60 protein-coding genes, 1 tRNA gene and 1 pseudogene (2 of these 62 only partly in view) are annotated in these 53,492 nt (G+C 69.7%); 32 read left to right on the top strand and 30 right to left on the bottom strand.

All coding sequences use genetic code 11. From position 1 onward, the window contains the following. A protein-coding gene (locus J2Y42_RS16545; protein ID WP_309860653.1) for a maltokinase N-terminal cap-like domain-containing protein crosses the window boundary here: on the top strand, positions 1 to 1,289 show its 3' portion. The gene continues 49 nt to the left of window position 1, outside the view; only the last 1,289 of its 1,338 coding nucleotides appear in the window; its start codon lies off the left edge, out of view; its stop codon occupies positions 1,287 to 1,289. Here J2Y42_RS16545 and J2Y42_RS16540 read toward each other — a convergent pair. Beyond that, positions 1,282 to 1,743 carry a MarR family transcriptional regulator gene (locus tag J2Y42_RS16540; RefSeq protein WP_309860651.1) on the bottom strand — a complete coding sequence of 154 codons (462 nt, stop codon included), beginning with the start codon at positions 1,741 to 1,743 and terminating at the stop codon, positions 1,282 to 1,284. The two genes, J2Y42_RS16545 and J2Y42_RS16540, sit on opposite strands and share 8 nt — an antisense overlap. Before the next feature lie 62 nt (positions 1,744 to 1,805). On the opposite strand from J2Y42_RS16540, the gene J2Y42_RS16535 reads away from it, so the two are divergent. Further along, positions 1,806 to 2,174, top strand: coding sequence for a VOC family protein (locus J2Y42_RS16535; RefSeq protein WP_309860649.1), 369 nt, complete (start codon positions 1,806 to 1,808; stop codon positions 2,172 to 2,174). A 48-nt stretch (positions 2,175 to 2,222) separates the two neighbouring features. Here J2Y42_RS16535 and J2Y42_RS16530 read toward each other — a convergent pair whose 3' ends face one another. The 6 genes from J2Y42_RS16530 to paaA are packed head-to-tail and all read right to left on the bottom strand — an operon-like array spanning position 2,223 to position 6,710. Continuing rightward, the gene (locus J2Y42_RS16530) at positions 2,223 to 2,993 is read right to left on the bottom strand and encodes an enoyl-CoA hydratase-related protein (RefSeq protein WP_309860647.1); all 771 of its coding nucleotides are present in this window, start codon (positions 2,991 to 2,993) and stop codon (positions 2,223 to 2,225) included. A 14-nt stretch (positions 2,994 to 3,007) separates the two neighbouring features. Continuing rightward, positions 3,008 to 4,114, bottom strand: a complete 1,107-nt coding sequence (gene paaE, locus J2Y42_RS16525) for a 1,2-phenylacetyl-CoA epoxidase subunit PaaE (RefSeq protein WP_309860645.1) — start codon at positions 4,112 to 4,114, stop codon at positions 3,008 to 3,010. 10 nt (positions 4,115 to 4,124) lie between these two features. Continuing rightward, complete coding sequence (paaD, locus tag J2Y42_RS16520; RefSeq protein WP_309860643.1) at positions 4,125 to 4,607, bottom strand: 1,2-phenylacetyl-CoA epoxidase subunit PaaD; 483 nt, start codon at positions 4,605 to 4,607, stop codon at positions 4,125 to 4,127. Then, positions 4,601 to 5,455, bottom strand: a complete 855-nt coding sequence (gene paaC / locus J2Y42_RS16515; RefSeq protein WP_309860640.1) for a 1,2-phenylacetyl-CoA epoxidase subunit PaaC — start codon at positions 5,453 to 5,455, stop codon at positions 4,601 to 4,603. Before paaC ends, paaD begins: the two co-directional genes overlap by 7 nt. Then, a complete protein-coding gene (gene paaB, locus J2Y42_RS16510; protein WP_018191776.1) occupies positions 5,452 to 5,739 on the bottom strand; it encodes a 1,2-phenylacetyl-CoA epoxidase subunit PaaB in 288 nt (95 codons plus the stop codon). Before paaB ends, paaC begins: the two co-directional genes overlap by 4 nt. Continuing rightward, positions 5,736 to 6,710, bottom strand: a complete 975-nt coding sequence (gene paaA, locus J2Y42_RS16505; protein ID WP_309860638.1) for a 1,2-phenylacetyl-CoA epoxidase subunit PaaA — start codon at positions 6,708 to 6,710, stop codon at positions 5,736 to 5,738. Before paaA ends, paaB begins: the two co-directional genes overlap by 4 nt. An 84-nt stretch (positions 6,711 to 6,794) precedes the next feature. Here paaA and J2Y42_RS16500 point away from each other — a divergent pair, with 84 nt between their 5' ends. Beyond that, a complete protein-coding gene (locus J2Y42_RS16500; RefSeq protein ID WP_309860637.1) occupies positions 6,795 to 7,388 on the top strand; it encodes a TetR/AcrR family transcriptional regulator in 594 nt (197 codons plus the stop codon). Positions 7,389 to 7,487: 99 nt separating this feature from the next. Here J2Y42_RS16500 and paaZ read toward each other — a convergent pair whose 3' ends face one another. Then, positions 7,488 to 9,554, bottom strand: a complete 2,067-nt coding sequence (gene paaZ, locus J2Y42_RS16495; RefSeq protein WP_309860635.1) for a phenylacetic acid degradation bifunctional protein PaaZ — start codon at positions 9,552 to 9,554, stop codon at positions 7,488 to 7,490. 36 nt (positions 9,555 to 9,590) lie between these two features. Between paaZ and J2Y42_RS16490 the strand changes: the two genes are divergently transcribed. Continuing rightward, the gene (locus tag J2Y42_RS16490; protein ID WP_018191772.1) at positions 9,591 to 9,992 is read left to right on the top strand and encodes a PaaI family thioesterase; all 402 of its coding nucleotides are present in this window, start codon (positions 9,591 to 9,593) and stop codon (positions 9,990 to 9,992) included. Here the strand turns inward: J2Y42_RS16490 and J2Y42_RS16485 are convergent. The 4 genes from J2Y42_RS16485 to J2Y42_RS16470 form a co-directional block, all read right to left on the bottom strand. Further along, positions 9,967 to 10,854, bottom strand: a complete 888-nt coding sequence (locus J2Y42_RS16485; protein WP_309860633.1) for a 3-hydroxyacyl-CoA dehydrogenase family protein — start codon at positions 10,852 to 10,854, stop codon at positions 9,967 to 9,969. The two genes, J2Y42_RS16490 and J2Y42_RS16485, sit on opposite strands and share 26 nt — an antisense overlap. Then, positions 10,851 to 11,597: an enoyl-CoA hydratase/isomerase family protein gene (locus J2Y42_RS16480; protein WP_309860631.1), complete on the bottom strand. Its 747-nt coding sequence runs from the start codon at positions 11,595 to 11,597 to the stop codon at positions 10,851 to 10,853. Before J2Y42_RS16480 ends, J2Y42_RS16485 begins: the two co-directional genes overlap by 4 nt. Beyond that, positions 11,594 to 12,778: an acetyl-CoA C-acyltransferase gene (locus J2Y42_RS16475; RefSeq protein WP_309860629.1), complete on the bottom strand. Its 1,185-nt coding sequence runs from the start codon at positions 12,776 to 12,778 to the stop codon at positions 11,594 to 11,596. The genes J2Y42_RS16480 and J2Y42_RS16475 overlap by 4 nt, the downstream gene beginning before the upstream one ends. Before the next feature lie 688 nt (positions 12,779 to 13,466). Then, complete coding sequence (locus J2Y42_RS16470; RefSeq protein ID WP_018191768.1) at positions 13,467 to 13,895, bottom strand: Lrp/AsnC family transcriptional regulator; 429 nt, start codon at positions 13,893 to 13,895, stop codon at positions 13,467 to 13,469. 127 nt (positions 13,896 to 14,022) lie between these two features. Between J2Y42_RS16470 and pdhA the strand changes: the two genes are divergently transcribed. The 5 genes from pdhA to J2Y42_RS16445 are packed head-to-tail and all read left to right on the top strand — an operon-like array spanning position 14,023 to position 18,660. Next, the gene (gene pdhA / locus J2Y42_RS16465) at positions 14,023 to 15,183 is read left to right on the top strand and encodes a pyruvate dehydrogenase (acetyl-transferring) E1 component subunit alpha (protein ID WP_309860627.1); all 1,161 of its coding nucleotides are present in this window, start codon (positions 14,023 to 14,025) and stop codon (positions 15,181 to 15,183) included. After that, positions 15,180 to 16,232 (top strand): alpha-ketoacid dehydrogenase subunit beta, encoded by a 1,053-nt coding sequence (locus J2Y42_RS16460; RefSeq protein ID WP_309860626.1) that lies wholly within the window; start codon positions 15,180 to 15,182, stop codon positions 16,230 to 16,232. Before pdhA ends, J2Y42_RS16460 begins: the two co-directional genes overlap by 4 nt. Then, entirely contained in the window at positions 16,229 to 17,539 is a 1,311-nt protein-coding gene (locus J2Y42_RS16455; RefSeq protein ID WP_309860624.1) for a dihydrolipoamide acetyltransferase family protein, read from the top strand. The genes J2Y42_RS16460 and J2Y42_RS16455 overlap by 4 nt, the downstream gene beginning before the upstream one ends. Before the next feature lie 15 nt (positions 17,540 to 17,554). Continuing rightward, positions 17,555 to 17,677 (top strand): hypothetical protein, encoded by a 123-nt coding sequence (locus J2Y42_RS16450; RefSeq protein ID WP_309860622.1) that lies wholly within the window; start codon positions 17,555 to 17,557, stop codon positions 17,675 to 17,677. 32 nt (positions 17,678 to 17,709) lie between these two features. Beyond that, entirely contained in the window at positions 17,710 to 18,660 is a 951-nt protein-coding gene (locus J2Y42_RS16445; RefSeq protein WP_309860621.1) for a DMT family transporter, read from the top strand. On the opposite strand, the gene J2Y42_RS16440 is transcribed toward J2Y42_RS16445, so the two are convergent. Both J2Y42_RS16440 and msrB read right to left on the bottom strand, forming a co-directional pair. Next, entirely contained in the window at positions 18,657 to 19,238 is a 582-nt protein-coding gene (locus J2Y42_RS16440) for a nitroreductase family protein (protein WP_309860618.1), read from the bottom strand. The genes J2Y42_RS16445 and J2Y42_RS16440 overlap by 4 nt on opposite strands. Beyond that, positions 19,238 to 19,663, bottom strand: a complete 426-nt coding sequence (gene msrB / locus J2Y42_RS16435) for a peptide-methionine (R)-S-oxide reductase MsrB (RefSeq protein WP_309860616.1) — start codon at positions 19,661 to 19,663, stop codon at positions 19,238 to 19,240. The genes J2Y42_RS16440 and msrB overlap by 1 nt, the downstream gene beginning before the upstream one ends. A 181-nt stretch (positions 19,664 to 19,844) precedes the next feature. Here msrB and J2Y42_RS16430 point away from each other — a divergent pair, with 181 nt between their 5' ends. The 5 genes from J2Y42_RS16430 (at position 19,845) to J2Y42_RS16410 (ending at position 23,756) form a co-directional block, all read left to right on the top strand. Then, the gene (locus tag J2Y42_RS16430) at positions 19,845 to 20,156 is read left to right on the top strand and encodes a DUF3263 domain-containing protein (protein WP_309860614.1); all 312 of its coding nucleotides are present in this window, start codon (positions 19,845 to 19,847) and stop codon (positions 20,154 to 20,156) included. 21 nt (positions 20,157 to 20,177) lie between these two features. Continuing rightward, positions 20,178 to 20,726: a LytR C-terminal domain-containing protein gene (locus J2Y42_RS16425; RefSeq protein ID WP_309860612.1), complete on the top strand. Its 549-nt coding sequence runs from the start codon at positions 20,178 to 20,180 to the stop codon at positions 20,724 to 20,726. A gap of 168 nt (positions 20,727 to 20,894) precedes the next feature. Continuing rightward, complete coding sequence (locus J2Y42_RS16420; RefSeq protein WP_018191758.1) at positions 20,895 to 21,098, top strand: cold-shock protein; 204 nt, start codon at positions 20,895 to 20,897, stop codon at positions 21,096 to 21,098. A 194-nt stretch (positions 21,099 to 21,292) separates the two neighbouring features. Beyond that, positions 21,293 to 22,912: a chaperonin GroEL gene (groL, locus tag J2Y42_RS16415; protein ID WP_309860609.1), complete on the top strand. Its 1,620-nt coding sequence runs from the start codon at positions 21,293 to 21,295 to the stop codon at positions 22,910 to 22,912. Between the two features lie 187 nt (positions 22,913 to 23,099). Beyond that, complete coding sequence (locus J2Y42_RS16410) at positions 23,100 to 23,756, top strand: hypothetical protein (RefSeq protein WP_309860607.1); 657 nt, start codon at positions 23,100 to 23,102, stop codon at positions 23,754 to 23,756. 12 nt (positions 23,757 to 23,768) lie between these two features. Here the strand turns inward: J2Y42_RS16410 and J2Y42_RS16405 are convergent, their stop codons facing one another. Together J2Y42_RS16405 and J2Y42_RS16400 are read right to left on the bottom strand one after the other, a co-directional pair. Beyond that, positions 23,769 to 25,469, bottom strand: a complete 1,701-nt coding sequence (locus J2Y42_RS16405) for a HAMP domain-containing sensor histidine kinase (RefSeq protein ID WP_309860605.1) — start codon at positions 25,467 to 25,469, stop codon at positions 23,769 to 23,771. A gap of 59 nt (positions 25,470 to 25,528) precedes the next feature. Continuing rightward, entirely contained in the window at positions 25,529 to 26,221 is a 693-nt protein-coding gene (locus J2Y42_RS16400; protein ID WP_018191755.1) for a response regulator transcription factor, read from the bottom strand. 103 nt (positions 26,222 to 26,324) lie between these two features. On the opposite strand from J2Y42_RS16400, the gene J2Y42_RS16395 reads away from it, so the two are divergent. Genes J2Y42_RS16395 through J2Y42_RS16380 form a run of 4 tightly spaced genes read left to right on the top strand, consistent with a single transcriptional unit; the run spans position 26,325 to position 30,065 of the window. Further along, a complete protein-coding gene (locus J2Y42_RS16395) occupies positions 26,325 to 27,545 on the top strand; it encodes an FAD-dependent oxidoreductase (protein WP_309860598.1) in 1,221 nt (406 codons plus the stop codon). Beyond that, positions 27,499 to 28,443, top strand: a complete 945-nt coding sequence (gene folP, locus J2Y42_RS16390) for a dihydropteroate synthase (protein ID WP_309860596.1) — start codon at positions 27,499 to 27,501, stop codon at positions 28,441 to 28,443. The genes J2Y42_RS16395 and folP overlap by 47 nt, the downstream gene beginning before the upstream one ends. After that, a complete protein-coding gene (locus J2Y42_RS16385) occupies positions 28,436 to 29,188 on the top strand; it encodes a pyrimidine reductase family protein (RefSeq protein ID WP_309860594.1) in 753 nt (250 codons plus the stop codon). Before folP ends, J2Y42_RS16385 begins: the two co-directional genes overlap by 8 nt. Before the next feature lie 7 nt (positions 29,189 to 29,195). Then, positions 29,196 to 30,065 carry an aminoglycoside phosphotransferase family protein gene (locus J2Y42_RS16380; protein WP_309860593.1) on the top strand — a complete coding sequence of 290 codons (870 nt, stop codon included), beginning with the start codon at positions 29,196 to 29,198 and terminating at the stop codon, positions 30,063 to 30,065. Between the two features lie 144 nt (positions 30,066 to 30,209). Here J2Y42_RS16380 and J2Y42_RS16375 read toward each other — a convergent pair whose 3' ends face one another. The 4 genes from J2Y42_RS16375 to J2Y42_RS16360 all read right to left on the bottom strand — a co-directional run bounded on the left by J2Y42_RS16375 (position 30,210) and on the right by J2Y42_RS16360 (position 34,649). After that, complete coding sequence (locus tag J2Y42_RS16375) at positions 30,210 to 31,853, bottom strand: DNA repair helicase XPB (protein ID WP_018191750.1); 1,644 nt, start codon at positions 31,851 to 31,853, stop codon at positions 30,210 to 30,212. A 42-nt stretch (positions 31,854 to 31,895) separates the two neighbouring features. After that, entirely contained in the window at positions 31,896 to 32,315 is a 420-nt protein-coding gene (locus tag J2Y42_RS16370) for a hypothetical protein (protein ID WP_309860591.1), read from the bottom strand. Positions 32,316 to 32,422: 107 nt separating this feature from the next. Further along, a complete protein-coding gene (locus J2Y42_RS16365) occupies positions 32,423 to 34,309 on the bottom strand; it encodes a helicase-associated domain-containing protein (RefSeq protein WP_309860589.1) in 1,887 nt (628 codons plus the stop codon). A 28-nt stretch (positions 34,310 to 34,337) separates the two neighbouring features. After that, positions 34,338 to 34,649, bottom strand: a complete 312-nt coding sequence (locus J2Y42_RS16360; protein ID WP_309860587.1) for a hypothetical protein — start codon at positions 34,647 to 34,649, stop codon at positions 34,338 to 34,340. 56 nt (positions 34,650 to 34,705) lie between these two features. Here J2Y42_RS16360 and J2Y42_RS16355 point away from each other — a divergent pair, with 56 nt between their 5' ends. Both J2Y42_RS16355 and J2Y42_RS16350 read left to right on the top strand, forming a co-directional pair. After that, positions 34,706 to 35,086, top strand: coding sequence for a cold-shock protein (locus J2Y42_RS16355; RefSeq protein ID WP_020077081.1), 381 nt, complete (start codon positions 34,706 to 34,708; stop codon positions 35,084 to 35,086). Beyond that, complete coding sequence (locus tag J2Y42_RS16350; protein WP_309860584.1) at positions 35,079 to 36,095, top strand: DUF3027 domain-containing protein; 1,017 nt, start codon at positions 35,079 to 35,081, stop codon at positions 36,093 to 36,095. Before J2Y42_RS16355 ends, J2Y42_RS16350 begins: the two co-directional genes overlap by 8 nt. Here the strand turns inward: J2Y42_RS16350 and J2Y42_RS16345 are convergent. Both J2Y42_RS16345 and serC read right to left on the bottom strand, forming a co-directional pair. Next, positions 36,015 to 36,179, bottom strand: a pseudogene (locus J2Y42_RS16345) (DUF2530 domain-containing protein); the annotation flags it as partial. The gene J2Y42_RS16350 and the pseudogene J2Y42_RS16345 sit on opposite strands and share 81 nt — an antisense overlap. Before the next feature lie 7 nt (positions 36,180 to 36,186). After that, positions 36,187 to 37,302, bottom strand: a complete 1,116-nt coding sequence (gene serC, locus J2Y42_RS16340; RefSeq protein ID WP_309860582.1) for a phosphoserine transaminase — start codon at positions 37,300 to 37,302, stop codon at positions 36,187 to 36,189. Between the two features lie 131 nt (positions 37,303 to 37,433). Here serC and J2Y42_RS16335 point away from each other — a divergent pair, with 131 nt between their 5' ends. From J2Y42_RS16335 to J2Y42_RS16320, 4 genes are all read left to right on the top strand, one after another. After that, complete coding sequence (locus J2Y42_RS16335) at positions 37,434 to 38,126, top strand: metal-dependent transcriptional regulator (RefSeq protein ID WP_309860580.1); 693 nt, start codon at positions 37,434 to 37,436, stop codon at positions 38,124 to 38,126. 331 nt (positions 38,127 to 38,457) lie between these two features. Further along, positions 38,458 to 39,294 carry a C40 family peptidase gene (locus tag J2Y42_RS16330; RefSeq protein WP_309860579.1) on the top strand — a complete coding sequence of 279 codons (837 nt, stop codon included), beginning with the start codon at positions 38,458 to 38,460 and terminating at the stop codon, positions 39,292 to 39,294. A 411-nt stretch (positions 39,295 to 39,705) separates the two neighbouring features. Next, positions 39,706 to 40,221: an HNH endonuclease gene (locus J2Y42_RS16325; RefSeq protein ID WP_309860578.1), complete on the top strand. Its 516-nt coding sequence runs from the start codon at positions 39,706 to 39,708 to the stop codon at positions 40,219 to 40,221. A 10-nt stretch (positions 40,222 to 40,231) separates the two neighbouring features. Then, the gene (locus tag J2Y42_RS16320; protein ID WP_309860577.1) at positions 40,232 to 40,930 is read left to right on the top strand and encodes a GNAT family N-acetyltransferase; all 699 of its coding nucleotides are present in this window, start codon (positions 40,232 to 40,234) and stop codon (positions 40,928 to 40,930) included. Here J2Y42_RS16320 and J2Y42_RS16315 read toward each other — a convergent pair. From J2Y42_RS16315 to J2Y42_RS16295, 5 genes are all read right to left on the bottom strand, one after another. Continuing rightward, entirely contained in the window at positions 40,927 to 41,376 is a 450-nt protein-coding gene (locus J2Y42_RS16315) for a GNAT family N-acetyltransferase (protein WP_309860575.1), read from the bottom strand. The genes J2Y42_RS16320 and J2Y42_RS16315 overlap by 4 nt on opposite strands. 93 nt (positions 41,377 to 41,469) lie before the next feature. Further along, a complete protein-coding gene (locus tag J2Y42_RS16310) occupies positions 41,470 to 42,240 on the bottom strand; it encodes an ABC transporter permease (protein ID WP_309860573.1) in 771 nt (256 codons plus the stop codon). Continuing rightward, positions 42,237 to 43,073: an ABC transporter ATP-binding protein gene (locus J2Y42_RS16305; protein WP_309860571.1), complete on the bottom strand. Its 837-nt coding sequence runs from the start codon at positions 43,071 to 43,073 to the stop codon at positions 42,237 to 42,239. Before J2Y42_RS16305 ends, J2Y42_RS16310 begins: the two co-directional genes overlap by 4 nt. After that, a complete protein-coding gene (locus tag J2Y42_RS16300; RefSeq protein ID WP_020077086.1) occupies positions 43,070 to 43,438 on the bottom strand; it encodes a DUF1048 domain-containing protein in 369 nt (122 codons plus the stop codon). The genes J2Y42_RS16305 and J2Y42_RS16300 overlap by 4 nt, the downstream gene beginning before the upstream one ends. A gap of 2 nt (positions 43,439 to 43,440) precedes the next feature. After that, positions 43,441 to 43,770 (bottom strand): PadR family transcriptional regulator, encoded by a 330-nt coding sequence (locus J2Y42_RS16295; protein WP_309860569.1) that lies wholly within the window; start codon positions 43,768 to 43,770, stop codon positions 43,441 to 43,443. Positions 43,771 to 43,910: 140 nt separating this feature from the next. On the opposite strand from J2Y42_RS16295, the gene J2Y42_RS16290 reads away from it, so the two are divergent. From J2Y42_RS16290 to J2Y42_RS16265, 6 genes are all read left to right on the top strand, one after another. After that, positions 43,911 to 43,982 (top strand) — tRNA-Arg (locus J2Y42_RS16290). 283 nt (positions 43,983 to 44,265) lie between these two features. After that, on the top strand, positions 44,266 to 45,012 hold the full coding sequence (locus tag J2Y42_RS16285; RefSeq protein ID WP_309860567.1) for a phosphatase PAP2 family protein: 747 nt from the start codon (positions 44,266 to 44,268) through the stop codon (positions 45,010 to 45,012). Positions 45,013 to 45,024: 12 nt separating this feature from the next. Beyond that, entirely contained in the window at positions 45,025 to 45,753 is a 729-nt protein-coding gene (locus tag J2Y42_RS16280; protein WP_309860565.1) for a phosphatase PAP2 family protein, read from the top strand. Between the two features lie 275 nt (positions 45,754 to 46,028). After that, a complete protein-coding gene (locus J2Y42_RS16275) occupies positions 46,029 to 47,507 on the top strand; it encodes a glycosyltransferase family 39 protein (RefSeq protein WP_309860563.1) in 1,479 nt (492 codons plus the stop codon). Then, on the top strand, positions 47,504 to 48,148 hold the full coding sequence (locus tag J2Y42_RS16270; protein ID WP_309860561.1) for a DedA family protein: 645 nt from the start codon (positions 47,504 to 47,506) through the stop codon (positions 48,146 to 48,148). The genes J2Y42_RS16275 and J2Y42_RS16270 overlap by 4 nt, the downstream gene beginning before the upstream one ends. Before the next feature lie 64 nt (positions 48,149 to 48,212). Beyond that, complete coding sequence (locus J2Y42_RS16265; protein ID WP_309860559.1) at positions 48,213 to 49,022, top strand: hypothetical protein; 810 nt, start codon at positions 48,213 to 48,215, stop codon at positions 49,020 to 49,022. Between the two features lie 38 nt (positions 49,023 to 49,060). On the opposite strand, the gene J2Y42_RS16260 is transcribed toward J2Y42_RS16265, so the two are convergent. Together J2Y42_RS16260 and J2Y42_RS16255 are read right to left on the bottom strand one after the other, a co-directional pair. After that, positions 49,061 to 49,984, bottom strand: coding sequence for a HAMP domain-containing sensor histidine kinase (locus tag J2Y42_RS16260; RefSeq protein ID WP_309860557.1), 924 nt, complete (start codon positions 49,982 to 49,984; stop codon positions 49,061 to 49,063). 53 nt (positions 49,985 to 50,037) lie between these two features. Further along, complete coding sequence (locus J2Y42_RS16255; RefSeq protein ID WP_309860555.1) at positions 50,038 to 50,703, bottom strand: response regulator transcription factor; 666 nt, start codon at positions 50,701 to 50,703, stop codon at positions 50,038 to 50,040. Between the two features lie 128 nt (positions 50,704 to 50,831). On the opposite strand from J2Y42_RS16255, the gene J2Y42_RS16250 reads away from it, so the two are divergent. Beyond that, positions 50,832 to 51,662, top strand: a complete 831-nt coding sequence (locus J2Y42_RS16250; protein WP_309860553.1) for a hypothetical protein — start codon at positions 50,832 to 50,834, stop codon at positions 51,660 to 51,662. A gap of 392 nt (positions 51,663 to 52,054) precedes the next feature. Here J2Y42_RS16250 and J2Y42_RS16245 read toward each other — a convergent pair whose 3' ends face one another. Continuing rightward, complete coding sequence (locus J2Y42_RS16245; RefSeq protein ID WP_309860551.1) at positions 52,055 to 53,215, bottom strand: tyrosine-type recombinase/integrase; 1,161 nt, start codon at positions 53,213 to 53,215, stop codon at positions 52,055 to 52,057. Positions 53,216 to 53,338: 123 nt separating this feature from the next. Here J2Y42_RS16245 and J2Y42_RS16240 point away from each other — a divergent pair, with 123 nt between their 5' ends. Continuing rightward, a protein-coding gene (locus J2Y42_RS16240) for a hypothetical protein (protein ID WP_309860549.1) crosses the window boundary here: on the top strand, positions 53,339 to 53,492 show its beginning. The gene runs 221 nt beyond the window's last position; only the first 154 of its 375 coding nucleotides appear in the window; its start codon is at positions 53,339 to 53,341; its stop codon lies beyond the right edge, outside the window.

The following is a 53,492-nucleotide window of genomic DNA, read 5'->3' as shown; positions in this document are numbered from 1 at the left end:
GGTACTCGACGAAGAACGTCGAGCCGCGCCTGCGGCTTCTCGCGTCGTTCGACGCCGAACCCGCGGACGCCGACGCCCGCGTCGTCACCTACTTCTTCTGCGACGAGGCGCCCCGCACGCCGCGCGTCTATCAGGTGCCCGTGGTCGCGCGCGCGAGCCGCGACGGCGACGAGTCCGCGCTGATCGGCGAGGCCGGGGGACGGTACCTCTACGACGGTCCGACGGAGGAGGCGTACGTCGCGTCCCTCGTGCAGCTGATGACCGGCCAGGAGCGCTCAGAGGGTCGGGACGCGCACGCGCATGGCCACACGCTCGGCGAACGGATCGCGGTGCGCTCGTCACGACGACTGACAGGCGAGCAGTCGAACACGTCCATCGTCGGCGAGCTCGACGACGGCCGTCTCGCCCTCATCAAGGTGTTCCGCGTGGTGCAGGACGGCGAGAACCCCGACGTCTCGACGCTCGCCGCGCTCACAGCGGGCGGCTCGAGGCGGACGCCGGCTCTGCTCGGCTGGCTCACCGGCAGCTGGCCGACCCCGTCGGGCGGGACCGCATCCGGCGAGCTCGCCCTCATGCAGGACTTCGTGCCGGGCGCGGAGGACGGATGGGAGCTGGCGGTCAGCGCCGCCGAGCGCGGCGAGGACTTCACCGACCGCGCCTACCAGCTCGGCGCGGGCACAGCCGAGCTGCATCGCCTGATGGCCCGCTCGCTGCCCACGAAGCCGGCGACGAAAGAGGATGTCGCGCTCGCCCTCGACGGGATGTTCCGACGTCTCACGGTCACGACCACCGAGGTGCCCGAGGTCGACGAGCTCCGCGCGGGGATCGCCGCCGTGTACGAGGACGCGGCCGCTGCGCCGCTCCCGCTGCTGCAGCGCATCCACGGCGACCTCCACCTGGGCCAGGTGCTCTACGCGCCGGACCGCGGCTGGCAGTTCATCGACTTCGAGGGCGAGCCGCTGCGCCCGCTCGCCGAGCGCGCCCTGCCGGATGCGACCATGCGCGATGTCGCCGGGATGCTGCGCTCGTTCGACTACGTCGCCGGCTCTCTCGCACGGAGGGAGACGCCGGTGGATGCGACGGCCTGGGCCGCGAACGCCCGCCAGGCGTACCTCGACGGGTACGCGTCGGTCGCCGGCTCCGAGGTCGAGGACTTCCGCCTGCTCCTCGACGCGTTCGAGCTCGACAAAGCGGTGTACGAGATCGCGTACGAGGCGCGGCACCGGCCGGCGTGGATCCCGATCCCGCTGTCGGCGGTGCAGCGGCTGCTGGCGACCCGCGTCAGCTGACGCCGCTGTTGTCGCCGCGCAGCGACGCGATCATGCTCCGCAGGATGCGGCGGGCCACCGCCTGCTCCGTCTCCGTGAGTCCTGAGAGCATCCGGACCTCCACGGATCGCACGGCCGCGCTCGCCTGCTCGAGACGCCGACGGCCGCGAGCGGTGAGCCGGGTGGGGAGAACCTTCCCGACGGGTGCCTCCGACGGGCGCGTCACGTCCCCCTCCCGCTCCAGCGCCTGAAGGAGCACGTTCATCGACTGGCGGGTGACGAACGTCCCGCGTGCGAGTTCCGAGTTCGAGAGGCCGGGCCGCTGCGACAGCAGCTCCAGACACGAGTAGTGCGTGATGGTCATGCCGAGGGGGCGGAGGACATCCTCCATGGCCGCGCGCAGCGTGCTCGACGCCTCTTTGAGCAGGTAGCCCAGCGACGTCTCGAGGTCCACGCCGACTCCGTCTTGACTCATGTCAGTATTCTGACATAGATTGGGCCGTGTCAGATAACTGACACAAAACGAAGGAGCACTCCATGCCCGCCACCGGACCCGACTTCCTCTCCCTGCAGGTGCGTGATCTCGACGCCTCCCAGGCCTTCTACGAGCAGTACCTCGGGCTCGTCCGCTCGCCGGCAGGGCCTCCGCACGCCGTGGTCTTCGACACGAAGCCGATCGCGTTCGCGCTCCGCGACCTGGTGCCCGGCACCGACCTCGACGCAGCAGCGCAGCCCGGGATCGGCGCAGCGATCTGGCTGCACGCGACCGACGTTCAGGACATCCACGACGCGCTCGTCGCCGACGGGCACACGATCGTCGCCGCGCCTATCGATGGCCCGTTCGGCCGCACGTTCACGTTCGCCGACCCCGACGGCTACCACATCACGTTGCACGACCGCGTCTGACGACCCTGCGATAGCGGCCGTGGCCGCGACAGCGGAACCGGAAACGGCTCAGTGGCCGGTGAAGCCCGGCTTCCGCTTCTCCTGGAAGGCGCGGAACCCCTCGCGGTAGTCGTCGGTGTCGCGCAGGGCCGTCTGTGCGGCGTTCTCTGCGTCGACCGAGCCCCAGAAGTCCAGAGAGCCGTCGCGCAGACCCGAGACGATCCGCTTGCTCGCGAGGAAGGCCTGGGTGGCGCCGGATGCGGCTGCCGCGGCCGCCGCATCCACCTCTTCGCGCAGGGCATCGACGGGAAGCACGCGTGAGAACAGGCCGCCCGCGACCGCTTCGGCGCCGGAGATGAGCCGCCCGGAGTAGATGAGGTCGAGCGCCCGGTGCGGACCGAGTCGCGAGACCAGCAGCCAGTGGCCGCCGGAGTCGAGGGCGGCCCCCAGGGCGGCGAAGGGCGAGCCGACCTTCGCGTCCTCTGCGACGTAGACGACATCCGTGGCGATCAGGAGTCCGAGCCCGACACCCAGGCACGCGCCCTGGGCGGCGGCGAAGGTCGGCGCGGGGAAGTCCGCGATGCGCCGGAGCAGCGGCGTCACCAGGCCGTCGAGGTAGCCGCTCACGTCGTCCGTCGCAGGGTCGACGCCCGCGATGTCGCGTCCGGCGCAGAACGCGCGGCCCTCCCCGCGCAGCACCAGCGCCCGGACCCCGGCGGCTTCCGCGTCGGCGTAGGCGGCATCCAGCGCCCGAAGGTCGTCGGGGCCGAGCGCGTTGAGCCGCTCCGGCGCGTCCAGCGTGACGCGGGCGATCCCGTCGGCGATGTCCAGGTCGATCACGGGGCCTCCGCTGTTCAGACGTCGTAGTCGACCACGACGCGGTCGGTGAGGGGATGGGACTGACAGGTCAGCACGTAACCGCGTTCGAGCTCTTCGGGCTCGAGCGCGTAGTTCTCCGTCATCCGGACGTCGCCGCTGACCAGACGCGCACGGCAGGTCCCGCAGACGCCGCCGGTGCACGCGAAGGGCACGTCGGGGCGCACCCGCAGGGCGGCGTTCAGCACCGACTCGTTCGCATCCACCGGTGTTGTGACCGTCGAGCTGAGCCCGTCGAGCGTGAACTCGATCTCGGCCGTGCGCTCGCCGTCGTGCACCACCACCGGACGGCCTTCGTCGCCGCGCGGCTCGACCGGGTCGCCCGTCGTGAACAGCTCGAAGTGGATGCGCTCCCGCTCCACCCCGTACGTCTCGAGCACGTCCCGGCACAGCTGGACGAGCTCGAACGGTCCGCAGAGGAACCACTCGTCGACGGTCGCCGGCGGGATGAGCGTGTCGAGCATCCTGCGCAGCCGGTCCTCGTCGATGCGGCCGGAGAGCAGAGGTGCCGACCGCTGCTCGCGGGAGAGGACGTGGTGCAGCGCGAGCCGCGACGGGTAGCGGTCCTTCAGGTCGGCGAGCTCCTCGAGGAACATCACGTCGATGGCCGTGCGGTTCGTGTAGACGAGCGTGAACTGCGCGGTCGGGGAGCCGTCGAGGATGCTGCTCGCGAGCGCCATCAGCGGCGTGATGCCCGACCCCGCGGCGATACCGACGACGTGCCGGCCGTCGACGCGGGACGGGTCTACGGTGAACGTGCCCTGCGGGCTCATCACGTCGATTCGGTCGCCCGGTCGCAGTTCGCTCGTCGCCCAGGTCGAGAACGCGCCGCCCAGGTCGCGCTTGATCGCGACGCTGATGCGGCCGGCGTGTTCGGCGGTCGGCGGCAGGGGCGGGCGGCAGAGCGAGTAGCTGCGCCGCAGCTCCCGGCCGTCGACGTGGGCGCGGAGGGCGACGTGCTGCCCGGGCAGGTAGTCGTACTCGCCGCGGAGCTCCTCGGGCACCGCGAAGGTGACCTCGACGCTCGCCGCCGTCAGCGGCCGCACCTCGGCGACCGCGAGCGTGTGGAATCGTGCCCGCGCCATCAGGCCGTCCTCACAGCGCCTTGAAGTGGTCGAACGGCTCGCCGCACGACCGGCAGACGAACAGCGCCTTGCAGGACGTCGAGCCGAAGTGCGCCACCTCGCGCGTATCGAGCGAGTCGCAGTGCGGGCACTTGACCGACATGCTCAGACGGACCGGGCCCGCGGCCGACGGGGGAGCGATGCCGTACTCCTTCAGCGCGCTGCGGCCCTTCGCGCTGATCCAGTCGGTCGTCCACGCGGGCGACAGCACGAGGCGGACGCGCACGTCGCCGAACCCCTCCGCGGCCAGAGCGCGCACGACATCCTCGCGGATCGCATCCATCGCCGGGCATCCCGAGTACGTCGGCGTGATGACGACCTCGACGCCGTCGTCGGAGACGGTCACCTCGCGCAGCACGCCCAGGTCGTCGATGCTGAGCACCGGCACCTCAGGGTCCACCACCGCAGCGACCGCCGACCACGCCCGCGCGGCGTCCGCGTGATGCGTCACCACGACGCCCCCGGGTGCTGGCGGGCGAGCACCTGCAGCTCCGCGAGCAGCGGCGCCAGGTACTCGGAGTGCCGGCCGAGGCGGCCACCGCCTGCCGCATGGAACGCGGTCGGCGGCTCCAGCTGCGCCTCCGCGAGCACCGGGGCGACCTCCGCCTGGAACGGCTCTCGGAGGGACGACGGGCGGACGGCAATGCCGTCGAGCGCGGCGAACAGGTCGTCGCCTCCGGCCGCGTCGTCCGAGAACAGCTCGTCGACGTACGGCCAGACGTCCTCCATGGCGCGCAGGGTGCGGCGGCGCGACTCGTCCGTGCCGAGCGCGAGGCGCAGCATCCACTGGTCCGCGTGGTCGCGGTGGTAGTCGACCTCCTTCACCGCCTTGGCGGCGACACCGGCGAGCACCGGATCGGTGGATGCGCGCAGCCGCTCGTACAGCGGGTGGAGGTAGTGCGCGGCGGCGAACTGCCGGACGATCGTGTGCGCGAAGTCGCCGTTCGGCTGCTCGAACAGGTGCGCCGAGCGGAACCCGGTCTCGTCGCGCCAGTAGGCCAGGTCGTCCTCCGTGCGTCCGGTCGCCGAGCCGGCGTAGCGCAGCAGCGAGCGGGCATGGCCGAGCAGATCGAGGGCGATGTTCGCGAGGGCGACATCCTCCTCCAGCTCCGGAGCGCGGGTGATCCAGCCGCCCAGGCGCTGCGCCAGGATGAGCGCGTCGTCGCCCAGCCACATCGCGTACTCGGCGACCTCGGGGGAGGCGGGGGCGTCGGTGGAGACGAACTCCTCGGAGAGGACGACGGCGCTGAGTTCGACGTGGCCGTGGTCGGTGTCGGTCAGGCCGTGGTCGGTGTCGGTCACAGGTGCTTCACCCCCTCGGCGGCGGTGTAGTACGTGGCGTGGCGGAAGTTCTTGCCCTCCGGCGCGGTGAAGAAGGCATCCTTCGCGTCCGGGTCGCTCGCGGTGATCAGGTCGGAGCGCACCACCCAGATCGAGACGCCCTCGCCCCGCCGGGTGTACAGGTCGCGGGCGTTCCGCACCGCGAGCTCCTCGTCGGGGGCGTGCAGCGAGCCGACGTGCACGTGGCTGAGGCCGCGCGAGGCCCGCACGAACACCTCCCACAGCGGCCACGCCTCGGCGGTCATGCGACCGCCTCCGCGGTCTCGCGGGCGGAACGCTGCTTCTCGGCGTACGCGGCCGCCGCCTCCCGCACCCAGCGGCCGTCCTCGTGCGCCTCCCGGCGCCGCTGCAGACGCTGTGCGTTGCAGACGCCGCGGCCGGCGATGACCTCCTGGAGCTCGCTCCAGTCGATCGGGCCCAGGTCGTACGCCTGGCGCTCCTCGTTCCAGCGGAGGTCCGGGTCGGGCAGCGTGACGCCGAGCGCCTCGGCCTGCGGGACGAGCATCGCGACGAAGCGCTGACGCAGGTCGTCGTTCGAGAAGCGCTTGATCTTCCACGCCATCGAGCGGGCCGAGTTGGGCGAGTCGCCGTCGGGCGGCCCGAACATCATCAGCGACGGCCAGTACCAGCGGTTCACCGCATCCTGTGCCATCCGCTGCTGTTCGGGGGTGCCGCGCATCAGCGTCAGCAGGATCTCGAAGCCCTGCCGCTGATGGAACGACTCCTCCTTGCAGATGCGGACCATCGCGCGGCCGTACGGCGCGTAGGAGCAGCGGCAGAGCGGCACCTGGTTGCAGATCGCGGCGCCGTCGACCAGCCAGCCGATCGCTCCGATGTCCGCCCAGCTCAGCGTCGGGTAGTTGAAGATCGAGGAGTACTTGGCGCGGCCGGAGAGCAGCTGCTCGGTGAGTTCGTCGCGCGTGATGCCGAGGGTCTCGGTCGCGGAGTAGAGGTAGAGCCCGTGGCCGGCTTCGTCCTGCACCTTGGCCATGAGGATCGCCTTGCGCTTCAGGCTCGGAGCGCGCGTGATCCAGTTGGCCTCCGGCTGCATCCCGATGATCTCGGAGTGGGCATGCTGCGACATCTGCCGGATGAGCGTGCGGCGGTAGTCGTCCGGCATCCAGTCGCGCGGCTCCACGCGGGAGTCGGAGGCGATCAGCTCGTCGAAGCGTGCCTGACCGTCGGTGTCGGTTGGCGCCTCTGTGGTGGTGGTCATCGTCGACCTCTCCTCGCGGATCAATACTTACTGATCGTTCGTTCAGTATATCCACGAGAGCGGCACGCGTGCCAGACTGGGCGCGTGACCGACACGCTCCGCTCCGACGCCCTGCGCCGAGGGCGGCCCGGCTACGACCAGCGGGGCATCCTCGAGGTCGCGGTCGCCGCGTTCAACGAGCACGGCTACGACGCGACGTCCATCGGGATGCTCGCCGACCGCCTCGGGCTGTCGAAGTCGGCGATCTATCACCACGTCTCGTCCAAGGACGAGCTGCTCGCCCTCGCGCTCGATGAAGCCCTCGACGGGCTGGAGGGCGTGCTGCGAGCGCCCGAGGCGACGGCCGGGCCGGCGGCCGACCGGCTCGCCTACGTGCTGCGGGGCGCCGTCCGCGTGCTCGCCGACCGGCTGCCGTACGTGACACTGCTGCTGCGCGTCCGCGGCAACACCGACGTGGAGCGGGCGGCGCTGGCCCGTCGCCGCGCGTTCGACCACGCGGTGGCCGAACTGGTGGCCGAGGCGCGGGCCGAGGGCTCGCTGCGTACCGACGCCGACCCCGCGGTCGTCGCGCGCCTCCTCTTCGGGATGATCAACTCCCTCACCGAGTGGTACACCCCCGCGGGCCCCCTGACCCCCGACGACCTCGCCGACACCATCCTCGCTCTCGCCCTCCGCTGACCCGCGCGGTTCCGCCCGAAGCCAATAGCTCCTGAGTTTTTCGCGCTCGCAGCGGCGATTCGTGCGAAAAACTCAGGAGCTGTTGGCTTGTGGATGGGGCTATTTGGCTACGAGGGTCAGGACGTCGTAGGTGGCCACGAGCTCGTCGTGCTGGTTCAGGATGCGCGCATCCCATCGGACCTCGCCGTAGTCGTCGGTCTCGCGCGGCGTGATCTGCTTCGCCGTCAGGGCGACGCGGATGCTGTCGCCGGGCACGACGGGCGTCAGGAACCGCAGGTCCTCCAGCCCGTAGTTGGCGAGCACCGGCCCCGGCGCCGGGTCCACGAACAGCCCGGCCGCCCACGACACGAGCAGATACCCGTGCGCCACCCGCCCGGGGAAGAACGGGTTCGCGGCCGCGGCCTCCTCATCCATATGGGCGTAGAACGTGTCGCCGGTGAACGTTGCGAACGTCTCGATGTCGTCGAGCGTGACCCGCCGCGACCCGGACTGCACCTGGTCGCCGATCCGCAGGGTCGCCAGCGACTTGCGGAAGGGATGCGGCGGCTCGGCCGACGCGGCGGCACCGGGATGCCACACCCCGGTGATCGCGGTGAGCAGATCGGGAGACCCCTGCAGCGCCGTCCGCTGCATGTGGTTCAGCACCGCGCGGATCCCGCCCAGCTCCTCGCCGCCTCCCGCTCGACCCGGTCCTCCGTGCACGAGGTGCGGCATGGGGGAGCCGTGTCCGGTGGAGGTGCGGGCGTCGTCGCGGTCGACCACGAGGACGCGGCCGTTGTACGCCGCCGAGCCGAGCACGAACGTGCGCGCGAACTCCGGGTCATGCGAAGCCACGCTGGTGACGAGCGACCCGCCGCCGCGCGCGACCAGCGCGACCGCTTCCTCCGCCGTGTCGTAGGACAGGACGCTCGCGACCGGCCCGAACGCCTCGACCGTGTGCGCCTCAGGCGTCCACGCGTCGGCGAACCGCAGCAGCACCGGCGCGACGAAGGCACCCTCCGGAACGACGCCGGTCGTGCCGTCGGCCCGGACCACGGTCGGCTGGTCGAGCCCACCGAGCACCAGCTCGCCGCCCGCCGCGACGAGCCGTCCCACCTGCCGCAGCACCTCCTCGCGCTGCGTGCGCGAGGCGAGCGGCCCCATCGTGACGCCTTCGGCGCGCGGATCCCCGATCACGACGCGCGAGGCGATGCGGTCGCGCACCGCGGCGATCACATCGCCCTCAAGCGCTGTGGGAACGATCGCCCGGCGGATGGCCGTGCACTTCTGCCCCGACTTGGCCGTCATCTCGACGACCAGCCCCTTCACGTACGCGTCGAACTCCGGCGTCCCGGTGACGGCATCCGGCCCGAGCACCGACGCGTTGATCGAGTCGGTCTCGCTCGTGAACCGCACCCCGCCGGTCTGCACCGAGTCGTGCGCCTTCAGGCGTTCGGCGGTGGATGCGGACCCCGTGAACGCGACCAGGTCACCGAGCCGCAGGTGGTCGAACAGGTCGGGGACCGATCCGCTCACCAGCTGCAGGGAGCCCGCGGGAAGGAGCCCGGACTCGACCATGATCCGCACCGCGGCCTCGGCCACGAACGCGGTCGGGGTGGCCGGCTTGACGAGCGTCGGCATCCCGGCGAGGAAGGAGGGCGCGAGCTTCTCGAGCATCCCCCAGACCGGGAAGTTGAAGGCGTTGATCTGCACGGCGACGCCCGGCAGCCGGGTGTAGACGTGGCGGCCGAGGAAGCTGCCGTCCTTCGACAGCTGCTCGGCGGGCCCGTCGAGCACGACCTGCGCGTTGGGCAGCTCGCGCCGTCCCTTCGAGCCGTAGGTGAACATCGCGCCGATGCCGCCGTCGACGTCGATCCAGGCGTCGGCCCGGGTCGCGCCGGCCTGGGCCGACAGCTCGTACAACTCGTCCTTGCGCTCGGTGAGCGCCTGCGCAAGCTGCTTGAGCAGCAGGGCGCGCTGGTGGAACGTCAACGCGCCGAGGGAGCGCTGTCCGACGGTCCGGGCGTGGTCGAGCGCGCCGGCGAGGTCGAGGCCGGCGGTGCTGACCCGGGCGATGACGGCGCCGGTGGAGGCGTCGAGCACCTCGGCGACGCCGTCCTCCGTGGCAGCACCGACCGCGGATTCTGGCGTCCACCATCCATCGCGGATGTAACTGGGCAGGATCATCGAAGGCCTCCTCGAGTGGATGCGTATGCTGGCGGCATGGCCGACGGCGACTGGACGATCGAACTGGGTGAGCTCGACGTGAAGATGGGGGTGCGCATCCTGGAGCAGTCCGCGGAGCGCGTGGTGGCGACGATGCCCGTCGAGGGCAACCGGCAGTCGTTCGGGCTGCTGCACGGCGGCGCGTCGGTCGCGTTCGCGGAGGCGCTCGGGTCGTGGGCGGCCGTCATCCACGCCGGTCCCGGACGCAGCGCGGTCGGCGTCGACATCAACGCGACGCACCATCGCGCGGCGCGGTCGGGCCTCGTGACCGGGGTGGCGACCGCGATCCGGCTGGGCCGCACCATCGCCTCGCACGAGATCGTCATCACCGACGAGGACGGCAACCGGCTCTGCACGGCGCGCATCACGAACCTCATCGTGGACGCTCCCCAGCGGTAGCGATCGGCGACCCGTCCTCGCCCCAGGCGAAGAACCCCTGGCCGGTCTTGCGGCCGAGCATCCCCTCATCCACCATGCGCCGCAGCAGCTCCGGCGGCTCGAAACGCGGCCCCAGCTCGCGGGCGAGGTACTCGGCGATGTCGAGCCGCACATCCAGCCCGACCATGTCGGTGAGCCGCAGCGGACCGACGGGATGCTTGTAGCCGAGCTCCATCGCCGTGTCGATGCCGTCGGGGGTGGCGACGCCCTCCTCGACCATGCGGATCGCCTCCAGCCCGAGCAGCACCCCGAGGCGGGAGGAGGCGAAGCCGGGGGAGTCGCGCACGGTGATCGCCGTCTTGCCCAGCGCGCGCACCCATCGTTCGGCGGCCTCCCCGGCGGTGGCGGCGGTCGCGGTACCCAGCACGACCTCCACGAGAGTGGATGCGGGGACCGGGTTGAAGAAGTGCAGCCCCAGGAAGGCGCCCGGCCGGGTCAGGCCGTCCGCCAGGGCGTCGATCGACAGGGACGAGGTGTTCGTGGCGAGCACCGCATCCACCGGCAGCAGTTGCTCCGCGCGGGCCAGGGCTTCGCGCTTCAGGTCGAGCAGTTCGGGCACCGCCTCGATCGCGAGGCCGGCGCCGTTCAGAGCCTCCCAGGTCACGGTGACGAGCAGGCGCGCCGGGTCGGGGGCTGGGGAGCCGCGGCGGACGCTGCCCTCGACGGCGGTCAGGATGCGCTCCCGCGCCTCCGACGCGGCGGTCGCGTTCTGCTCGACGACGGTCACCTCGGCACCCGCCATGAGGAACGCGTGCGCGATCCCCGATCCCATCCGCCCGCCGCCGATGACGGCGACCCGTTCGGGCAGCCCCGACGTGCTCATCTCCGGCCCCTCCGCTCCAGGAACTCGGTCATCCTCCGCCGCTTCTCCGGCGACTCGAACAGCACCGCCTGCGCCTCACGCTCGGCGGCAGGATGCCGTTCGGCCGGTTCGCGCAGCACCCGCTTGGTGAGCTGGGTCGCCAGGGGGTCGTTCGCGGCGATGCGGTCGGCCAGGGCGTGGGCTGCCGTGAGCAGCTCGCCCGGCTCGAACAGGTCGCCGACGAGTCCGGCTGCGAGCGCCTCCTCGCCGGTGAGGATGCGCCCGGTCAGCACCAGCTCGGTGGCGAGCGGCAGGCCGACGAGCTCCGGCAGCCTCGACAGCGCGCCGGCGGCGGCGATGATCCCGAGGCCGGTCTCCGGGTTGCCGATGCGGAGTCGCGGGGTGCCGATCCGCAGGTCGGCGGCGTAGGCGAGTTCGGCTCCGCCGCCCAGCGCGTAGCCGTCGAGAGCGGCGATCACCGGCATCGGCAGCATCGCGATGCGGGTGAAGATCGTGTCGTTGATGCCGCTCGCGGCGTCGGCGGCGGTGCGCTCTCGCAGCTCGGCGATGTCGGCTCCGGAGGCGAACACGCCGCCCGAACCGGTGAGGATGAGGATGCGCGGCTGCATTTCCAGCGTCGCGCACACGCGGTGCAGCTCGTCCACCATCTGCTGGTCGATCGCATTGCGGCGCTCCGGCCGGTCGAGCGTGACCACGACCCGGTCGCCGCGCTCCTCGACCGCGAGAGTGCTGTACCCGGTCATACCGCCTCCACGATCAGCGAGGTGCCCTGGCCGACGCCCACGCACATGGTCGCGAGCCCGCGTCGTGCCCCCTCCCGCTCCATCCGGCCGAGCAGGGTGACGAGGATGCGCGACCCGCTCGACCCGAGCGCGTGGCCGAGGGCGATGGCGCCGCCCTCCGCGTTGACGACCGCGGGGTCGAGCTCGAGGCGGCGGATGCAGGCGATGGCCTGACTGGCGAACGCCTCATTGATTTCGATCGCGCCGAGGTCGGAGGCGTCGAGTCCGGCGCGTGCGAGGACCTTCTGCGTCGCGGGAACCGGACCGAGGCCCATGATCTCCGGCGCGACGCCGGCGCTGGCCGCGGCCACGATGCGCGCCCGGGGCTGCAGTCCGCAGCGCTCGACGGCCGCTGCGCTCGCCACCACGATCGCGGACGCTCCGTCGTTCAGTGGCGATGCGTTGCCCGCGGTGACCACACTGCCGCCCGCGACGACCGGCTTCAGACGCGCCAGCGCATCCATCCCGGTGTCGCGGCGGATGCCCTCGTCGGCGGTGACCGTCCCGGCCGCGGTCTCGACGGGGAGCAGCTCGGCGTCGAACCGTCCGCCGTCGGCCGCGGCCACGGCTCGCCGGTGGCTCTCCAGGGCGAAGGCGTCGGCCTCCTCCCGTGTGATGCCGTCGAGCCGGGCGACCTCCTCGGCCGTCTCGGGCATCGTGTAGGTCGCCTTATCGCGTTCAAGCAGGCGCGGGTTGGTGAATCGCCAGCCGATCGACGTGTCGTACTGCGGCCCGGGCTTCGCCCACGGCCGCTCCGGCTTCGCCTGCACCCAGGGCGCTCGGGTCATCGACTCGACTCCGCCCGCCACCACCAGGTCCGCATCCCCGGCCCGGATCGCCTGCGCGGCCTGGATGACCGCGGTCAAGCCGGATGCACACAGCCGGTTGACCGTCATCGCCGGCACCGCGTCCGGCAGCCCGGCGAGCAGCACGGCCATGCGCGCGACGTTGCGGTTGTCCTCGCCGGCCTGGTTCGCGGCGCCCAGGATCACCTCGTCGAGGGCGTCCCGGGGAGCGGCGGCCCGCCGTACGGCCTCGGCGACGACGAGCGCGGCGAGGTCGTCGGGACGGACTCCCGCGAGCGCTCCGCCGTAGCGGCCGACCGGGGTGCGCACCCCGCCGACGAGGTAGGCCTCCGCCATCGCTGCCCTCTTCCTCGAACGCGACGAATTACCGAACGAACGTTCAGCAATTGCATCGTCGCAGAATCGCCGCCCACGGGCAACCCGCGCCGTCGCCGCGTCGGCCCGCCCCGGTCGGAGATCCCGCCGGTTCCGGCGCCAATCTCCATCCCGGCCGCGGCGCGTCGGAGTTTCGAACGTTTCACACCTACGCTGGCGCCCGCATCGCCGACGGAAGCGGGTTGATGCGTCCGGTCGGAGATCCCGCCGGTCGTGGCGCGTATCTCCGTCCCGGCCGCGGTGCGTCGGAGTTTCGAACGTTTCATACCTACGCTGGCGCTCGCACCGCCGACGGAAGGGGGTGGATGCGTCCGGTCGGAGATCGCGCCGGTCCTGGCGCGTATCTCCGTCACAGCCGCGGTGCGTCGGAGTTTCGAACGTTTCATACCTACGCTGGCGCTCGCGTCGCCGACGGAAGCGGGTTGATGCGCCCGGTCGGAGATTCCGCCGGTTCCGGCTCGTATCTCCATCACAGCCGCGGCGCGTCGGAGTTTCGAACGTTTCATACCGACGCTGGCGCCCGCATCGCCGATGGAAGCGCGTGGATGCGCCCGGTCGGAGATTCCGCCGGTTCCGGCGCGTATCTCCGTCCCGGCCGCGGTGCGTCGGAGTTTCGAACGTTTCACACCTACGCTGGCGCCGCGCGTCCCTACCGCTGGTCGTGGTCCTCGAACACCAGCGACGTCTTCGTGTCCCGTACCGACGGGATGCTCGTCAGCTCCTCCAGCACCACCCGCCGCAGGTCTTCGTTGTCCCGGGCCCGCACCAGCAGGATGACGTCGAAGTCGCCGCCGACGAGCGCGAAGTGCTCCACCTCGGGGATCTGTCGCAGGCGGTCGCGGAGGTCGTGCCAGGCCGCCTGCTCCACGCGCATGGTCACGTACGCCGACGACCGGCGCCCGGACAGCCGCGGGTCGACCTTCGCCGTGAAGCCGGTGATCACGCCGTCCGACACGAGCCGAGAGAGCCGCGCGTACGCGTTCGCGCGCGACACGTGCGCCGCCTCCGCGACCGCGGTGATGGAGGCGCGGCCGTCGGCGCGCAGAGCGTCCAGGATGCGTACGTCGATGTCGTCCATGGTGCTGGACAGTCTGGCACTCGAACGCGCTCCGCGCATCCATTCGTCTCGGTTCCGGCGCACCCGTAGCGTCCGGGGTCCAGCGAAGTCATCCTGATGATGAGCGACGTCTTTCAAAGGAGAACGGATGCACGCCGACGCACCGCTGCGCGCGGACGACCTGCTGCCGGGCGACACCCCGCTGCGGCTCATCGACCAGGACGGGTCCGCTGACCTGAGCGGCCACGCCGCCCTGGCGCCCGAGCGCGTCCCCGATCAGGACACCCTGCGCGACGGCTACCGCCGCCTCGTCCTCGCCCGCCGCCTCAACGACCAAGCCGACGCCCTTGTCCGCCAGGGCCGGCTCGCGGTCTATCCGTCGTCGCACGGTCAGGAGGCCTGCGAGATCGCCGCGGCGATGGTGCTCGGCGAGCAGGACTGGCTGTTCCCGACCTACCGCGACACCGTCGCCGTGATCGCGCGCGGCGTCGACCCGTTCGAGGCTTTCGTGCTGCTCCGCGGCGATTGGCATTCCGGTTACGACCCCAACCGGCACCGCGTGGCCCCCCAGGCGACGCCGCTGGCGACCCAGCTGCTCCACGCCGTCGGCTTCGCCCACGCCGCCCGCCTCCGCGGCGAGGACACCGTGGTGCTCGCGATGTGCGGCGACGGCGCGACGAGTGAGGGCGACTTCCACGAGGCGCTCAACTTCGCCGCCGTCTTCCACCTGCCCGTGGTCTTCCTGGTGCAGAACAACGGCTACGCGATCTCGGTGCCCCTCAGCCGGCAGACCGCCGCGCCGAGCCTGGCGCACAAGGGCGTCGGCTACGGGATGCGCGGGCGCCTCGTCGACGGCAACGACCTCGCCGCTCTGCTCGCGGTGCTCGGGCAGGCCGTCGAGGAGGCGCGGGAGGGAGGTGGCCCGACGCTCGTCGAGGCGGTCACCTACCGGGTCAAGTCGCACACCAACGCCGACGACGCCACCCGCTACCGCACCTCCGACGAGGTGGAGCCGTGGCTCGCGCGCGACCCGCTGCTCCGGCTGCGCGCCTGGCTGACGGCGCAGGGAGTCCTCACCGAGGGCGACGACGCCGAGGCGCACGCCCACGCGGAGCGGGTCGCCGCGGACCTCCGCACGGCGATCATGGCCGACGCCGAGCCGCATCCCGAAGACCTGTTCGCCCACGTCTACGCCACGCCGACCCCGCAGCTGCGCGAGCAGGCCGAGCAGCTCGCCGCCGAGCTCCGCGCCGCCGACGCGGGCCGCGCGGGCCATGCGGGCCAGACCAGCCAGGAGGCCGCACGATGACGCTCATGCACGACGCTCCCGCCGAACGCCCGGCCGGCGCCGAACCGCCGCAGGAAGCATCCACCGCGCCCGTCACCATGACGATGGCGCAGGCCCTGAACCGCGCCCTCGCCGACGCCCTCGCCGCCGACCCGTCCGTGGTCGTCTTCGGCGAGGACGTCGGCGCGCTCGGCGGCGTCTTCCGCATCACCGACGGGCTCACCGCCCGCTTCGGCGAGAGCCGCTGCTTCGACACCCCGCTGGCCGAGTCCGGCATCGTCGGCACGGCGGTCGGCATGGCCATGAACGGGATGCGCCCGATCGTCGAGATGCAGTTCGACGCCTTCGCGTATCCGGCTTTCGAGCAGATCGTCGACCACGTCGCCAAGATGGGCAACCGCACGCAGGGCCGTGTGCGCCTTCCGATGGTGGTGCGCATCCCGTACGCCGGCGGCATCGGCGGGGTGGAGCACCACTCCGACTCGTCGGAGGCGTACTACGTGCACACGCCCGGCCTGACGGTGGTGTCGCCCGCGACCCCGCAAGACGCGTACGGGCTGCTGCGCGCCGCCATCGCGCATCCCGACCCGGTCATCTTCCTCGAACCGAAGAAGCTGTACTGGTCGACGGGCGAGGTGGATGTTGAGGCGCCGCTCCCCGAGATCGGCCGCGCGAGCGTCGCGCGGGAGGGCGACGACGTGACCCTCATCGCCTACGGCCCGTCCGTCCCGGTCGCGCTCGCCGCGGCCGAGGCGGCCGCGGAGGACGGCCGCAGTATCGGGGTCGTCGACCTGCGGTCGCTCGTCCCGTTCGACGACGAGACCGTGTGCGCTGCGGTCCGCCGCACCGGCCGAGCGGTCGTCGTGGCGGAGGCTCCCGGTTTCGCCAGCATGGCGGCCGAGATCGTGGCGCGCGTGTCGGAGCGCTGCTTCCACCACCTGCTCGCGCCGGTGCATCGGGTGACCGGGTTCGACACCCCCTTCGCGCCGCCCAAGCTCGAGAGGTTCTACCTGCCCGACGTCGACCGCGTGCTGGATGCGGTGGATGCGCTGCAGTGGGAGGACGCATGACCACGCGGGTGTTCACCCTCCCGGACCTCGGCGAGGGGCTGACCGACGCCGAGCTCGTGCGCTGGTTGGTCGCGGTCGGCGATACCGTCGTGACGGACCAGCCGATCGCCGAGGTCGAGACGGCGAAGTCCGTCGTCGAGGTGCCGTCGCCGTATGCCGGTCGGGTGACTGCTCTGCACGGCGCCGAGGGCGAGAACATCCTGGTCGGCGCCCCGCTGATCGAGGTGGAGGAGCCGGCGGAAGCGTCGGCGACCTCCAGCGGTTCGGGCGCGGTGCTGGTGGGGTACGGCACGACGGCGCACGCCGGTCGTCGCCCCCGCGCCTCGCGTACGACGACGCTCGAGCCGCCGCGCGCGACCGCCGTCACACCGCCGCGCCCGCACGTCGTCCCGGTCGTCTCGCCGGTCGTCCGCGCGCTCGCCCGCAGCCACGGGATCGACCTCTCGACCCTCCGCCCGGGCCGCCCGGACGGCGTCGTCACGCGGCACGACGTGGAGGCGGCGCTGTCGGCGCGCGCGCAGGTGCCGGCCCGCGCATCCACCGCATCCCCGTCGTCGGTTTCGCCGGATACCGCTCAGACCGACCCGCGCACCGGCCTCGCGGTGCGCGAGACGACCGCGTTCTCCCGCCTGCGCCGAACGGTCGCCGAGACGATGTCGCGCAGCCGCGCCGAGATCCCCGAGGCGACGGTGTGGGTGGATGTGGATGCGACCGAGCTGTGGGACGGCCGCCGCCGCCTCGCCCGCACGGGCCGCGCCCCCTCGTTCCTCTCCTTCGTGGCCCGGTTCGCCCTCACCGCGCTCGCGCGCCACCCCGAGCTCGCGGGGCGCGTCACGGCCGACGGGCAGGGCCTCCAGCTGTTCGAGGGCGTCAACCTGGGCTTCGCCGCCGATACCGACCGCGGGCTCCTCGTCCCGGTCGTCCGCCGGGCCGACCGGCTCTCCGTGCGCGAGCTGGATGCGGAGCTCGACCGTCTTGCGCAAGCGGCCCGTGAAGGGACTCTCCCGCCCGCCGACCTCGCAGGCTCGACGTTCACGATCAACAACTACGGGAGCCTCGGCGTCGACGGCAGCGCCGCGATCATCAATCACCCGGAGGTCGCCATCCTCGGCCTCGGCCGGGCGATCGAGCGGCCGTGGGTGGTGGACGGCGCGATCGTGCCCCGCCGCATTTTGCAGCTGTCGCTCGTGTTCGATCACCGGGTCACCGACGGGGGAGTCGCGGCCGGGTTCCTACGCGACATCGCGGACGCGATCGAGTCGCCGCTCGGCGCGCTGGCGGACACGCCCGGCGCCGTCGGAGGCTGAGCGTATGGTGGCCGCATGAGCGACAAGAAGAACGACGACGACTACGACCTCACCGCGGAGAAGGAGGTCGCGCCCGAGGAGAACATCGACTGGCTGCCGAAGCCGGAGCCGACGGACGGCGAGGCCCCGGCGCCCTGAGCCGACCCCGCCGCGGCCCTAGGCTTGGGGGAGTGACCCCTCGCTCGTTCCCGCTCTGGCTCGCACTCGTCCTGGCCCTGCTCTGTGGTGCCCTCGTCGCGCTGCAGTCGCGCATCAACGGTGAGCTGGGCAGCCGGCTCGGCGACGGTTTCACCGCCGCGGCCATCTCGTTCGGCTCCGGGCTCGTGATCCTCACGGTCGCGCTGGCCATCGTGCCCGCCGGTCGACGCGGTCTGGCCCGCGTGCGCGACGCCCTCCGCGGTCGCGGCCTGCGCTGGTGGTACGTGCTGGGCGGTGCGGCCGGCTCGTTCCTGGTGCTCTCGCAGGGCCTCACGGCGGCCGCGCTCGGCGTCGCGCTGTTCACGGTCGCCGTGGTGGCCGGTCAGACCATCAGCGGGCTGGTGCTCGACCGCGTCGGGCTCGGTCCGGGTGGCCGGCGTCCTCTGACGGCCGCGCGCCTCGTCGGAGCACTGCTCGCCCTCGTCGCCGTCACCTGGGCCGTATCGGCGCAGTTCGGCGGTAGCGCCCCGGTGTGGATGATGCTGCTCCCGTTCATCGCGGGTCTCGGCACCGGCTGGCAGCAGGCCGTCAACGGGCAGGTCCGCGTCGTCGCCGAGAGCGCCCTGACCGCGACATTCATCAACTTCGCGGTCGGCACCGCGGTCCTCGTGGTGCTCATGTTCGGCCACTGGGCGCTGGCCGGACTTCCCGCACGCCTCCCGGCGGAGCCGTGGCTCTACGTCGGCGGCGCGATCGGGTGCATCTTCATCGGGGTGACCGCGTTCCTGGTGCGGATCACGGGCGTGCTGCTGCTCGGGCTCGCAACCGTCGCAGGCCAGCTGGTCTCCGCGCTCCTGCTCGACCTGCTCCTGCCGACCGCGGGCCACGTCCTCGCGTTCTCGACGATCGGCGGCACACTGCTCGCGATCGTCGCGGTCGCCGTCGCCAGCATCCGCTGGGGCTGGCGGCGGCAGCCCGCTTAGTCCAGGGCCGTCAGGAACCGCTCGGGATCGAGCGACCGGCGGTGTCCCTCCTTGCTGTCCGCGGGGATTCCGCCGACGTACAGCCAGCCGAGCAGCCGTTCGTTCTTCTTCAGCCCGTGCATCCGGTGCACCGCCTTCGACCGGGTGTGGTGGCCGGTCCGCCACATCACGCCCCAGCCCGCGTCGTGGAGCAGCAGGCTCAGGATGTGGGCGACGCCCGACGCCACGGCATCCTGCTCCCAGCCGGGAACCTTCTCGCTCTTCGTCCGCACGGACACGATCGCGATCAAGAGTGAGGAGCGCAGCGGCTTGGATGCGAGCTTCTCCGCCTCCGATCCGGTCGCCTTCGCATCCCGCACGAACGCCTGGCCGAGCCGCAGCCGCGCGTCTCCGCGGAGCTCGATGAGACGCCACGGGTGCAGCGCGCTGTGGTCGGCGACCCGGCCGGCCGCCGCCACCAGGGGCAGCAGCTCCTCGTGGGTCGGCGCGTCCGGCGTCACCCGCGAGTACGACCGGCGCGCGGCGACGCGGTCGGCGAGGTCGCCGGCGTCGCCAGCGGCCGTCGCGCCTGTCGTCATCAGGACTCCGGCGTGAAGTTCAGCGAGAGCGAGTTCATGCAGTAGCGGTCGCCGGTGGGCGTGCCGAAGCCGTCGGGGAAGACGTGTCCGAGGTGCGAACCGCAGGAGGCGCAGCGCACCTCGGTGCGGACCATGCCGAGGCTGGTGTCCTCGATCAGCTGCACGGCCTCCGGGCGGACGGACTCGTAGAAGCTCGGCCAGCCACACCCCGAGTCGAACTTGGTGCCCGACTTGAACAGCTCGGCGCCGCACGCCGCACAGGTGTACAGGCCGGCGCGGCTCTCGTCGAGCAGCTCGCCGGTCCACGGGCGCTCCGTCCCGGCCTCCCGCAGCACCGCGTACTGCTCGGGGGTGAGCTCCTCACGCCACTCGTTCTCGCTCTTGGAGACCGTGTATCCGTCCTGGGCCGTCTCGTTCTGTGCCATGCCTCTCCCTTTCGTCGTCACCAGACTAAACGGCGTCGCCGCGACGGCTGTTCCCGTTTCGTCCCGCGACGTGCCGGGAGGAAACGGGGAACACACAGGGCCTGCGCCCTAGGATGATGCGCGAGCGCGGGGCGCGACCGGCATGTCCGGCACCGTCCGGCGTCCGTGACGAGGGAAGGCGGTGCGCGTGACCCGGTCAGCCGACGAACGGCCTGCGGTCGACCGCGAGCCGTCGGACACGGACCAGCTGAGCGATCGGGATGCCGCGATCCTCGCGTTCGAACGCCAGTGGTGGCGTCACGCCGGAGCCAAGGAGCAGGCCATCCGCGAGGAGTTCGGTCTCTCGGCGGCTCGGTACTATCAGTTGCTCGGTGCGCTGATCGACCGCCCGGCCGCTCTCCGCCACGACCCCATGCTCGTCAAGAGGCTGCTGCGGCTGCGCGAGGCGAGGCTGGCCGCCCGACACGCACGGACCCTCCCGTCCGGCGACTGAACCCGAGGACCGCATCCCCCGATGGCTGAGAAGTACCCCCGCGACAGGTTCGACGAGATCCCCGACGACCTGAACCGCGTCGGCGCGCACCGGGCGCCGCGCCCGCGGGGCCGGGTCTGGATGGCCGTCGGATGGGCCGCCCTCGCCACGATCGTCCTGGTCGGCGCCGGCATCTTCGGTCTCTCCGTCATCAACGGGAACATCTCGTTCCACGGGCCGGCCGCCTCGGCGTCCCGTTCGCAGACGCCGACCGCCACCCCGACTCCGACGATCGTTCCGACGGTCAACCCGGCGCTGCAGGTCAACGTGCTGAACGGCACGTCGACGGAAGGCCTGGCGCAGACCGTCGGCGACAAGCTCAAGGCGGCGGGCTGGACGGTCTCCGGCCTCGCCAACGCCGACCGCAGCGACCTGGCGACGACCATCGTCTACTACGGCAACCCGGCCAATCAGGCAGCCGCCCTCGGTGTCGTCCAGTCGCTGCCGGGCGCGACCATCCAGCAGAGCAACGCCTTCGATGACACGGGCGCGGACATCACCGTCGTGATCGGCGCGAACTATCAGGGCTGATCCGGGCTCAACGGCCGCTCGTTCCCTTTGTTTCGCGCGTGTTTAACTTTTGCCTCATTTCGGAATCGATTCGCGAAATCTCTGGCGTCGCCGCCTATTGAAAGCATTAGGATCGGGGTCAACGTGCGGCGACGGATCGCGCGAGCGACACAGCAATGGGAGTAATGCATGGCGAACGGGACCGTGAAGTGGTTCAACGCTGAGAAGGGCTACGGCTTCATCACCGTCGATGGAGGGGGACAGGACGTTTTCGTTCATTACTCCGCGATTGACATGAACGGATACAAGGTTCTCGAAGAGGGCCAGCAGGTCGTGTTCGAGGTCGGCACGGGGCAGAAGGGCCCCCAGGCCGAGTCGGTGCGGCTGGCCTGAGCCCGTCGAAGCAACGAATCTGCGGAGCGCCGTCCCCATCGGGGGCGGCGCTTCGCCGTTGCTGCCGGTGTTCGCCGGTCGCGGAGTGATCTTGCACTCGACAGCGGTGAGTGCCAGAATCGCTTTAGCACTCCATCTGATCGAGTGCTAATAGACGGAATCTTTCGCACACGTCCGGGAGGGACGAGAAACACATGGCAAAGATCATTGCTTTCAACGAGGATGCGCGCCGCGGCCTCGAGCGCGGCCTGAACACCCTGGCCGACACGGTCAAGGTGACCCTGGGCCCGCGCGGTCGTAACGTCGTCCTCGAGAAGAAGTGGGGCGCCCCGACCATCACCAACGATGGCGTCTCCATCGCGAAGGAGATCGAGCTCGACGACCCGTACGAGAAGATCGGCGCGGAGCTCGTCAAGGAGGTCGCGAAGAAGACCGACGACGTCGCCGGTGACGGCACCACCACCGCCACCGTCCTCGCCCAGGCCCTGGTCAAGGAGGGCCTGCGGAACGTCGCGGCCGGCGCTGACCCGATCACCCTGAAGCGCGGCATCGAGAAGGCCGTCGCGGCGGTCACCGACGAGCTCATCGCCTCCGCCAAGGAGGTCGAGACCAAGGAGGAGATCGCGGCCACCGCGTCCATCTCCGCCGGCGACACCACCATCGGCGAGATCATCGCCGAGGCGATCGACAAGGTCGGCAAGGAGGGCGTCGTCACCGTCGAGGAGTCGAACACCTTCGGCACCGAGCTCGAGCTCACCGAGGGCATGCGCTTCGACAAGGGCTTCCTGTCGCAGTACTTCGTGACGGACCAGGACCGCCAGGAGGCGGTGTTCGAGGACCCGTACATCCTCATCGCCAACCAGAAGATCAGCAACATCAAGGACCTCCTGCCGATCGTCGACAAGGTGATCCAGGCCGGCAAGCAGCTCCTCATCATCGCTGAGGACGTCGACGGCGAGGCCCTCGCGACCCTGATCGTCAACAAGATCCGCGGCATCTTCAAGTCCGTCGCCGTCAAGGCTCCGGGCTTCGGCGACCGCCGCAAGGCCATGCTGCAGGACATCGCGATCCTCACCGGTGGTCAGGTCATCTCCGAGGAGGTCGGTCTCAAGCTGGAGAACGTCACCCTCGACCTGCTCGGTCAGGCCCGCAAGGTCGTCATCACCAAGGACGAGACCACGATCGTCGAGGGCTCCGGCGACCCGGAGGCCATCGCCGGCCGCGTGCAGCAGATCCGCAACGAGATCGAGTCGACCGACTCGGACTACGACCGCGAGAAGCTGCAGGAGCGCCTCGCCAAGCTCGCCGGCGGCGTCGCCGTCATCAAGGCGGGCGCGGCCACCGAGGTCGAGCTCAAGGAGCGCAAGCACCGCATCGAGGACGCTGTCCGCAACGCGAAGGCCGCCGTCGAGGAGGGCATCGTCGCCGGTGGTGGCGTCGCCCTCATCCAGGCCGGCAAGACCGCCTTCGAGAAGCTGGAGCTCACCGGTGACGAGGCGACCGGCGCCAACATCGTCAAGGTCGCCATCGAGGCTCCGCTGAAGCAGATCGCGATCAACGCGGGCCTCGAGGCCGGCGTCGTCGTCGAGAAGGTCCGCAACCTCCCGGTCGGCCACGGCCTCAACGCCGCGACCGGCGAGTACGTCGACATGCTGGCCTCCGGCATCAACGACCCGGTGAAGGTCACCCGCTCGGCGCTGCAGAACGCCGCGTCGATCGCGGGCCTGTTCCTCACCACCGAGGCCGTCGTCGCCGACAAGCCCGAGAAGAACCCGGCTCCGGTCGGCGACCCGGGCGCAGGCATGGACTTCTAAGTCCCGCACCACGCACAGAGGGCGTCTCCCCATCGGGGAGGCGCCCTCTTCGCATTGCGGCGGTCGCGATGCCTCGGACGTCGGCACACGACCACGTGGCGGTCGCCTCGCTGGTAGCGCCGATGCGGGAGACTGGTCGGTGGTCAGCGGCATGTCATGAGCGAGCCGCGAAGGAGGGCGATCGCCGATGAGTGGCACTGCACGCTCGCAGCCCGCGTGGGGACACGCCCTCGGCTGGCCGATCGCGGCACTCGGAATCGGCGGCCTTGGGGTGTGGCGGTTCACAGCAGCTATCGCCGACGGACACGTTGACGGATGGTCACTCGTCATCGGTATCGTCGGCGCGATCGCCCTGTTGACCGTCCTGCTGGGTATACCCGCCATCAGGAGCTCGCGACGGAGGCGCCTCCTCTCTCGCAGTCATCCCGCTGCGTCGGTCTGCACTTTGTCCGTCTATCCGGAGACTGCGCAGCAGCTTGCCGACATGAGCACGGCAGCTGGAGGTGAAACGCATCACATGTGGGGCAACATCTGGGCCGAACTCTGGTGCGACGGGAAGGAGCTGCGAGTGTACGGCGGAACCTTCTTCGGTCTCGGTGGCCGGCCGAGGGTGCTCGCTCGCATCCCGCTTCCTCACGGCTGGACTGCGACGGTGGGCAAGGCCCAACAGGGCCTGTACGTCATGAACACGCTCGAGATTCGAGCATCCGTTGGCGGTCGTACCGCGGTCATCAATGCGCTTCCGGTCTGGTCCGCGGGCGTCGTGCTGCTTCCGTACTACAAGGCAGAACGCATCCAGCAAATCGCTCAGGCCATCAACGGTCTCAACACCGAGCGACCCTAGGCGACGCGAGCGCTACGGCGTGAGCGGCTTCGGCGAGGCGGGGGAGCCGGCCAGCGGCAGCGAGACGCGGAACGTGGCGCCGCCTCCCTCGGTGTCGACCACGTCGACCGTGCCGTTGTGGGCGGCGACGATGGAGGAGACGATCGCGAGGCCGAGGCCGCTTCCGCCCGTCTCGCGGGCGCGCGACGTGTCGGCGCGCCAGAACCGCTGGAAGATTTTCTCGCGGATCTGCGGCGGGATGCCCTCGCCGTGGTCGCGGACCTCGATGATGCCGCGCTCGGTGCGGTGGTCGATCTGCACCGCGATCTCGATGGGGCTGCCCTCCGGCGTGTAGCGCAGCGCGTTGCCCATCAGGTTGGTGATGACCTGGCGGAGCTTGTTCTCCTCCGCCATGACGATCGCGGGCTCCGACGGGGCGGGCTGCGTGAGCACCACCTTCTCGGCCGTCGTGATGGGCAGCGGCTCGGTCGTCCCGCGGCGGCTGCGACCGCGGCGCAGGCGGGCGAGCGCCGATCCAGCGAACGCGATCGGGCCGGTGGCGTTCGCCGGGCGCGCATCGCTCTCCGGAATGGTCATCGGCACGGTGTCGAGACCCGGCTCCGTGGCGTCGTCGTCCTGCGGCGGAAGGGGCTCGGGGGTGAGCACGCTGACGACGCGTCCGGGGGATCCGGCCATCGCATCCATCGCCGCGTCCTGCGCGATCTTCACCAGGTCGACGCGGTGCAGGTCGAGCGGCTTGGTCTCGTCGAGGCGGGCGAGCTCGAGGAGGTCCTCCACGAGCACGCCCATGCGGATCGCCTCCTTCTCGATGCGGTCCATCGCCTGCGCAACGTCCTCGGGCGTCTGGAGTGCGCCCATCCGGTACAGCTCGGCGTAGCCGCGGACCGAGACCAGAGGGGTGCGGAGTTCGTGCGAGGCGTCGCCGACGAAGCGCCGCATCTGCTCGATTGTGCGGGCGCGGTCGCTGAACGCGCGGTCGATGCGGTTCAGCATGGTGTTGAGGGAGCGGTTGAGGCGCCCGACCTCCGTGTTCGGGGTCGCGCCGCCGAGGCGCTGGCTGAAGTCTCCGTCGGCGATGGCCGCCGCGGTCTGCTCCACTTCGCGCAGCGGCGAGAACGTCGTCGTGACGAGCATCCGGGTCAGGCCGGCGCCGACCACGATCACGATCACGCCGAAGCCGAGGAAGATCGCCAGGAAGCTCGCCATCACCGTGTCGATCTGCGATGTCGTCGTCGCGACGATCGCGGTGGCCAGCTCGCCGCTGCCCTCGAAGGTCTGCGTCGTCGCGAGAGCGCGGTAGGTGGTGCGGCCGTCGTTGCTCGTAAGCGGGAAGCCGCCGTTCATACTCTTCGCTTCGGGGAGAGTCAGCGTGGATGGAATCGCCGGCCGGTGCGCGTACGGGATATTCGACCAGTTCGTCTTCACCAGCTTGCCGCTGGAGTTGTACAGCGCCGCGAAATAGTCCGACGGACTCGAGTCGGTCGCGATCTGGTCCTCGTTGGACGTCGGGGTGAACAGGTACGTGTTCAGGTAGGACGCGCCGGACGCGGCCGAGAGCTGCGCATCCAGCTGGTCGAGGAGCACCGGCTTCAGCATCGACATCGTTCCGATGCCGGTCACGAGCAGCCCGAGCGTCAGCATGAGCACGGTCACGCCCGTGATCTTCGCGCGCAGGGAGATCGCGTTCCAGCGGTCGAGCAGACGTGAGTGCATCAGGCCGTCAGTCTAAGCGGGGGATGCTGTGCCGGGCATGTGTGCTCCCGGTGCGCACCTCAGGCTTTCGCGGCCTTCAGCATGTAGCCGAATCCGCGCTTGGTCTGGATGAGCGGCTCGCTGGAGTGCGCATCCACCTTGCGGCGCAGGTACGAGATGTACGACTCCACGATGCCAGCGTCGCCGTTGAAGTCGTACTCCCAGACGTGGTCGAGGATCTGCGCCTTCGAGAGCACTCGGTTCGGGTTGAGCATGAGGTAGCGCAGCAGCTTGAACTCGGTGGGGCTGAGCTCGATGGGGGTGTCGCCGACGAAGACCTCGTGGGTGTCCTGGTCCATCGTCAGCTCGCCGGCGCGGATGACCGCGTCTTCGTCGGCTTGCATCGTGCGGCGCAGGATGGCCTTGATGCGGGCGACGATCTCATCGAGGCTGAACGGCTTGGTGACGTAGTCGTCGCCGCCGACGGTGAGGCCGGTGATCTTGTCCTCGGTGTCGTCCTTCGCCGTGAGGAACAGGATGGGCGCGGTGTAGCCGGCGCCGCGGAGACGCTTGGTGACGCCGAAGCCGTTCATGTCCGGCAGCATGACGTCGAGGATGATGAGGTCGGGCTCCTCTTCGAGGACCGCGGAGATCGCCTGCGCGCCGTTCCCGACCGCACGGACGGCGAACCCGGCGAAACGGAGACTGGTGGTGAGGAGGTCGCGGATGTTCGGCTCGTCGTCGACGATGAGAATGCGGGGTCCTGCGTTCATGCAGACAGTATCTGCGCGTCGGCTGGGTCTTACCTGTGAGCCGTCGGTGCGCCCTTGGTGCGCAGGTCTGGCGCCCGCAGTGTGAAGAGTGGATGCTGAGAACATGTCTGAACCCGTTGTCGTGATCGCCGGTGCCGGCCTGGCCGGCGCGACCGTCGCCACGGAGCTCCGTGAGCGCGGTTTCGGCGGCCGCATCCTGCTGCTCGGGGCAGAGGAGCACCGGCCGTACATCCGCCCGCCGCTGTCGAAGGAGTACCTGAAGGGCGAGGGCGGCATCGAGGATGCGGACGTGCATCCCGCCGAGTGGTACGCGGACAACGCGGTCGAGTTCATCCCGAACGTCGAGGCGGGTTCGTTCGAGGCGGACGCCCACGAGCTGTTCGTGTCGGACGGCGGCCGGATCACTTACGACAGCCTCGTCCTCGCCACCGGGGCGCGAGCGCGCCCGCTCGGTGTTCCGGGCAGCGGCCACGGCGCGGTGTTCCCGCTCCGGACGCGCGAGGACTCCGCCTGGCTTCGCGTGGCGCTGGAGGTCGGCGGCCGGCGCGTCGTGATCGTCGGGTCGGGGTGGATCGGCATGGAGGTCGCGGCGGCGGCCCGCGGGTACGGCAACGACGTGACCGTCATCGGTCACTCGGCGGTCCCGCTGAGCGGGGCCATCGGCCGCGAGCTCGGCGGCGTCTTCGAGCGGCTGCACCGGGACAACGGGGTCGCGTTCCGCAACGGCGCGAAGGTGGTCGGCGTCGACGGCGGCGAAGAACAGCACGTCGTGCTCGCATCGGGGGAGCGCATCCCCGCCGATGTGGTCGTCGCCGGTGTCGGGGCGTCGCCGAACAGCCTGGTGGCCGAGCGGTCCGGCGCAGCGGTCGCGGAGGGCGTGCTCACCGACAAGGCGATGCGGACCAGCATCGACGACGTCTACGCCGTCGGCGACGTCGCGAATCCCTTCCTTCCCGCGATCGGCCGCCACCTCCGCAGCGAGCACTGGGCGAACGCGATCGCCAGCGGAAAGGTCGCCGCCCACGCCATCCTGGGCGAGCGCGCGTCGTACGACGACATCCCGTACTTCTACTCCGACCAATACGATCTGGGCATGGAGTATTCGGGCTACGGCCCCCTCACCGCCGGCGCCCGCGTGGTGTTCCGGGGCGATGTCGACGCCCGCGAGTTCATCGCCTTCTGGCTGCGCAACGACCGGGTGGTGGCGGGCATGAACGTGAACGTGTGGGACGTGCAGGACGACATCCAGCGCCTCATCCGGCTGGGGGAGCACGTGGATGCGGACTGCTTGGCCGATCAGGACGTCGACCTTGCCGCGCTCTGAGCCGTACCTGCCGCCGCTGCGCGTGCCCGTCCGCCGGATCGGCGCGCGCACCTTCGACTTCTCGCGGCAGGTCGCGGTCATGGCCGTGGTGAACCGCACGCCCGACTCGTTCTTCGACCAGGGCCGCACCTACGCGTTCGACCGGGCGGTCGATGCGTGCTTCGAGGCCGTCGCGCTCGGCGCCGACTGGGTGGACATCGGCGGGGCGCCCTTCGCCCCGGGCGAGCCGGTGCCGGTGGAGGAGGAGATCGAGCGCGTCGTCCCGGTCGTGGCGGCGCTGCGGGCCGGGTCGGACGTCGTCATCTCGGTGGACACCTTCCACGCGGCCGTCGCCCGGGAAGCCATCGCCGCCGGAGCGACCGTCATCAACGACACCACCGGGCTGCGCGATCCCGAGCTTCCGCGGGTCGTCGCCGACAGCGAGGCCACCCTGGTCATCACGCACAGCCTCGCCGAGCCGCGGCGCCCGTATCCGAAGCCGCTGTATGGGGATGTGGTGAGCGAGGTGTCCGCGTTCCTGCTCGACCGCGTCGAGCGCGCCGAGGCCGCGGGCATCCCGGAGGAGCGGATCATCGTCGACCCCGGCCACGACCTCAACAAGAACACGCTGCACTCGCTCGAGCTGACGCGCCGGCTGAGTGAGATCGCGGACCTCGGCTATCCGACCCTCGCCGCGGTCTCGAACAAGGACTTCATCGGCGAGACGCTCGACGCCCCGCGCTCTGAGCGGCTGGAGGGGTCGCTCGCGGCCGCCGTCATCAGCATCGTCAACGGTGCACGGATCGTGCGGATGCACGACGTCCGCGCCTCCGTCGCCGCCGTGCGCATGACCGAGGCCGTGCTGGGCCTCCGCCAGCCCGCCTACCTGAAGCACAACATGGGAGACGTGAATGAGTGAGCCCGCCATCCACCGCCTGTCGCCGCTGCCGTCGCAGACCGAGCTGACCGACGACGACATCACGGCCCTGTACCGGGAGGGGACGGGCGATCCGTGGCTGCGGGTCAACTTCGTCAGCAGTGCCGACGGCGCGGCCACCCATCAGGGGCTCTCGGGCGGGCTGTCCAACGATGTGGACAGCCGGGTGTTCGAGCTGCTGCGGCGCCTCTGCGACGTCGTGCTGGTCGGCGCGGGCACCGTTCGTGCCGAAGGGTACGGCGCTATGCGCGTCGCGCCGGAGTCGGCGCGCGCCCGCAGCGGAGCGGGGATGACCGCGCATCCGGTCTTCGCGATCGTGTCTGCCGGGCTCGACCTGGACCCGCGCAGCTCGATCTTCCAGGACGCCCCCGAGCGGCCGATCATCCTCACGACCGAGCTGTCGCGGCCGGAGGCGCGCGAGACGCTGTCGGAGGTCGCGGACGTCGTGGTCTGCGGTCGGGAGCGCGTGCAGGCCGAGCGCGGACTGCGGGTGCTGCACGAGCGCGGGCTCACGCGCATCCACTGCGAAGGAGGTCCGCACCTGTTCGCCGACCTGATCGCCGCGCGCGCGGTCGACGAGCTGTGCCTGACCCTCAGTCCGCGCCTCGAGGGCGGGACATCGTCGCGGATCGCGACGGGGGCGGCTCCCATCGCCCCGCTCGGGCTGCGGTTGGCGCACACGCTGGCGGGGGATGACACGCTGCTGCTGCGGTATGTCCGGGGCTGAGGAGGCTGTGGCCGCCGAGCTGCGTCCGGTCATCGACGCGGGTGTGGTGCGTCGCCTCGTCGACGCGCAGTTCCCGCAGTGGCGGGGGCTGCCCATCCGACCGGTGGAACACGACGGCTGGGACAACCGGACGTTCCGGCTCGGCGACGAGCTGAGCGTCCGTCTGCCGAGCGCCGCGGGCTACCGCGAGCAGGTCGCGAAGGAGCAGGAGTGGCTGCCGCGGCTCGCCCCGCTGCTGCCGTTGCCCATCCCGCAGCCCGTCGCCGAGGGCGCACCGACGGAGGAGTACCCGCTGCCCTGGTCGGTGTACCGCTGGCTGCCCGGCCGACCGGTGGTGCTGCTCGGCGATGTGTCGCGGGATGCGGTGCTCGCCGAAGCGATCGGGCGGTTTCTCGTCGCCCTGCGGGAGGCGCCCACCGGCGGAGCGCCCGAGCCGGGGACGCACAACTTCTTCCGCGGCGCTCCGCCGGAGGTGTACGGCGAGGAGGCGCTCGCCGCGTTCACCCTGCTCCCGGCCGCCGACGCCGACCGCGCGCGTGGCCTCTGGGACGAGGCCACCGCATCCCGCTGGGGCCGTGTGCCGGTCTGGTTCCACGGCGACGTCGCGCCGGGCAATCTGCTGACGGATGCGTCGGGCGCCCTGTGCGCGGTGATCGACTTCGGCACGTCCGGCGTCGGAGACCCCGCCTGCGACCTCGTGCCCGCCTGGACGATGTTCGAGGGCACGGCACGCGACGCGTTCGTCGAGACCGTCGGCCTCGACGACGACACCTGGTCGCGGGCGCGCGGCTGGGCACTCTGGAAGGCCGCGATCACCCTCCGCGACCGCCCCGCAGACCCCGAGGCGCGCGCAACCCTCGCCCGCCTCCTGCGCTGACCCCGCCGCCGCCCGCCCACTGAACGCCCGAGATTTGCGCCAAATCTCGGTTATGCGGCGCCGATAACCGCGATTTGGCGCAAATCTCGCGCGGGCAGGTGGCGAGGCGAGGGCGGCGCGGGGAGGGTGACGCAGGGCGGCGCGCTACGCCGCCTGCAGCGCGTGCGCGTCGAGGATCGTGTACGAGTAGCCCTGCTCGGCGAGGAACCGCTGGCGGTTCTGCGCGAAGTCCTGGTCGACGGTGTCGCGCGCGACGAGCGTGTAGAAGTTCGCGGACAGCCCCGACTCCTTGGGCCGCAGCAGACGTCCGAGGCGCTGCGCCTCCTCCTGGCGGCTGCCGTACGAGCCGGAGACCTGGATGGCGACGGTCGCCTCGGGCAGGTCCACCGAGAAGTTCGCGACCTTGCTCACGACGAGCACCTTCGTCCGTCCGTCGCGGAACTCCTGGTAGAGCCGCTCCCGCTCGTCCACGGGCGTCGCGCCGGTCAGCTGCGGTGCGTCGAGCGCCTCGGCGAGCTCGTCGATCTGGTCGAGGTACTGGCCGATGATCAGGATGCGCTCGCCCTCGTGCCGCGCGACCAGCTGACGCACGATGTCGAGTTTCGCGGGGGCCGTCGCCGCCAGGCGGTACCGCTCGTCGTCGGGGGCGGCGGCGTAGCTGAGCCGGTCCGACGGCGGCAGGTCGACGCGCACCTCGTAGCAGGCGGCCGGAGAGATGAAGCCCTGCGCCTCGATCTCCTTCCAGGGGGCGTCGAAGCGCTTGGGGCCGATGAGGCTGAACACGTCGCCCTCGCGGCCGTCCTCGCGCACCAGCGTCGCGGTCAGGCCGAGGCGGCGGCGGGCCTGCAGCTCGGCCGTCAGCTTGAAGACGGGCGCGGGCAGCAGGTGCACCTCGTCGTAGACCACGAGGCCCCAGTCGAGCGCGTCGAGCAGCGCCAGGTGCGCGTACTCGCCTTTCCGCTTGGCGGTGAGGATCTGGTAGGTCGCGATCGTGACCGGCTTGACCTCCTTCACCTGTCCCGAGTACTCGCCGATCTCCTCGGCCGTCAGCGTCGTGCGGCGCAGCAGCTCGTCGCGCCACTGCCGGGCCGACACGGTGTTGGTGACGAGGATGAGCGTCGTCGTCTTCGCGGTCGCCATCGCGCCAGCGCCGACGAGCGTCTTGCCCGCACCGCAGGGGAGCACCACGACGCCGGAACCGCCGTCGAAGAAGTTGGTGACCGCCTTGCGCTGGTAGTCGCGCAGGGCCCAGCCGTCCTCCTTCAGCCCGATCTCGTGCGGTGTGCCGGGCGTGTACCCGGCGAGGTCCTCCGCCGGCCAGCCGAGCTTCACGAGCTCCTGCTTCAGCTGCCCGCGTGCCCACGCCTCCACGACGAACGTCGTGTCGTCGCGGCGCTGCAGCAGCAGCGGAGCGATCCGCTTGGCGCTCGCGACCTCCGTCAGCACGGCCAGGTCGCTGGATCGCAGCAGCAGCGTCCCCTCGTCGTCACGCTCGATCACGAGCCGCCCGTAGCGGGCGACGGTCTCGGAGACATCGACGGACACCGTCTGCGGGATGGGGAACTTCGAGTACCGCTCGAGCGTCCCGAGCATGTCCTCCGCCGTGTGTCCGGCGGCCCGCGCGTTCCACAGCCCCAGGCGGGTGATGCGGTACGTGTGGATGTGCTCGGGCGCACGCTCCAGCTCGGCGAAGACGGCGAGGTCGTGGCGCGCGTCCTCCGCCTCCGGGTGCGCGACCTCCAGCAGGACGGTGCGGTCGCTCTGGACGATCAGGGGGCCATCGGACATAGCTCACCAGCCTACGCCCTGCGCGGTAAAGCGCTGCCGGACTCATACCCCGACCGTGTTGCCGCACAGCGGGCACGTCGTCGACCCCACCTCCGGCTCCTCGAAGAGCGAATGATTCCGCGCTTCGGCGGCGAGCCAGGGCACGTTGCTCTGTGCCGCCTCGATCAGTACGTCGCGATCGGTGACCAGCCGGATGCGCGACGCGAGCCACGACCGCGCCGGCTCGTTCACCTCGGCTCGGCCGAGGTGCAGCACCATCCGCTGCATCCCATGGCGCGACCCCGTGGCCTCGTCCAGCCTGTCGAGCAGCTGATCGATCGTCACCGCAGTCACGTTCGTCGGCTCCGCTCCAGGCGCCGCAGAATCGTGCAGCACGCTCGCCACGAGCACGTCGCGGAGCTCGTCGTAGCGCCACATGCTTCTACGCGCGTATCCGGGAATGTCGAGGATGTACCAGGCCACACACTTCCCCATTCCGTCCGCTCGACCTCAATCTACGGATAGGGCGGCAGGCGGACCAGAGCGCCAACGCGCGACTTGGGCGGACGATGCCGTTACGGCCGCCGCGATCACGGCACCGGCCGCACGCCCCGGATGCTGGAGAGCGGGAGTGTCCGCTCGATGTCCGCTGCACGGTCCCGTCCGCGCAGCCGGCCGCCGCCGACCCCGGTCGGCTCCAGCAGGTAGTCGACGACATCGCCGCCGGGCATGGCCACCTCGACGATGACCGTCTGGCGTGACTTGACCGCCGCATCCAGCTGCCGCGCGAGCCAACGCTCGCCCGTGTCCTCACCGGCGTCGTCCTCGGCCTGCCGCAGCCGGGCGACCAGTTCGGCGTCGCGGTCGGCCTCCTCGGCGGCCCGGGGATGCGCGAACCGCTGTCGACGCAGCGTCACCTCGCGCCCGTCCGCGTCCTCCGCCACCACCGGGTAGCGCGCATCGCTGAGCGCCCAGAACACGACATCCCGCGGGTACCGGCTCACCAGTTCGCCGTCGCCGGTCGGGATGAGCCGCAGCGAGCTGAGCGCCTGGTCGATCTGGATGCTGCGGAGCAGCGTCGCGTCCGTCGAACGGACCGCCGACCGCACGTTCTCGCGCTCCGCCTCGTGCACGCGGACGCGCCCGTGCCGCTCGGCGGCATCGGCGATCAGGTACTCGATCGGCTGCGGGAGTCCGGTCAGCGAGATCGCGCTGAGGAACTCGCGGATGCCGTCCGCCGTTTCGCCCGCCGTCAGCGCACGGTCGACCGAAGCGGCGGAGAGGCGGAAGGTCGCGGCGAGGGCTCGGGACTCGAGGTCGGCGATCCCGCGCAGGCGGCCTTCGATCTCCGGCGCCAGCGGCCCGGGGGAGACGATGGTGAGGTCGTGCTGCAGGTAGACGCGGTCGACCTCGGCCGGGAATGCGGCGGCCATGACCTCGGTCGCGGCTTCCGGGCCGTCCTCGACGAGGGCGGTTCCCGCGGACGACGGCGCCTGGTGCGCGGTGACGCCGAGCCACTCGGCGAGGCGCGTGTGCGCATCCACGCGCCGCTGCGCCTCCTCGACGGCCGCCGGATACAGCCAGGCGACGTGCTCGCGCAGGCTGTCGCCCCACGCGGCGCGGCTGCGCAGGGCGAGCAGGGTGCGGAGGTCGGCCGGGAGGGCGTCGAGCCACGCCGCGGCGAGGGCACGCCAGCGGTCGCGGGTGGGGGAGTGCGACCAGTCCGCCGCGGCCTCGGTCGGCAGCCACATCCCGTCGTCGACGGCCACGAGTCCGGCGCGCTCGGCGGCGGAGAGGACGACGGGGACGACGTCCGCATCCACCGAGAGGGCCTCGGCCAGGCGCTTGACCGCCGGGAGCGCGAGTCCGCCCTTCTGCAGTCGGCGGGCGCCCTCGCGGGCGAGTTCCGCGAGCAGTTCGGACACGGCCGTCACAGCCTCGAAGGCGCGCTCGGAGGCGAGGCGGTCCGTGAAGCGGCTCTCCGTGTCCGGCACAGGCGCCAGCGCGGGCGGAGGCGGGGTGCCGAGCAGCTCGGCGGGCGACGGGAGTCCGGAAGCCGGCCACGAGGCGAGGTGCTCGGTCACGGCGACATAGACGACGACGCGTCCGACCGGCGCAGCAGTGTCGGCCTCGGCATCGGCGGGATGGACGAGCAGGAGGCCGTCCAGGTCGACGAGGGCGGCGGCGGCCGCCTCGACGGTGGTTCCGGCGGTCGCCGGCTCGCGGGTCAGCCGGTCGGCGAGCTCCTCGGCGGTCAGCGGTCCGCCGCCGCTGCCCAGCGCGACGAGCGCGCCGAGGCGCGTCCGGTCGAGCGGGGTCAGGGCGCGCTGGAGGGAGTCCGCTTCGAGCAGGGCGTCCGCCAGGTCGAAGAAGTCGGACACTCCCGTCCGGCGGTAGGTGCGCTGGTGCAGCGCGGAGACGAGCGCAGCGTCATCCAGCTCTCGCAGTCGTGCTACGAGAGCGAGCGTGGTCGTCATGGCGCCGAACCGCCGGTCGCCCCGGCCCCTAGCGCCGGCCCTTGGGTCCGGCGGGCGCGGCCCCGCGCGTGCCGTTCGCCCGGTTGAGCGCGCGGTTGCGGCGGGCGCTGACGATGATCAGCACGACGATCAGCACGAACGCGATCGGAAGGGCGACCAAGGGGAAGAAGAACACGGTCGGCCAGAGGCCCTGACCCGATCCCTGGGCGGCGAACTGACCCGCCGCGGTGCCGATGAGGATGGCCGCGATGCAGACCAGGGAGACGATGACGAGCGCAGCGATGATGTACGCAAGGATGCGCTGGAGCCGCGATGCCGGCGGCGGGGTCTGTTGGGTCACGAAATCAAGGATAATTGAGGTTGGTCATACGATCCCCCATGCGAAGTGAGGTTCCCATGCCAACCGGCAAGGTCAAGTTCTACGACGAGGAGAAAGGCTTCGGCTTCATCAGCTCCGATGACGGCCAGGAAGTCTTCCTGCACGCCTCGGCGCTTCCCGCCGGTGCCGTCGTCAAATCGGGAACCCGTCTGGAGTTCGGCATCGCCGACGGCAAGCGCGGCGCGCAGGCGCTGTCCGTGCGCGTCCTGGAGGCTCCGCCGAGCCTGGTGAAGATGAAGCGCAAGTCGGCCGACGACATGGCGATCATCGTCGAAGACCTCGTGAAGCTGCTCGACGGCATCGGCGCGAACCTGCGCCGCGGCAAGTACCCCGACAAGGCGCACGGCGCGAAGATCGCCGCCGTGCTGCGCAAGGTCGCGGACGACCTGGATGCCTGAGCGCGGCGACGAGATCGACCCGGCCGCCGAGACGGTCGAGAGCGAGACGGTGTCGGCGGACGTCGAGGCGACCGAGGTCGCTGAGACTACGGACGTCGACGTCGACGAGATCGAGGTCGAGGAGACCGAGATCGTCGAGGTGATCGAGGATGCGGAGCCGGCCGAACCGCTGGTCGCCGATCCCGAGCTGCTCGCCGCTGTCCCGCTGGCGCTCCAGGCGCTGGGCGAGATCACGCCGGAGAACACCATCGGCGAGCCCCTCGGCCATGTCGTCGAAGCGCCGGGCGTCGTCTCCCTGCTGTTCGCCAGCCGCCTGCCCGGGTACCCGGACTGGCGCTGGACCGTCACTGTCGGCCGCGCGAGCGACGACGACGAGCCGACCGTTCTCGAAGCCGAGCTCATGCCCGGCGACGGTTCGCTGCTCGCGCCCGACTGGGTGCCGTGGTCCGAGCGCCTGGCCGAGTACCAGGCCGCGCAGGAGGCGAACGCCGGTGCGGAGAACGAGTCGGAGGACGACGAGGACGCGGACGACGGCGACGACGAGGGCGACGACGAGGGCGACGACGAGTCCGAGGAGGGCTTCGACGACGCCGAGGACGACCACGACGTTCACGACCTGCACGACGACGACGATGTGGACGGCGTCGACATCGACAGTGTCGACGTGGACTTCGATGAGGAGACCGACGTCGACAGCGACCTCGATCTCGAGGCGGAGGAGGCGGCGGCGCTCGCCGACGAGGACGCGGACGACGAGGACGACGACGACGCGGATGACGACGACGAGTCAGATGACAACGAAGACTCGGACTCCGACGACGACGCGGATGACGACGAGGACTCGGACGACGAGTCCGACGCCTCAGCGGCGGCGCTTGACGGTGAGGTAGCCGAGTCCGAGGACGCCGAGGACGAGTCCGACGACGATGGTCCAGAGCCAGGTGCCGGAGGCGACGACCGGTCCGCCGACGATGAGCACGACGACGAGGGCGATCACCCACAGGGCTAGCCCGACGACGACGGCCCGCCGGTCATCCGTCTTCACGGGGACCGGGTCGGGCCGACGTTCGTCGTCGCGGAGCCAGAGGCGCATCGCGCGCTCAGCCCAGCCGCTCGACCACGTATTCGATGCAGCCGATCAGGGCACGCACATCCGCCGGCTCGATCGCGGTGAAGGTCGCGACGCGGAGCTGGTTGCGGCCGAGCTTGCGGTACGGCTCCGTGTCGACCACGCCGTTGGCCCGCAGCGTCTTCGCGACCGCTGCCGCATCCACGCGCTCGTCGAAGTCGATCGTGACGACGACCTGCGACCGGTGGTCGGGGTCGGCGACGAACGGGGTCGCGTACTCGACCGACTCGGCCCAGGAGTACAGCGCGCCCGATGACTCACGGGTGCGGGCGTCGGCCCAGGCGAGGCCGCCGTTGCCGTTCATCCACTCGAGCTGGTTCTCGAGCAGCGCCAGCGTCGCGATCGCCGGGGTGTTCAGCGTCTGGTTGAGTCGTGAGTTGTCGACCGCGTTCTTGAGGCTCAGGAACTCGGGGATGTAGCGGTCGCTCGCGGCGATGCGCTCGACGCGCTCCAGGGCGGCGGGGGAGAAGAGGGCCAGCCAGAGGCCGCCGTCCGACGCGAAGTTCTTCTGCGGCGCGAAGTAGTAGACGTCCGCCTCGCTGACGTCGAGGTCGACACCGCCGGCGGCGCTGGTCGCGTCGATCACCGTGAGAGCACCCTCGTCGCCGTCGACGCGACGGACCGGGGCCATGACACCGGTGGACGTCTCGTTGTGCGGCCAGGCGTACAGGTCGACACCCCCCACGACCTCGACCTCGCTGCGGGAGCCGCCCGGCGCCTCGATGACGTGCGGGGCGTCCAGCCACGGCGTCTGCGCCGCCTTGGCGAACTTGCCGCCGAACTCGCCGAAGACGAGGTTCTCGCTGCGCTTCTCGATGAGACCGAACGCGGCCGCATCCCAGAACGCCGTCGAGCCGCCGTTGCCGATGACGACCTCGTAGCCCTCGGGCAGGCGGAACAGCTCGCCGAGGCCCTCGCGCACGCGGCCCACCAGGTTCTTGACCGGTGCCTGGCGGTGGGAGGTGCCCAGCAGCTCCGCACCGGCGCCGGCCAGGTAGGCGACCTGCTCGGGGCGGACCTTGGAGGGTCCGCATCCGAATCGACCGTCGGCGGGCAGCAGCTCAGAGGGGATCGTGACGTCCGGCATAACTGAAGTGTATTGGCTGTTGCACGTCCAGGACGGCGCGTACCGGCGCTCCGCCCGGGCCTGCGCCAGGCTGTCAGCCGCACCAAGTAGGCTGATATCCGACGTTCGCTCGCCGTCACGTGGAGGGGTTCATGACCGATCTGATCGATACGACCGAGATGTACCTTCGCACCATCCTGGAGCTGGAGGAGGACAACATCGTCCCCCTGCGTGCGCGCATCTCCGAGCGTCTCGGCCACTCCGGTCCGACCGTCTCGCAGACCGTCGGCCGTATGGAGCGCGATGGTCTCGTCGTCGTCTCCGGCGACCGCCACCTGGAGCTCACCGACGACGGCCGTCGCAAGGCCGTACATGTCATGCGCAAGCACCGCCTCGCGGAGCGCCTGCTGAGCGATGTCATCGAGCTCGAGTGGGAGTACGTGCACGAAGAGGCGTGCCGCTGGGAGCACGTGATGAGCGAGCAGGTGGAGCGCAAGCTGCTCACCATGCTCGGCCACCCGACCGAGTCGCCCTACGGCAACCCGATCCCCGGACTCGGCGAACTGGGCGCCCCCGACTCCTCTCTTTCCACCGAAGACCTGATCAACCTGGTCGATGTCGTCCGCAGCAGCGATTCCGGGGTGACTGCCAGGATCCGTCGTCTCGGCGAGCCGGCCCAGGTCGACCCCGAGCTCCTTCTGCAGCTCAAGCAGGCGGGTGTTTTTCCCGGCTCGACCGGCACTTTCTCCGCCGCCGGGTCGTACGTCGCCGTGCAGATCGACGGGTTCGAGACCGGGCTCGAACTGCCCAACGAACTCGCGGCGCACATCTTCGTCGACGCCTGAATCCCGTTACCGATTCGTTAAAAAGCGGCCAAAAAGATGTGACAAACGGGGTCTCGTCCCGTAGTCTCTTACGAGTCCGAACGGGCCACCACCCGGCCCATCAGGACCCTGGATCGAGACGCTCCACCCCCCTATACCCGTCTCTCGATCCGTGAAGCCGAAGCCACTCGTGCGGACGGGGGCAGCTCCCTAGTGCTGCCGGAGCGTTGGAGGTCACACTTTGGCAGACTCGAGCACGACCGGTCCCCTCCAGGACCGTTCGAACCCGGACCAGAGCAGCACGGACATCACTTCTTCCCCTTCCACCCCCGCGTCCCGCCGCGCGCAGCGCGTGCAGCGTGAGACCGCGTCGTCGTCCCGCACGGCATCGTCGCCGGCGCGCACCAACGGCCGCGCCGCCTCGACCGCCGTCACCACGGCCACCGGTTCCGCGGCTGCGCAGGCGAAGAAGAAGCGCAAGGGCGGATGGATCCTCAACGCCGGTGTCATCACCGTCGCCACCGGGATCATCGCGACCATGTCCCTCCCTGCTTTCGCTTTCAACCCGAACGACGCGGAGAGCGCGGGCTTCGGTCCCAGCGCCGCCGACTCGATGAAGAAGGCGCAGTCGCAGACCGTCGAGGTCGGCGGTGTCGCCGCGTCGGCCGTCAACCGCGACGCCGCCTCCGCGACCACGGAGGAGCAGCTGGCCCAGCAGAAGGCCGCCGCCGCTGCTGCAGCCGCCGCAGAGGCCGCACGCCGTCAGGCCGCCGTCGAGCTGGCCACCTACGCGAGCAAGTCGACCGGCCCGTCGGTCTCCGACTTCCTTGCCAACCCGCCGTACCCGAGCTTCAGCCTGTCGCAGGTGTTCTCGGTGGCCCAGCAGTACATCGGCACTCCGTACGTGTACGGCGGCGCCAGCCCCGCGGGCTTCGACTGCTCCGGCTACGTCATGTACGTGTACGCCCAGTTCGGCATCTCGCTCCCGCACTCGGTCTCGGGTCAGGCCGCGATGGGCAAGCGCATCTCGATCGCCGACGCCCAGCCGGGCGACCTGGTGATCATGCCGGGCCACGACGGTTTCTACGCAGGCAACGGCAACATCATGGACGCCCCGGACACCGGCCGGTCGATCTCGATCCGCCCGATCTGGACCAGCGACTACTACATCGTCCGCTTGGGCATCTGAGCCGAGTCGGCATCCCCTCCGGACCGGACCTGAACTGTTTCCGTCCGGTGAACACTCCGCACCACAGCACCGGAACGGCGCGCCCCGAATAGGTGGCGCGCCGTTTCTGGGTTACCCTGGCGTTCTGACGCTGCGTCATGCAGCCGCAGAATCGGAGGATCCGATGGCCGGAACACGTTCCGCCGGGCCGCTGAGGGCGACCGGGTGGGACGAGTGCGGCCTTCCGGGGGGATCGAGCATCACGCTCTCCCGCTGGGGAGACTTTCTCGCCTGCCGCCACCACGTCGAGGCCTGCCACCGCCACCATGTGGCGTGCCGCCACCATGCCGCCTCCTCCTTGGGCGCTGTCCGCACGGACAGTGCCCTTTTTGTTTGCCCGAGCACCCTCCCTTTTGTCCCGAAAGGCCGCAGATGAAGACTCTGGTTCTCAACGCCAGCTACGAGCCGCTCGGCGTGATCGCGACGCGACGCGCGATCATGCTGGTGCTGAGCGGCAAAGCGTCGACGATCGCCGGGAGCGGGGCGCAGCTGCACAGCCGCTCCCTGGTTCTGGATGCGCCGAGCGTGGTGCTCTTGAACCAGTACATCAAGGTGCCGCACCGCCGCATCCCGCTGACCCGCAAGTCGGCGCTGGAGCGCTACGGCCACGTGTGCGCGTACTGCGGCAAGTACGGCGACACCCTCGACCACGTCATCCCGCGTGCTCGCGGCGGTACGCACACGTGGGACAACGTCGTCGTCGCCTGCTTCCGCTGCAACAACGTCAAGTCGGACCGTCTGCTCAGCGAGCTGGGCTGGAAGCTCCCGTTCGAGCTGAAGGAGCCGCACCTGAACATGGCGTCGCTGATCAGCATGCGCTGGAACGACCCCAACTGGGAGGAGTTCACGGAGCCGTGGCGCCGCCACGAGCTGCAGCTGGCCGGGTGAGCCCCCGTCGATGAGGGCGGAGGCCGAGGCGCGCGTCGACGGATATTGGGCCGAAGTCTTCGAAGTGGATGTCGCTCGGATCTGGGAGCCGGGCATCCACACGACGTGGGCGCGCGACCCGTGGCCCGGGGTGTATGTCCTCGTCCGACCTGGCGCGGTCCGACTTCGCGCCCCGGGAAGAGAACGCGCGAAGCTCGAGCCGGTGCTCCGCGCGGTCACGCCGGAGGACGCGTTGGATGCGGTCCGCTGGCGAATGGCCCTGAACGCGTTCTCGCCGCGCGTCCTCGGGCCCGCCGTCCACTCGTACCGCAGCGACCCCGTTGTGTCTGATCGCCGTGACATCGAGGTGGTCTCGGAGCACGACATCCGGCTGTTCGCAGACGAGGTCGGGGAGGGCGAGTTCGAGGAGTCGGGCCTGGCGGATGCGACCCGGGTGTTCGGGCTGCGGGAGAACGGTCGGCTCGTTGCTGCCGCCGGGCTGAGCGTCTGGATGGAGGAGCCGTCGGACATCGGCGTGCTCACCCTCCCGGGAGCGAGGGGGAGAGGGTACGGTCGCCGGGTCGCCGTGGCGGCGGTGAATGAGGCGATCGCGCTGGCGGGCATCGTCCGCTGGAGGAGCCTGGCGAGCAACGCTGCCTCGCGCTCTCTGGCGCGGTCGCTCGGCTTCGAGGATCGCGGCGAGAACATCGGGATCCGGCTCAGCTTCTAGCCGTTCGCCTCACGCCCGCGCAAGCGCATCAGCACAGAGTCCCGGCGCTCGAAGCCGACGGACTCGTAGAGGCGGATCGCCGCCGCGCGGCTGGGCCGCGACGTCAGGTCGAGGGTTCGCAGCTCGCGTTCGCGGGCGAGGTCGATGATCGCTTCGAGCAGCTGCCGCGCGATCCCCTTTCCGCGCTGGGTGTCGTCGACCACGACGTCGTCGACGTGGCCGCGCCATCCGGTCGGGAGGGGGAAGGCGGCGAGGGTCGCCATGCCGACGATCTGCCCGTGGACGCGGGCGACGAGGAGGTCGGTTCCGGGATGGTCGAGCATGGCCAGCATCCGGTCGCGGTCGTAGCCGGCGGTGGAGGAGAGCTGGGGGAGGAGGTGCTCGATCGCATCCAGATCGGTGGGGCTCAGCGTGGTCGCGACCTCGATGTCGACGGGGGCGTTCATGCCCACCACGCTAGCCGAGTGGCTTAACGACCGAAGCGGAAGGTCCTGTCGGAACCTTCCGTTCGGTGCCGGGGCCGGCAGCGGTGACCCCGGTCAACCCGCGGTGATTTTGCGGCGGTAGATGACCATCGCGAAGGCGTACGCGATGACGAGGATGCCGACGAGCCAGGCGAGGGCGATCCAGATGTCGCTGCCGACCGGCTGCTGCTCGAACAGCGCCCGGATGGTGTTGACGATGGACGTGACCGGCTGGTTCTCGGCGAACCAGGCGACCGGGCCGGGCATCGACGTGGTCGGAACGAACGCCGAGCTGATGAAGGGCAGGAAGATCAGCGGGTAGCTGAAGGCGCTGGCCCCATCCACTGTCTTCGCCGAGAGTCCCGCCATGACCGCGAGCCACGTGAGGGCGAGGGTGAAGAGGATGAGGATGCCGGCGACTCCGAGCCAGGCCCAGACCGACGCTCCCGTGCGGAAGCCCATGATCAGTGCGACGCCGATGACGATCGCCATGGAGACGATGTTGGCGACGACGGACGTGAGCACGTGCCCCCACAGCACGCTGCTGCGGGCGATCGGCATCGACTGGAACCGCTCGAAGATGCCGCCCTGCAGGTCGAGGAACAGCCGGTACGACGTGTACGCGACCCCGGAGGCGATCGTGATGAGCAGGATCCCGGGCAGCAGGTAGTTGACGTACGAGCTGCTGGAGCCGGTGTTGATCGCCCCGCCGAGCACGTACACGAACAGCAGCATCAGCGCGATCGGCGTGACCGCGGTGGTGATGATGGTGTCGGGACTGCGCAGGATGTGGCGGAGCGAGCGCCCGGTGAGCACACCGGTGTCGCTGAGAACCGTGGCGGTCATCGTGCCTTCCTTCCTGTGGCGGCCGCGCCGTCGGTGCGGTCGGTGGTGGTGTGGTTGTCGGCGTTCTCGCCGCTGTCGTCTCCCGTGTCGCCGACGAGGGCGAGGAAGACCTCCTCGAGCGTCGGCTGCTTCTCGACGTACTCGACCTTCGCGGCGGGGAGCAGCCGCTTGAGCTCGTCGAGGGTGCCGTTCTGGATGATCGTCCCGTTGTGGAGGATGGCGATCCGGTCGGCGAGCTGCTCGGCCTCGTCCAGGTACTGCGTGGTGAGCAGCACCGTGGTGCCCTGCCCGGCGAGGCGCTTGACCGTCTCCCAGACCTCGATCCGCGCCTGCGGGTCGAGTCCGGTGGTCGGCTCGTCGAGGAAGATGATCGGCGGGTTGCCGATCAGACTCATCGCGATGTCGAGCCGGCGCCGCATCCCACCGGAGTAGGTCGCGGCCTTGCGCTTGCCCGCGTCGGTGAGCGAGAAGCGGGCGAGGAGGTCGTCGGCGATGCCGGCCGGGTCCTTCAGGTGGCGGAGCTTGGCGATGAGGATGAGGTTCTCGCGTCCGCTGAGCACCTCATCCACCGCCGCGAACTGCCCCGTGAGGCTGATCGCGCCGCGGACGTCGCCCGGCTTGGCCGCAACATCCACCCCCTGCACGGTGGCGGTGCCGCCGTCGGCGCGGAGGAGGGTGCTGAGGATGCGCACCAGCGTCGTCTTGCCGGCCCCGTTGGAGCCGAGCAGGGCGAAGATGGTGCCCGCCTGCACGTCGAAGTCGACCCCGCGGAGCACTTCGACGTCTTTGAACGATTTCTGGATGCCGCGGACGCTGATCGCGGTTGCGCTCATTTCTTCTCCTCCTGTTCTGCCTCCTGGACCGCCTTGATCAGGCGGGCCCGCTCCTTGTCGATCCACTTCACGCCGCCGTACGACTCCGTGTAGGTCTCGGCGAAGTCGATGGGGTCGCCCCCGACGAGCTCGCTGATCGGCGTGCCGTCGATGGCGGCGCGCTCCCACATGTCGGCGAAATCGGTGAGCATCGTGACGAGCGTGTCGCCGTCGGTGATGCCGCCGTTGTACATGAAGTACCGTTCGAACGCCTTCGCGGCGCCGCGGTACGGCTCCGGCAGGGCCTGCACGCGGGCCTTGTACTGCCGGTACTGCTTCTTCTGTTCGAGGGATCCGGTGATCGTCTCGATCCACTTCGCTGCCATGATCAGTTGTCTCCTTCGTGGAGCTGTTCGATCCGCTCTGCGAGGAAGCTCCACGTCCTCCAGAACTCTTCGAGGTATTCACGACCCCGGGCGTTGAGGGAGTACACCTTGCGGGGCGGACCCTTCTCGGATGGAACCTTCTCGACATCCACCAGCCCGCGCTGTTCGACCCGGACGAGGAGGGCGTAGATCGTGCCCTCCGCGATGTCGGCGAACCCCTGGTCGCGCAGCCATGCGGTGATCTCGTACCCGTATGCGGGCCGACGCGACAGGATGGCGAGCACGATGCCCTCGAGCGTCCCCTTGAGCATCTCGGTCTCTTGCTTGCCCATGGGACCCTCCTTCCTGCTTGCTAGTCAGTGTTGCTGATTACTGGTACATAGTAAGCATGAGTACCGGTAGATAGCAACACTGAATAGCTATCTTTTTTTGGGAAGGGGATGGCGTGGGGTTCGATAGACTCGACGGGCCAGCCTCTGTAGCTCAATGGAAGAGCAGTTCCGTCCTAAGGAAACGGTTGGGGGTTCGAGTCCCTCCAGGGGCACTTCTTGGTGGCGACGAAACTGCCGGTCAGGGGCATAATTCACCCGTCGGATAACGGGCGCTGTCCAAGATTTGCCCACAATTTGCCCACACAATGGCCGAATACTCTAAGGAACTTTAAGGAGCGCCAGAGTTCCGATAGTCGGGCCCACGTCTCTGAGGCCGGAACCGGTCCTGGTGGATTCTTAGCGGTTCATGGGGTCCGGGCTCGTAACGTGTGACGGATGAGTTCGACATCCGCGTCTCTGTCCTCCCTGACGGCGCCTCCCGACCCGCGCGTCAGGATGGCTGTACTGCCGCATCCCCGACACTGGATCCTTCTGCCGGCCCTCGGCTCCGCGGCTATCCTGCTTCTGGGGTTTCTCGTGCGCTTCGTTCCCGCAATTGCCGCTGCTGAGGTGCAGGTCGATGTCTGGCTGACCCACCACCAGAGCGGCCTCATCAGCGGCATCGCGCTCATGATCGAGGCGCTCTTCTCTCCGGCAGGCAGTGTGGCGATCCTAACGATCTCTTTCCTTTTCCTGCTCTTCGTGCGGCGCTCGCCGGTGAACGCCTTCGCGTTCACGTCGGTCGCCGCCTTCGGCTACCTCGCGTGTGAGGTCTTCAAGGCGGCCGTTTCGATGCCGCGCCCGAACGGGAACCTGATGTTCCACCCGTTGCTGGCGGAGACCGGTCATGACAGCTTCCCGAGCGGTCACACGACGTTCGCCGTGTCGTATGCGATCGCAGCTCTTCTGCTCTCTCGCCACACGCGCTGGTTCCGCTTCACGGTGGTGCTCGGGTCCCTATTCGCACTGATGGTCGCAGTGTCACGGATGTACGTAGGAGCCCATTACCTCACCGATGTTCTCGGCTCCGCTGCGGTGGCAGCGGTCGCGGTGTCCTTCTGGTGCGGACTCTGGTCCCGGTTCGGTCTGACCGTCCTCGGATGGTTCCGGTTGTTGCGGTGGATCGGCCCGGTTCCGAGGCCGTCACTCGTCGTCGGTGGGAGCGCCATCCGGGCCGCGCGAAGCGACGTTTCGGCGTCCTAGGGAGTTTCAAGGATGGGGGATGCAGACAGCGTCGTGCATAGACAGGCCACGCCATATCGAGCGGTGAGGGCAGCTATCGGGTTCGCGGTGCCGGCGCTGGTGATGGTGGCGGTGCTGGTGGTGGGATGGTTGATCGCTGCGTCGGCGAGCGTGACTCGGTGGGACCTTTCCGTGTTGCACGGTTTGGAGTCCGTGCAGAGTCCGATCTTCGTCGCACTCTCACTCGGGCTGAGCTGGTTGTTCTCGCCGGTGGTTGCAAGCGTGGTGATCGCCGTCGCCGCGGTGGCGACGGGAATAGCTCGGAGGTCCGTGTGGCCGGGGGTGCGGCTTGCAGTGTTGGTGCTCGTACCGTGGTTGGGGAGCACCCTGATCAAGGTGCTGGTTCATCGGCCGCGCCCGTTCAGCACCGACCTCCCACATCACCTGCTCACGGCGACGGGGTTCAGCTATCCGAGCGGGCACACGGCTCTCGCCACCGCCTTCTGCGTGGCCCTGTTCCTGATGTGGGGGCGCGGCCGGCTGAGGGCGCCCCTCTTGGCGGTCGCGATCGCCGTTCCGTTGCTGACGGCGTTCGCTCGGATGTATGTCGGCGTGCACAATCTGACGGACGTCCTGGCGAGCTTGGTGTACGCGACCGCCGCGGTCTTCCTGGTGGATCGGATCATGCGTGCGGTGGCAGCCCGATTTGCGGCCTCACACGGTGTCGGGGGCTCCGTCGGCTTCGTCGCGCGCGTCCGCTAGATCAGCCGTCTGGACCAGCACCACGGCGAGGGCAACGCCGGCCGCGAGCGCTGCGAGCGCGATGACAAGAATTCGCACCCGGTCAGTCTGCACTGAAGCCTCCAAGAACCTTCCAAGGTTTCCCGGGCGCCACCGCTTGGAGGTTTCTTAGGAGGCCTGGGATTGACTGAGAGTGGCCACTGATTCGGAAGGACGGTGCCGCCTTGTCTGTCACAGTGACGCGGCGGGTACCTCCGAAAGGCGCCCTTCGCCGGAACTCCGCTACCCTACTCGCCGTGGTTCTCGGGGCGCTCACCTCCGCCAGCTCACTTCTCGGATCGTGGATCCCGTCGCTGTGGGGCGACGAAGTGACGAGTGTGATGTCGGCCCAACGGCCCGTCGGATCGCTGATGCGCATGCTGGGGCACGTCGACGCGGTTCACGGGGCGTACTACCTGGGTTTGCACGCGTGGGGCGCGGTTTTCGGGTTCAGTCCGTTCTGCGTACGCCTTCCGAGCGCCCTGGCGGTCGGGGTCGCGACCACCGCGGTCGTGCTCCTCGCCGATCGGTTGCGGTCACGTCGGGTCGCGGTGCTGGCGGGCCTGGTCTGCGTGCTCCTCCCGCGCGTCACGTACATGGGCGAGGAAGCCCGGTCGTACGCGTTCTCGGCCGCTGTCGCCGCTTGGCTCACGCTGATCCTCATCGTCGCGCTCTCCCGCGATCGCCGCGACCGCCTGATCTGGGTCGCGTGCGGCGCGGTTCTCGCAGTGGGCATCTACCTCTTCCTGTACATCGCCTTGTTCGTAGTCGTGCACGGGATCCTGGTGATCACGTCGCGAACGTCACGGCGCGCCGTGCTCGGATGGGTGATCGCAACCGCTGCAGGCCTCGTCGCTGCCTCTCCCCTGGTGGTGGTGGCGATTTCCGAGCGCGCCCAGGTCTCCTACTTGGGCGTGACGCAGCAACTTTCGCCCTCCACCCTGTTCAGCGGTTTGTGGTTCGGCGATTGGATGTTCGCCAGCTTCGCCTGGTTCATGATCGGTGTCGCGGTCTGGTGCGAGGCGAGGCGTCGTTTTCAGGTCGCGCAAGCGGTGGGCGGGGGAGTCCTGTTCTTGTCGGGACGGCGAATACCGACTCTAGTCTCCCTGTCGCTGGCGTGGCTGTTCGTCCCTACTCTGCTTCTGATCGCCGTGCACGGGTTCGTCCCCGACTTCACGGCCCGCTACGTGTCGTTCTGCGCCCCGGCGGCCGCCGCCTTGATCGCGTGCGGAATCGACGAATTCTTCCGGCTTCGCCGGTGGCTGGGAGTTGCAGCGGGCCTCTTGGTGGTGTTCGTCGCCGTACCTGTGTACATTGCCCAGCGCACTCCCTATGCCAAGAACCAGTCCGACTGGGCGCAGATTTCGGCGGCGGTAGGGCGTGACTCCCGGCGCGGTGATGCGGTCGTGTTCGATGAGTCGACCCGCCCTTCACGGCGCCCGCGGCTCGCGATGCACGGCTATCCGGCTGGCTTCCACGGCATCCGGGATGTCACCCTGCGGACGCCGTTCCAGGAGTCGACGACCTGGCACGATACCGCTTACACCGTTCCGGAGGCGGCAGCGCACGGACGCTTCGCCGGCGTCGATCGCGTCTGGCTGATCGAGTACGCGGCCTCCCCCCAGCACCCCGACACCTACGGACAGCGTGAGCTGACCGAGCTCGGCTTCCACGAAACGACGGCGCCGCTGCACACTCACCGGGGCCTGATCGCCCTCTATGAAAGGACACCATGACCGCACATCTCGGATTGCTCGACCCGCAGGGAATCATCCAGGCCGCCGGGCCGTGGGCGCTGCTGGGGATCTGCGCGATCGCGTTCATCGAGACCGGGCTGCTGGTCGGCTTCTTCCTGCCGGGGGATACGTTGCTGTTCTTCACCGGCGTGCTCGCGTTGGCCGGCCGCTTTTCGGAGCCACTGTGGGTGATCATTGTCGCGGTGATCGTCGCGGCGGCTCTCGGTGACCAGGTCGGGTATCTCATCGGCCGCCGAACCGGTCCGCGGGTGTTCGAACGCAAGGAGTCGGGCTTCTTCAGCCGGGCCAGTGTCGACCGGACTCAGCGGTTCTTCGACCGCTTCGGAGGAGCGGCGGTGATGGTGGCACGGTTCGTGCCGGTGGTGCGGACTTTCGCGCCCGTGGCGGCGGGTGTCGGAAAGATGCGGTGGCCCCTGTTCACCGTCTTCAACGTGGTGGGTGCTGCGATCTGGGCGACCGCGGTCATCATGCTCGGCTACGGTCTAGGGCACATCCCCGGCGTCGCCGACTTCGTCTCGTCTTATCTGGATCTGGTGCTGATCGGCATCGTCGTGATCTCGGTCGTCCCGGTCCTGGTGCGCGTGATCGCAGTGCGGCGCCGAACTCGGACGGATTCTTAGCGTTACCTGAGCCCCCGCACCATAGCCTTCGATGCGTCCGACCCGATCGCATCAAGGAGAACACATGACCGAGCCGAACCGTCTCGCCCTTGCCGGCAACAAGGTCCCGGAGCCGACCGCGACCTTCTGGATCATCAAAGTCCTCGCCACCACCGTCGGTGAGACTGCCGCCGACCTGCTGGCGACTAACCTGCACCTGGGCACCCAGCTGACCTCGATCATCATGGCGGCGCTGTTCCTGCTCGTCCTGGTCGTACAGTTCCGGACCACCCGCTATGTCCCGGCGATCTACTGGCTGACGGTCGTCCTCATCAGTGTCGTCGGTACCCTGATCACCGACAATCTGACGGATGCGCTCGGCGTTCCGCTGGGGGTCTCGACCGCGGTCTTCGTGATCGCCCTCGTTGCGACCTTCGCTGTCTGGTACGCCGTCGAGCGGACGCTGTCGATCCACGAGATCGTGACCCGTCGACGTGAGATGTTCTACTGGCTGGCGATCCTGTTCACCTTCGCGCTGGGGACCGCGGCGGGCGATTTCTTGGCCGAACAGTTGAACCTGGGCTACCTCGCGTCGGTAGGCGTGTTCGCCGGTGCGATCGCCCTCGTCGCTGTGGCGCACTTCGTGTTCCGTCTCGGAGCCATTGCGGCCTTCTGGATCGCGTACGTGCTCACCCGCCCGCTGGGCGCGTCCCTCGGGGACTTCCTCGCTCAGCCGGCGAGCGACGGCGGCCTGGGACTGGGCACCATCGTCACCAGCGTCCTGTTCCTCCTCGCCATCCTTGCCCTGGTGGTCTTCCTGACCGTTTCGCGGCGGGATCGCACCGCGGTCCGGGAGTCGTCGACGGCGTCTCGGGAGCCCAGCCTCGACCTCTGACCGGCGAACAGCCGCTCGGGATGCGGGTCTCGCGCCGCTCAGGCGGACGGGACTCGCATCTCGATGCTCGTGCCGGCAGGTCCTGTGGACGCGACCGCGACCGTGCCGCCGTAGCGTACGGCGATCTCCCGGACGAGTGCCAGCCCGATTCCGAAGCCGGCGCGGGTGCGACCGGTCGTCATCGACTCGGTGCGCGCGAACCGGTCGAAGATGCGTGCCGGCTCGATTCCGGTGATTCCCGCGCCCTGGTCGGTTACCGTGAGGACCGCATCCTTCCCGTCGCGCCGGACGGCGACGGTCACTTCGGATCCGGCGGGGGAGTGAGCGAGGGCGTTGTCGATCAGAGCGACGGCGCAGCGCTGGATGCTGGTCGGCGGGACGGTCGTCGACACCGCGTCGTGTTTCTCGAACAGCAACGCTGTGCCGGTCTCGCGCGCGAGGACCTGCAGCGACTGAACCGCCTTCTCGACCGGGTGTACGAAAGGGGACGGATCGGAGGTCGCTTCCCGCTCCGGTCCCGCCGCGAGCAGCAGGTCGTTGACCACATCGATCAGGGTTCGGGTGTCCCTTCGGAGTTCTGCGATCGATGCCGCGGACGGATCGTCCGGCTCCAGCTTCCGTTGCAGCACCTGGATCCGGGCGTCGAGCACGGCGAGGGGCGTGCGCAACTCGTGGCTGGCGTCCTCGATGAAATTGCGCTGCAGCTCCAGCGCCTTGCCGAGCGGACGGACAGCGCGGCGGGTGACGACGATGCTCAACACCCCGGCGATCAGGATGGCCAACACCCCCACGACGGCGAAGGCGATGAGCGCGGTGGTCGTGTCGATGTAGATCTTGTGCTCACCCGGCTGGGGCGGTTCATTCACCTCGGCGGGACGCAGCTGGTCGAGGATGAAGAAGAACGCGACACCGATCGCGGCCACCACCAGGGCGCCGGACGCGATTGTGATCTGCAGTGCCACCGTGCGCGATGCGCGGCGTACCTCGATGGAATCGGCGGTGTCCTGACCTCTTCTCACGGCTGGCCCAACCGGTAGCCCGCGCCGCGCACGGTCGACACGATGTGCGGGTCCGTCTTCCTGCGCAGATAGTGCACGTAGGTGTCAACGGTTCCCGGTTGATCGTCGGACTCGAACACGGCGTCGAGGATCTGGGCGCGAGAGAAGGTGCGCAGCGGGTTCTCGGCCAGCAGCCGCAGCAACGCGTTCTCCCGGTCGGTGAGCAGGATGCGTCCCTCGTACGGCGAATACACAGCCCGGCTCTCGGGATAGAACCGCCATTCGCCGATCGGCACCTCCCGGCCTTCTCCGGTGAAGGTACGGGTGAGAGCGCGCAGCCGGGCGAGAAGCTCGTCGAACTCGAACGGCTTCACCAGGTAGTCGTTGGCGCCCGCATCCAAGCCCTCCACCTTGTCACGGACGCTGCCGAGAGCGGTCAGCATCAGGATCGGCGCCACGACGCCGCGCGCCCGGAGGGTAGCGACCAGCGCGGCGCCATCCAGCCCGGGAAGTCTGCGATCCACGACGAGGGCATCGAAGTCCTGCTCGAGCCCGGCACCGAGGCCAGCGTCGCCATCCACGACCCGCGTGACGTCGTAGTGCTCAGCCAGCACCTGCTCGATGAGCGGGCCGAGGCGCGCGTCGTCCTCGACAAGGAGGAGCCTCAGCCGTTCGCCAACCATGCTCCAAATCTACGCGGCTGCTCTCAGATTCTTCCCAGACGCCCGTCCTGGGCTCCCCTCAGTCATCGCCGCCGTCCGGGTCAGGTAAGTTAGGTAAGCCTTGGCTATCTGACCGAATGAGAGTGTGCGTGAACGCAGGGACCGTCATCGTCATGGGCGTGATCGCCGGAGGGACGATCTTCATCGGCCTCCCGGTCGGCAGGCTCTCCGCACGAGCTGCGGGGCTGCGCGCGATGCTCAACGCGATCACGATCGGTGTGCTGCTTTTCGTCCTCTGGGATGTGTTGGTCCACGCGGTCGAGCCGGTGGAGGCTGCCCTGACGGCTGCGTCCGTTGAGCACACCGCGTCATGGTGGCCCTTCCTGGGCCTGGCGGTGCTTCTGTTCGCGGGTGTGAGCGTCGGCCTGCTGGGCCTCGTCGCCTACGACCGGTGGATCGCCGCACGACCCCGGCCCGGTGGTGTCGCGAGGGCGTCCACGGGTGGGGTGCTGCGGCTGGAAGAGCCGGCCAGCCGTCTGGCCTTCCTGATCGCGGTGGGCATCGGCCTCCACAACTTCGCGGAGGGCTTGGCCATCGGGCAGTCTGCCGCGGGTGGCGAGTTGCAGCTGGCGGCCGTTCTGGTCGTCGGGTTCGCGTTGCACAACGCGACGGAGGGCTTCGGGATCACGGCGCCGCTGGCCGCGTCGGCCGTGCGACCATCCTGGCGGCAGTTGGGCCTTCTCGGTATGATCGGCGGCGGCCCCACTCTGGTCGGAACGCTGCTGGGAAGCGTCGTCGTGAACGACGCCCTCGCCCTGGGGTTCCTCGCGCTGGCGGCTGGATCGATCGTCTACGTTGTGGTCCAGCTCATCGGTGTCGCGCTCAAGATGGGCCGCGGATACCTGTTGTATGTCGGCATCCTGGTCGGCCTGTTCGCTGGGTTCGCGACCGACTTCGTGGTCACCGCCGCCGGGGTGTGAGTGTCCCAAGCGGTTGCCCTGTCGACGCGAGATTGTTCTCGCCAGCGCCGATCAGGGCTTCCCCTCTGTTCCGCGTTCTGGTGATCGAAGACGACGAAACGATCGGCTCGACCGGGACCTCTGCGCTGCGGCCGAACGGCTACGACATCGCGTGGGAGAAGGGTGGCGGGCTAGTGGCAGGGATACCGGTCGACGCGGTGAAGGTGGGCACGATCGAGCGCGCGAAAGGTGTCGAGTTCACGCAGGTCTTCTGCCGCGAGTTTCACCCTCTTGCTCGATCCATTAGTCCGCGACGACGAGATCGCCACGATACGTCGGCGAGAGCTCTGCATGGGCATGATCGGGCACGAGATGGCCTCTGGGTTGGTGTTTGCCCATAGGGCCGTGTCGCGCTAAGTCCAGAGGCTGCCGCCGCTCTCGGCGATCACGCGTTCGTTGAGCCGATCAGCGACGGATCCTAGATCGTCCTCGAAGAGATCGGCATAGGTGTCCAACGTCATCGCGGCCGACTTGTGTCCGAGCATGCGCTGAAGGGCTTTGACGTTCGCACCGGCGCTCACGGCGAGGCTAGCGGCGGTGTGCTTGAGATCGTGCGGCGTCATGTGCTCAAGCTCGGCATCGCGCAGCGCGGTCAGCCACCAGGATTGCCGGTTCAGGGCTGTATCTGGTCGAGCAAGGTAGCCGCCAGCGCGGGCAGGGAAAACGAGGTCGGTACGCTTCTTGCCGGCGACCAGCGCCTCGAGACAAGGCGCAAGAAACGCCGGGAAGGGCACCGAACGGGCCTCCCAACTCTTCGGCGGCCCGACGTGGATGAGCCCGTCCACTTCGGTGGCGGTTTGGTGGATGGCGAGACGGCAACGTTCCAGGTCGATGTCGTTCACGGTCAGCGCGACCGCTTCACCCCACCGGATGCCCGTATAGGCGAGAGTCAGGACAAGGATACTTCGCTTGTGGTCGGGCACGGCGCGCGCGAAGCGGAATACCTCCTCGTTTGTCAGGTATCGGCGACGCTTCTTGGTTCCCTTGCGCGGGAGGTTACTCGCACCCCGAGCCGGGTTCGCCGGAATCCTGCCGTCACGTACCGCAACGTCGAGGATCCCGGCGAGGATGCCGACCGCGCGCAGGACGACGCCGGCCGATCTAGGCTTACCAGCATTGCCCGCGCGTACTCGCACCGTGACAGCTTTGCCCTGGCCCAGTTCTCGGATCCACTTCTCGACCGCGGAGGGGCGAATCGCGCCGATCGGTGTCGCCGCCCAGCGCGGCTCGACGTAGACGCGCCAGGCGATGCGGATGGGGGAGAAGCTGGAGGGCTTGAGGGCTTGCTCCTTGTTGGCTAGCCATTCCTCGGCGAGCTCACCGACAGTGATCTTGGATTGAGACGCCTCGAAGTAGGTCCCCTTCATCATCGCTACTTCGACCGTCGCGTTATAAAGCTCGGCTTCGCGCTTGGTGCGGAACCCGCGCTTCTCGCGTTGTTGGTGTTCGGGGTCGCGCCAGCGCACGCGATAGCGCCGGCCTTTGGCCGACTCGTAAGCGTCGATGCTACCCACTCGCTGAACCTAGCTCTCGCCACCGACGAGGCAGGCTGGCTTCGATGAGAGCAAGCGGGCTCGCCGGCTATCTGAGGGTGGGTGCACTCTGGAGGTGTGAGAGAGACACCTGAACCGAGGCACTTGGGGGCATCGGACGAGGAGGCCGTTGAGCTTTGCCGGGAGTGGATGCGTTACCTGGGCGCCACGGATGCGGTCGTCGCTGCGGGTGAATCCCGCCGGGTCTGTGACCTGTATGGATCTGGCTATCTCGGCTGGGTCGAGAACAAGAGAGGCA

Source organism: Leifsonia sp. 1010, from assembly GCF_031455295.1.
Classification (GTDB): domain Bacteria; phylum Actinomycetota; class Actinomycetes; order Actinomycetales; family Microbacteriaceae; genus Leifsonia.
This window is presented reverse-complemented; position numbering and strand designations above follow the sequence as displayed.

Bases quoted from the DNA above. Each gene is read 5' to 3' on its own strand.
- J2Y42_RS16350 (WP_309860584.1), top strand. From the start codon at position 35,079: ATGCCTGAGCGCGGCGACGAGATCGACCCGGCCGCCGAGACGGTCGAG.
- J2Y42_RS16410 (WP_309860607.1), top strand. From the start codon at position 23,100: ATGAGTGGCACTGCACGCTCGCAGCCCGCGTGGGGACACGCCCTCGGC.
- J2Y42_RS16325 (WP_309860578.1), top strand. From the start codon at position 39,706: ATGAAGACTCTGGTTCTCAACGCCAGCTACGAGCCGCTCGGCGTGATC.
- paaE (WP_309860645.1), bottom strand. From the start codon at position 4,114: ATGGCGCGGGCACGATTCCACACGCTCGCGGTCGCCGAGGTGCGGCCG.
- J2Y42_RS16450 (WP_309860622.1), top strand. From the start codon at position 17,555: ATGAGCGACAAGAAGAACGACGACGACTACGACCTCACCGCGGAGAAG.
- msrB (WP_309860616.1), bottom strand. From the start codon at position 19,663: ATGGCACAGAACGAGACGGCCCAGGACGGATACACGGTCTCCAAGAGC.
- J2Y42_RS16255 (WP_309860555.1), bottom strand. From the start codon at position 50,703: ATGGTTGGCGAACGGCTGAGGCTCCTCCTTGTCGAGGACGACGCGCGC.
- pdhA (WP_309860627.1), top strand. From the start codon at position 14,023: ATGCACGCCGACGCACCGCTGCGCGCGGACGACCTGCTGCCGGGCGAC.
- J2Y42_RS16300 (WP_020077086.1), bottom strand. From the start codon at position 43,438: ATGGCAGCGAAGTGGATCGAGACGATCACCGGATCCCTCGAACAGAAG.
- J2Y42_RS16285 (WP_309860567.1), top strand. From the start codon at position 44,266: ATGGCTGTACTGCCGCATCCCCGACACTGGATCCTTCTGCCGGCCCTC.
- groL (WP_309860609.1), top strand. From the start codon at position 21,293: ATGGCAAAGATCATTGCTTTCAACGAGGATGCGCGCCGCGGCCTCGAG.
- folP (WP_309860596.1), top strand. From the start codon at position 27,499: ATGCGGACTGCTTGGCCGATCAGGACGTCGACCTTGCCGCGCTCTGAG.
- J2Y42_RS16485 (WP_309860633.1), bottom strand. From the start codon at position 10,854: ATGAGCACGTCGGGGCTGCCCGAACGGGTCGCCGTCATCGGCGGCGGG.
- J2Y42_RS16405 (WP_309860605.1), bottom strand. From the start codon at position 25,469: ATGCACTCACGTCTGCTCGACCGCTGGAACGCGATCTCCCTGCGCGCG.
- J2Y42_RS16280 (WP_309860565.1), top strand. From the start codon at position 45,025: ATGGGGGATGCAGACAGCGTCGTGCATAGACAGGCCACGCCATATCGA.
- J2Y42_RS16480 (WP_309860631.1), bottom strand. From the start codon at position 11,597: ATGACCGGGTACAGCACTCTCGCGGTCGAGGAGCGCGGCGACCGGGTC.
- paaA (WP_309860638.1), bottom strand. From the start codon at position 6,710: ATGACCACCACCACAGAGGCGCCAACCGACACCGACGGTCAGGCACGC.
- J2Y42_RS16440 (WP_309860618.1), bottom strand. From the start codon at position 19,238: ATGACGACAGGCGCGACGGCCGCTGGCGACGCCGGCGACCTCGCCGAC.
- J2Y42_RS16335 (WP_309860580.1), top strand. From the start codon at position 37,434: ATGACCGATCTGATCGATACGACCGAGATGTACCTTCGCACCATCCTG.
- J2Y42_RS16295 (WP_309860569.1), bottom strand. From the start codon at position 43,770: ATGGGCAAGCAAGAGACCGAGATGCTCAAGGGGACGCTCGAGGGCATC.
- J2Y42_RS16420 (WP_018191758.1), top strand. From the start codon at position 20,895: ATGGCGAACGGGACCGTGAAGTGGTTCAACGCTGAGAAGGGCTACGGC.
- J2Y42_RS16475 (WP_309860629.1), bottom strand. From the start codon at position 12,778: ATGGCGGAGGCCTACCTCGTCGGCGGGGTGCGCACCCCGGTCGGCCGC.
- J2Y42_RS16265 (WP_309860559.1), top strand. From the start codon at position 48,213: ATGACCGAGCCGAACCGTCTCGCCCTTGCCGGCAACAAGGTCCCGGAG.
- J2Y42_RS16455 (WP_309860624.1), top strand. From the start codon at position 16,229: ATGACCACGCGGGTGTTCACCCTCCCGGACCTCGGCGAGGGGCTGACC.
- J2Y42_RS16470 (WP_018191768.1), bottom strand. From the start codon at position 13,895: ATGGACGACATCGACGTACGCATCCTGGACGCTCTGCGCGCCGACGGC.
- J2Y42_RS16490 (WP_018191772.1), top strand. From the start codon at position 9,591: ATGGCCGACGGCGACTGGACGATCGAACTGGGTGAGCTCGACGTGAAG.
- J2Y42_RS16400 (WP_018191755.1), bottom strand. From the start codon at position 26,221: ATGAACGCAGGACCCCGCATTCTCATCGTCGACGACGAGCCGAACATC.
- J2Y42_RS16315 (WP_309860575.1), bottom strand. From the start codon at position 41,376: ATGAACGCCCCCGTCGACATCGAGGTCGCGACCACGCTGAGCCCCACC.
- paaB (WP_018191776.1), bottom strand. From the start codon at position 5,739: ATGACCGCCGAGGCGTGGCCGCTGTGGGAGGTGTTCGTGCGGGCCTCG.
- J2Y42_RS16320 (WP_309860577.1), top strand. From the start codon at position 40,232: ATGAGGGCGGAGGCCGAGGCGCGCGTCGACGGATATTGGGCCGAAGTC.
- J2Y42_RS16310 (WP_309860573.1), bottom strand. From the start codon at position 42,240: ATGACCGCCACGGTTCTCAGCGACACCGGTGTGCTCACCGGGCGCTCG.
- J2Y42_RS16425 (WP_309860612.1), top strand. From the start codon at position 20,178: ATGGCTGAGAAGTACCCCCGCGACAGGTTCGACGAGATCCCCGACGAC.
- J2Y42_RS16355 (WP_020077081.1), top strand. From the start codon at position 34,706: ATGCCAACCGGCAAGGTCAAGTTCTACGACGAGGAGAAAGGCTTCGGC.
- J2Y42_RS16270 (WP_309860561.1), top strand. From the start codon at position 47,504: ATGACCGCACATCTCGGATTGCTCGACCCGCAGGGAATCATCCAGGCC.
- J2Y42_RS16460 (WP_309860626.1), top strand. From the start codon at position 15,180: ATGACGCTCATGCACGACGCTCCCGCCGAACGCCCGGCCGGCGCCGAA.
- J2Y42_RS16535 (WP_309860649.1), top strand. From the start codon at position 1,806: ATGCCCGCCACCGGACCCGACTTCCTCTCCCTGCAGGTGCGTGATCTC.
- J2Y42_RS16395 (WP_309860598.1), top strand. From the start codon at position 26,325: ATGTCTGAACCCGTTGTCGTGATCGCCGGTGCCGGCCTGGCCGGCGCG.
- J2Y42_RS16385 (WP_309860594.1), top strand. From the start codon at position 28,436: ATGAGTGAGCCCGCCATCCACCGCCTGTCGCCGCTGCCGTCGCAGACC.
- J2Y42_RS16365 (WP_309860589.1), bottom strand. From the start codon at position 34,309: ATGACGACCACGCTCGCTCTCGTAGCACGACTGCGAGAGCTGGATGAC.
- J2Y42_RS16305 (WP_309860571.1), bottom strand. From the start codon at position 43,073: ATGAGCGCAACCGCGATCAGCGTCCGCGGCATCCAGAAATCGTTCAAA.
- serC (WP_309860582.1), bottom strand. From the start codon at position 37,302: ATGCCGGACGTCACGATCCCCTCTGAGCTGCTGCCCGCCGACGGTCGA.
- paaZ (WP_309860635.1), bottom strand. From the start codon at position 9,554: ATGATCCTGCCCAGTTACATCCGCGATGGATGGTGGACGCCAGAATCC.
- J2Y42_RS16375 (WP_018191750.1), bottom strand. From the start codon at position 31,853: ATGTCCGATGGCCCCCTGATCGTCCAGAGCGACCGCACCGTCCTGCTG.
- J2Y42_RS16540 (WP_309860651.1), bottom strand. From the start codon at position 1,743: ATGAGTCAAGACGGAGTCGGCGTGGACCTCGAGACGTCGCTGGGCTAC.